62 protein-coding genes (2 of these 62 only partly in view) are annotated in these 57671 nt (G+C 36.7%); 42 read left to right on the forward strand and 20 right to left on the reverse strand.

The genetic code is table 11. From position 1 onward, the window contains the following. Positions 1–391, forward strand: the 3' end of a protein-coding gene (locus tag CZ490_RS01550; RefSeq protein ID WP_077617227.1) for a DUF418 domain-containing protein. Its footprint begins 806 nt before the window's first position; only the last 391 of its 1197 coding nucleotides appear in the window; the start codon falls outside the window, past its left edge; the stop codon is at positions 389–391. A gap of 14 nt (positions 392–405) precedes the next feature. Here CZ490_RS01550 and CZ490_RS01555 read toward each other — a convergent pair whose 3' ends face one another. Continuing rightward, positions 406–573: an aspartyl-phosphate phosphatase Spo0E family protein gene (locus CZ490_RS01555; protein ID WP_077617228.1), complete on the reverse strand. Its 168-nt coding sequence runs from the start codon at positions 571–573 to the stop codon at positions 406–408. A 217-nt stretch (positions 574–790) separates the two neighbouring features. On the opposite strand from CZ490_RS01555, the gene CZ490_RS01560 reads away from it, so the two are divergent. From CZ490_RS01560 to CZ490_RS01570, 3 genes are all read left to right on the forward strand, one after another. Beyond that, positions 791–1696: a fumarylacetoacetate hydrolase family protein gene (locus tag CZ490_RS01560; protein ID WP_077617229.1), complete on the forward strand. Its 906-nt coding sequence runs from the start codon at positions 791–793 to the stop codon at positions 1694–1696. Positions 1697–1833: 137 nt separating this feature from the next. Then, positions 1834–2199: a YisL family protein gene (locus tag CZ490_RS01565; protein ID WP_077617230.1), complete on the forward strand. Its 366-nt coding sequence runs from the start codon at positions 1834–1836 to the stop codon at positions 2197–2199. A gap of 134 nt (positions 2200–2333) precedes the next feature. Continuing rightward, positions 2334–4031, forward strand: coding sequence for a putative bifunctional diguanylate cyclase/phosphodiesterase (locus CZ490_RS01570; RefSeq protein ID WP_234987150.1), 1698 nt, complete (start codon positions 2334–2336; stop codon positions 4029–4031). An 84-nt stretch (positions 4032–4115) separates the two neighbouring features. Here CZ490_RS01570 and CZ490_RS01575 read toward each other — a convergent pair whose 3' ends face one another. After that, entirely contained in the window at positions 4116–4679 is a 564-nt protein-coding gene (locus CZ490_RS01575) for a DUF2777 family protein (protein ID WP_159439887.1), read from the reverse strand. Between the two features lie 121 nt (positions 4680–4800). Continuing rightward, complete coding sequence (locus CZ490_RS01580) at positions 4801–6171, reverse strand: MATE family efflux transporter (protein ID WP_077617232.1); 1371 nt, start codon at positions 6169–6171, stop codon at positions 4801–4803. Between the two features lie 276 nt (positions 6172–6447). On the opposite strand from CZ490_RS01580, the gene CZ490_RS01585 reads away from it, so the two are divergent. Further along, positions 6448–7842 (forward strand): alpha-amylase family glycosyl hydrolase, encoded by a 1395-nt coding sequence (locus tag CZ490_RS01585; protein WP_159439888.1) that lies wholly within the window; start codon positions 6448–6450, stop codon positions 7840–7842. Between the two features lie 725 nt (positions 7843–8567). Here the strand turns inward: CZ490_RS01585 and CZ490_RS01595 are convergent. Continuing rightward, complete coding sequence (locus CZ490_RS01595; RefSeq protein ID WP_077617235.1) at positions 8568–9431, reverse strand: SDR family oxidoreductase; 864 nt, start codon at positions 9429–9431, stop codon at positions 8568–8570. A gap of 155 nt (positions 9432–9586) precedes the next feature. Here CZ490_RS01595 and CZ490_RS01600 point away from each other — a divergent pair, with 155 nt between their 5' ends. The 14 genes from CZ490_RS01600 (at position 9587) to CZ490_RS01660 (ending at position 28687) form a co-directional block, all read left to right on the forward strand. Beyond that, complete coding sequence (locus CZ490_RS01600; RefSeq protein ID WP_077617236.1) at positions 9587–10297, forward strand: response regulator transcription factor; 711 nt, start codon at positions 9587–9589, stop codon at positions 10295–10297. Beyond that, a complete protein-coding gene (locus tag CZ490_RS01605) occupies positions 10294–11787 on the forward strand; it encodes a HAMP domain-containing sensor histidine kinase (protein ID WP_077617237.1) in 1494 nt (497 codons plus the stop codon). The genes CZ490_RS01600 and CZ490_RS01605 overlap by 4 nt, the downstream gene beginning before the upstream one ends. Next, positions 11759–12838 (forward strand): LolA family protein, encoded by a 1080-nt coding sequence (locus CZ490_RS01610; protein ID WP_077617238.1) that lies wholly within the window; start codon positions 11759–11761, stop codon positions 12836–12838. Before CZ490_RS01605 ends, CZ490_RS01610 begins: the two co-directional genes overlap by 29 nt. A 30-nt stretch (positions 12839–12868) precedes the next feature. Further along, positions 12869–14563: a M56 family metallopeptidase gene (locus CZ490_RS01615; RefSeq protein WP_234987151.1), complete on the forward strand. Its 1695-nt coding sequence runs from the start codon at positions 12869–12871 to the stop codon at positions 14561–14563. A gap of 13 nt (positions 14564–14576) precedes the next feature. Then, positions 14577–14723 carry a hypothetical protein gene (locus CZ490_RS22225; protein ID WP_159439890.1) on the forward strand — a complete coding sequence of 49 codons (147 nt, stop codon included), beginning with the start codon at positions 14577–14579 and terminating at the stop codon, positions 14721–14723. 59 nt (positions 14724–14782) lie between these two features. Then, positions 14783–15223, forward strand: coding sequence for a YtoQ family protein (locus tag CZ490_RS01620; protein WP_077617240.1), 441 nt, complete (start codon positions 14783–14785; stop codon positions 15221–15223). 183 nt (positions 15224–15406) lie between these two features. Then, positions 15407–16054: a hypothetical protein gene (locus tag CZ490_RS01625; RefSeq protein ID WP_142255320.1), complete on the forward strand. Its 648-nt coding sequence runs from the start codon at positions 15407–15409 to the stop codon at positions 16052–16054. A 321-nt stretch (positions 16055–16375) separates the two neighbouring features. Next, entirely contained in the window at positions 16376–20533 is a 4158-nt protein-coding gene (locus CZ490_RS01630; RefSeq protein ID WP_234987281.1) for a CBM96 family carbohydrate-binding protein, read from the forward strand. Between the two features lie 268 nt (positions 20534–20801). Then, the gene (locus CZ490_RS01635) at positions 20802–21767 is read left to right on the forward strand and encodes an ABC transporter permease (RefSeq protein WP_077620903.1); all 966 of its coding nucleotides are present in this window, start codon (positions 20802–20804) and stop codon (positions 21765–21767) included. A gap of 15 nt (positions 21768–21782) precedes the next feature. Further along, positions 21783–22652: a carbohydrate ABC transporter permease gene (locus CZ490_RS01640; protein WP_077617243.1), complete on the forward strand. Its 870-nt coding sequence runs from the start codon at positions 21783–21785 to the stop codon at positions 22650–22652. 146 nt (positions 22653–22798) lie between these two features. Then, a complete protein-coding gene (locus CZ490_RS01645; protein ID WP_077617244.1) occupies positions 22799–23974 on the forward strand; it encodes a glycoside hydrolase family 88 protein in 1176 nt (391 codons plus the stop codon). A 151-nt stretch (positions 23975–24125) separates the two neighbouring features. Further along, positions 24126–25730 carry an extracellular solute-binding protein gene (locus CZ490_RS01650; RefSeq protein ID WP_077617245.1) on the forward strand — a complete coding sequence of 535 codons (1605 nt, stop codon included), beginning with the start codon at positions 24126–24128 and terminating at the stop codon, positions 25728–25730. 90 nt (positions 25731–25820) lie between these two features. After that, positions 25821–26855, forward strand: a complete 1035-nt coding sequence (locus tag CZ490_RS01655; RefSeq protein WP_077617246.1) for a response regulator transcription factor — start codon at positions 25821–25823, stop codon at positions 26853–26855. Beyond that, positions 26855–28687, forward strand: a complete 1833-nt coding sequence (locus CZ490_RS01660; RefSeq protein ID WP_077617247.1) for a sensor histidine kinase — start codon at positions 26855–26857, stop codon at positions 28685–28687. The genes CZ490_RS01655 and CZ490_RS01660 overlap by 1 nt, the downstream gene beginning before the upstream one ends. Before the next feature lie 24 nt (positions 28688–28711). Here CZ490_RS01660 and CZ490_RS01665 read toward each other — a convergent pair whose 3' ends face one another. Both CZ490_RS01665 and CZ490_RS01670 read right to left on the reverse strand, forming a co-directional pair. Beyond that, positions 28712–29320 carry a YesL family protein gene (locus CZ490_RS01665; protein ID WP_159439891.1) on the reverse strand — a complete coding sequence of 203 codons (609 nt, stop codon included), beginning with the start codon at positions 29318–29320 and terminating at the stop codon, positions 28712–28714. Positions 29321–29557: 237 nt separating this feature from the next. Continuing rightward, positions 29558–30049, reverse strand: coding sequence for a YajQ family cyclic di-GMP-binding protein (locus tag CZ490_RS01670; RefSeq protein WP_077617249.1), 492 nt, complete (start codon positions 30047–30049; stop codon positions 29558–29560). Between the two features lie 161 nt (positions 30050–30210). On the opposite strand from CZ490_RS01670, the gene CZ490_RS01675 reads away from it, so the two are divergent. After that, the gene (locus tag CZ490_RS01675) at positions 30211–31074 is read left to right on the forward strand and encodes a CvfB family protein (RefSeq protein WP_077617250.1); all 864 of its coding nucleotides are present in this window, start codon (positions 30211–30213) and stop codon (positions 31072–31074) included. Between the two features lie 166 nt (positions 31075–31240). Here the strand turns inward: CZ490_RS01675 and CZ490_RS01680 are convergent, their stop codons facing one another. Beyond that, the gene (locus tag CZ490_RS01680) at positions 31241–31372 is read right to left on the reverse strand and encodes a DUF3941 domain-containing protein (RefSeq protein WP_077617251.1); all 132 of its coding nucleotides are present in this window, start codon (positions 31370–31372) and stop codon (positions 31241–31243) included. A gap of 71 nt (positions 31373–31443) precedes the next feature. Then, positions 31444–32301, reverse strand: a complete 858-nt coding sequence (locus tag CZ490_RS01685; protein ID WP_077617252.1) for a DegV family protein — start codon at positions 32299–32301, stop codon at positions 31444–31446. A 163-nt stretch (positions 32302–32464) separates the two neighbouring features. Here CZ490_RS01685 and CZ490_RS01690 point away from each other — a divergent pair, with 163 nt between their 5' ends. Together CZ490_RS01690 and CZ490_RS01695 are read left to right on the forward strand one after the other, a co-directional pair. Next, complete coding sequence (locus CZ490_RS01690) at positions 32465–33307, forward strand: YitT family protein (RefSeq protein ID WP_077617253.1); 843 nt, start codon at positions 32465–32467, stop codon at positions 33305–33307. 49 nt (positions 33308–33356) lie between these two features. After that, entirely contained in the window at positions 33357–34235 is an 879-nt protein-coding gene (locus CZ490_RS01695) for a BsuPI-related putative proteinase inhibitor (RefSeq protein WP_077617254.1), read from the forward strand. Positions 34236–34287: 52 nt separating this feature from the next. Here the strand turns inward: CZ490_RS01695 and CZ490_RS01700 are convergent, their stop codons facing one another. The 3 genes from CZ490_RS01700 to CZ490_RS01710 all read right to left on the reverse strand — a co-directional run bounded on the left by CZ490_RS01700 (position 34288) and on the right by CZ490_RS01710 (position 36130). After that, entirely contained in the window at positions 34288–34485 is a 198-nt protein-coding gene (locus tag CZ490_RS01700; protein ID WP_077617255.1) for a DUF3813 domain-containing protein, read from the reverse strand. A gap of 1 nt (position 34486) precedes the next feature. Continuing rightward, positions 34487–34636, reverse strand: a complete 150-nt coding sequence (locus CZ490_RS01705) for a competence protein (protein WP_077617256.1) — start codon at positions 34634–34636, stop codon at positions 34487–34489. 672 nt (positions 34637–35308) lie between these two features. Then, complete coding sequence (locus tag CZ490_RS01710; protein ID WP_077617257.1) at positions 35309–36130, reverse strand: Cof-type HAD-IIB family hydrolase; 822 nt, start codon at positions 36128–36130, stop codon at positions 35309–35311. Positions 36131–36271: 141 nt separating this feature from the next. On the opposite strand from CZ490_RS01710, the gene yjfP reads away from it, so the two are divergent. Further along, a complete protein-coding gene (yjfP, locus tag CZ490_RS01715; RefSeq protein ID WP_077617258.1) occupies positions 36272–37042 on the forward strand; it encodes an esterase in 771 nt (256 codons plus the stop codon). A gap of 64 nt (positions 37043–37106) precedes the next feature. Here the strand turns inward: yjfP and CZ490_RS01720 are convergent, their stop codons facing one another. From CZ490_RS01720 to CZ490_RS22230, 7 genes are all read right to left on the reverse strand, one after another. Further along, positions 37107–37415, reverse strand: coding sequence for a metal-sulfur cluster assembly factor (locus CZ490_RS01720; RefSeq protein WP_077617259.1), 309 nt, complete (start codon positions 37413–37415; stop codon positions 37107–37109). Between the two features lie 77 nt (positions 37416–37492). Further along, entirely contained in the window at positions 37493–37792 is a 300-nt protein-coding gene (locus CZ490_RS01725; RefSeq protein WP_077617260.1) for a metal-sulfur cluster assembly factor, read from the reverse strand. Positions 37793–37804: 12 nt separating this feature from the next. Continuing rightward, the gene (locus CZ490_RS01730) at positions 37805–39046 is read right to left on the reverse strand and encodes a hypothetical protein (RefSeq protein ID WP_077617261.1); all 1242 of its coding nucleotides are present in this window, start codon (positions 39044–39046) and stop codon (positions 37805–37807) included. A gap of 14 nt (positions 39047–39060) precedes the next feature. Next, positions 39061–39267, reverse strand: coding sequence for a DUF2249 domain-containing protein (locus CZ490_RS01735; RefSeq protein ID WP_077617262.1), 207 nt, complete (start codon positions 39265–39267; stop codon positions 39061–39063). After that, complete coding sequence (locus CZ490_RS01740; protein WP_077617263.1) at positions 39264–39515, reverse strand: DUF2249 domain-containing protein; 252 nt, start codon at positions 39513–39515, stop codon at positions 39264–39266. The genes CZ490_RS01735 and CZ490_RS01740 overlap by 4 nt, the downstream gene beginning before the upstream one ends. A 110-nt stretch (positions 39516–39625) precedes the next feature. Further along, positions 39626–40315 carry a Crp/Fnr family transcriptional regulator gene (locus CZ490_RS01745; protein WP_077617264.1) on the reverse strand — a complete coding sequence of 230 codons (690 nt, stop codon included), beginning with the start codon at positions 40313–40315 and terminating at the stop codon, positions 39626–39628. A 159-nt stretch (positions 40316–40474) separates the two neighbouring features. Then, complete coding sequence (locus CZ490_RS22230; RefSeq protein ID WP_159439892.1) at positions 40475–40618, reverse strand: hypothetical protein; 144 nt, start codon at positions 40616–40618, stop codon at positions 40475–40477. A 193-nt stretch (positions 40619–40811) separates the two neighbouring features. Between CZ490_RS22230 and CZ490_RS01750 the strand changes: the two genes are divergently transcribed. From CZ490_RS01750 to CZ490_RS01765, 4 genes are all read left to right on the forward strand, one after another. After that, entirely contained in the window at positions 40812–41042 is a 231-nt protein-coding gene (locus tag CZ490_RS01750; RefSeq protein ID WP_077617265.1) for a DUF2249 domain-containing protein, read from the forward strand. A gap of 140 nt (positions 41043–41182) precedes the next feature. Beyond that, positions 41183–41788 carry a molybdenum cofactor guanylyltransferase gene (locus CZ490_RS01755; RefSeq protein WP_159439893.1) on the forward strand — a complete coding sequence of 202 codons (606 nt, stop codon included), beginning with the start codon at positions 41183–41185 and terminating at the stop codon, positions 41786–41788. A 119-nt stretch (positions 41789–41907) separates the two neighbouring features. Further along, entirely contained in the window at positions 41908–42201 is a 294-nt protein-coding gene (locus CZ490_RS01760) for a DUF5316 family protein (protein WP_077617267.1), read from the forward strand. Between the two features lie 290 nt (positions 42202–42491). Further along, positions 42492–43613, forward strand: coding sequence for a TIGR04053 family radical SAM/SPASM domain-containing protein (locus CZ490_RS01765; protein WP_077617268.1), 1122 nt, complete (start codon positions 42492–42494; stop codon positions 43611–43613). A gap of 63 nt (positions 43614–43676) precedes the next feature. Here CZ490_RS01765 and CZ490_RS01770 read toward each other — a convergent pair whose 3' ends face one another. Then, a complete protein-coding gene (locus tag CZ490_RS01770; RefSeq protein ID WP_077617269.1) occupies positions 43677–44381 on the reverse strand; it encodes a Crp/Fnr family transcriptional regulator in 705 nt (234 codons plus the stop codon). A gap of 171 nt (positions 44382–44552) precedes the next feature. On the opposite strand from CZ490_RS01770, the gene modB reads away from it, so the two are divergent. The 5 genes from modB (at position 44553) to CZ490_RS01795 (ending at position 48622) form a co-directional block, all read left to right on the forward strand. After that, positions 44553–45206, forward strand: coding sequence for a molybdate ABC transporter permease subunit (gene modB, locus CZ490_RS01775; protein ID WP_077617270.1), 654 nt, complete (start codon positions 44553–44555; stop codon positions 45204–45206). A 133-nt stretch (positions 45207–45339) separates the two neighbouring features. After that, positions 45340–45864 carry a cupredoxin domain-containing protein gene (locus CZ490_RS01780; protein ID WP_077617271.1) on the forward strand — a complete coding sequence of 175 codons (525 nt, stop codon included), beginning with the start codon at positions 45340–45342 and terminating at the stop codon, positions 45862–45864. Between the two features lie 12 nt (positions 45865–45876). Next, the gene (locus CZ490_RS01785; RefSeq protein ID WP_077617272.1) at positions 45877–47364 is read left to right on the forward strand and encodes a cbb3-type cytochrome c oxidase subunit I; all 1488 of its coding nucleotides are present in this window, start codon (positions 45877–45879) and stop codon (positions 47362–47364) included. Then, complete coding sequence (locus CZ490_RS01790; protein WP_077617273.1) at positions 47354–47962, forward strand: SCO family protein; 609 nt, start codon at positions 47354–47356, stop codon at positions 47960–47962. Before CZ490_RS01785 ends, CZ490_RS01790 begins: the two co-directional genes overlap by 11 nt. A gap of 9 nt (positions 47963–47971) precedes the next feature. After that, entirely contained in the window at positions 47972–48622 is a 651-nt protein-coding gene (locus CZ490_RS01795) for a hypothetical protein (RefSeq protein ID WP_077617274.1), read from the forward strand. A 64-nt stretch (positions 48623–48686) separates the two neighbouring features. Here the strand turns inward: CZ490_RS01795 and ric are convergent, their stop codons facing one another. Next, on the reverse strand, positions 48687–49394 hold the full coding sequence (gene ric / locus CZ490_RS01800) for an iron-sulfur cluster repair di-iron protein (RefSeq protein ID WP_077617275.1): 708 nt from the start codon (positions 49392–49394) through the stop codon (positions 48687–48689). A gap of 189 nt (positions 49395–49583) precedes the next feature. On the opposite strand from ric, the gene CZ490_RS23140 reads away from it, so the two are divergent. From CZ490_RS23140 to CZ490_RS01850, 10 genes are all read left to right on the forward strand, one after another. Then, positions 49584–50546: a methyl-accepting chemotaxis protein gene (locus tag CZ490_RS23140; RefSeq protein WP_077617276.1), complete on the forward strand. Its 963-nt coding sequence runs from the start codon at positions 49584–49586 to the stop codon at positions 50544–50546. A gap of 59 nt (positions 50547–50605) precedes the next feature. Continuing rightward, positions 50606–51874 carry a molybdopterin molybdotransferase MoeA gene (locus tag CZ490_RS01810; RefSeq protein ID WP_077620904.1) on the forward strand — a complete coding sequence of 423 codons (1269 nt, stop codon included), beginning with the start codon at positions 50606–50608 and terminating at the stop codon, positions 51872–51874. Next, positions 51859–52371 carry a molybdopterin-guanine dinucleotide biosynthesis protein B gene (mobB, locus tag CZ490_RS01815; RefSeq protein WP_077617277.1) on the forward strand — a complete coding sequence of 171 codons (513 nt, stop codon included), beginning with the start codon at positions 51859–51861 and terminating at the stop codon, positions 52369–52371. Before CZ490_RS01810 ends, mobB begins: the two co-directional genes overlap by 16 nt. Continuing rightward, complete coding sequence (locus CZ490_RS01820) at positions 52368–52841, forward strand: molybdenum cofactor biosynthesis protein MoaE (RefSeq protein WP_077617278.1); 474 nt, start codon at positions 52368–52370, stop codon at positions 52839–52841. The genes mobB and CZ490_RS01820 overlap by 4 nt, the downstream gene beginning before the upstream one ends. After that, positions 52838–53071 (forward strand): molybdopterin converting factor subunit 1, encoded by a 234-nt coding sequence (gene moaD / locus CZ490_RS01825; RefSeq protein WP_077617279.1) that lies wholly within the window; start codon positions 52838–52840, stop codon positions 53069–53071. Before CZ490_RS01820 ends, moaD begins: the two co-directional genes overlap by 4 nt. A gap of 171 nt (positions 53072–53242) precedes the next feature. Next, entirely contained in the window at positions 53243–54283 is a 1041-nt protein-coding gene (gene argC, locus CZ490_RS01830; RefSeq protein WP_077617280.1) for an N-acetyl-gamma-glutamyl-phosphate reductase, read from the forward strand. A gap of 63 nt (positions 54284–54346) precedes the next feature. Next, positions 54347–55576: a bifunctional ornithine acetyltransferase/N-acetylglutamate synthase gene (gene argJ, locus CZ490_RS01835; protein WP_077617281.1), complete on the forward strand. Its 1230-nt coding sequence runs from the start codon at positions 54347–54349 to the stop codon at positions 55574–55576. Positions 55577–55586: 10 nt separating this feature from the next. Then, on the forward strand, positions 55587–56363 hold the full coding sequence (argB, locus tag CZ490_RS01840; RefSeq protein WP_077617282.1) for an acetylglutamate kinase: 777 nt from the start codon (positions 55587–55589) through the stop codon (positions 56361–56363). Continuing rightward, entirely contained in the window at positions 56363–57514 is a 1152-nt protein-coding gene (locus CZ490_RS01845) for an acetylornithine transaminase (RefSeq protein ID WP_077617283.1), read from the forward strand. The genes argB and CZ490_RS01845 overlap by 1 nt, the downstream gene beginning before the upstream one ends. Before the next feature lie 94 nt (positions 57515–57608). Continuing rightward, a protein-coding gene (locus CZ490_RS01850) for a carbamoyl phosphate synthase small subunit (protein ID WP_077617284.1) crosses the window boundary here: on the forward strand, positions 57609–57671 show its 5' end (the start). It continues 1014 nt past the right edge of the window; 63 of the gene's 1077 nt are visible here — the first part of the coding sequence; its start codon is at positions 57609–57611; the stop codon falls past the right edge of the window.

The raw sequence follows: 57671 nt of genomic DNA on the forward strand, positions 1-57671 counted from the left end.
TACTTCAAAAAATGCAGCTACCGATTACCTACAGGATACGATTGGTGGACCTGGAACTGCCGTTTTTTATGCCACAACAGTAGTCCTGTTAATGAGATTACCTGTATGGAAACGACTATTGTCGCCACTAGCTTTTGTAGGAAGGCTTTCTTTGAGTAATTATCTATTCCAATCCATAGTATGTACATTCTTATTTTACGGATATGGGATTGGATTATATGGTAAAGTCGAACCATTTACTGGTTTTCTTCTCACCATTGGTATATTTATTATTCAAATTATCATAAGCTATTTCTGGTTAAAGAAATTCAGATTTGGCCCAATCGAGTGGGTTTGGAGAACATTCACATATGCTCAAAAAGTAGATATAAGAAAAAAGGCTATTCGTTAATCGAATAGCCTTTTTTAGTTAACCCATTTTAGTCGTCTTTCTTTCGACTTTTGATAGCTATTTAATAGCTGATCAAGCTCCTGACTACACTTTACTGTCTCCCAAGCAGTAAAGCCATGCCGATTTGCTAAAGTAGTCATTTTTCGGCGTTTTAATTCAATTGCGATTTTTAATATAAACATTTTCATTTCTCCATTTTGATAGTACGTATTAACTATAATCCGTGTACTAAAGTAGTATATACAGGGCTTGTACTATTATTATACCTACCCTTCAAGGGATTGAAACAAGTTCGCTAAAACCTCTAAAAATATTACATAATAATACAAAATTCTACAAAAAGATAGGGGAGGAATAGTGATACCCCATCTAGAATAATTACACATGGGAGTGATTTATATGAGGTTTGTAACAGCTGAAAAAAGTGGAATTCAATTTATAGGAATAGTTAACAGTAATCTTGATCAAGTAGTTGATATTAAAACTGTAATAAAACAAATGAATGTGAAATTAACCGTTCCAGATACAATGATAGAAGTCATCGCCTTAGGTGAAGATTTAATTGAAGAGATTAAATTGATAGAGGAATGGGTTTTGATCCATCCAGAGGCGCAAGGAGTATATCCGATTGAAGAGGTTACATTAAAAGCACCTATTCCAAAACCAAACAAAAATATATTTTGTGTTGGCAAAAATTATGCAGAGCATGCAATTGAGATGGGAAGTGAAAAGGATATCCCAGAGCATGTCATGATGTTCACCAAGGCACCTACAACAGTTGTGGGACCTGATGAAAATGTACTAAACCATAAAGAAATAACGGAGCAGCTAGATTACGAAGGGGAATTAGCTGTTGTGATTGGCAAATCTGGTCGTGCTATAAGTGAGAGTGAAGCATTTGATTATGTATACGGATATACGATTATCAACGACATCACAGCTCGTGATATCCAATCTAGGCACAAACAATTTTTCCTTGGCAAAAGCTTGGATACAACTTGTCCGATGGGGCCAATGCTTGTGCATAAATCGTTAATTCCGAATCCGGACAATCTCAATGTTAAAACCAAAGTAAATGGTGAAGTACGACAATCAGGCAACACTAGTCAATTTATATTTCCAATCGAATCAATTGTTTCTGTCATTTCACAAGGAATGACATTAGAACCAGGTGATATCATTGCAACAGGAACACCTGCCGGAGTAGGTAAAGGGTTTAACCCGCCACGTTTCCTAAAAGCGGGAGACGTTATTGAGATTTCAATTGATGGCCTGGGAGTATTGCGAAATAAAATTGCTGAGTAATGGTATAAGGGCCTTTGTCACAAAAGAGACAAATTTCCTATGGTGATAGTGAAAAAGAATCGATACAACCTTTTTAATTTTTAACTAAACATGCTATGATAATCCTTGAAAGAAATTGGAAAAGGAGGAAGTAGTACATGACAGTGAATACTCATGCACATATTACTTCTTGGGTAGTAGCTATTATTCTATTTGTAATAGCAGCAACAATCTTAAATAAGTCAGGAAAAGAAAAAGCACAAAAAATTGTTAAGATGATCTTACGCTTATTTTATCTTTTCATTTTAGCAACAGGTTTACTACTGTTATTTGGTGGAGTTGCAATTGATGGCGAATACATAGGTAAAGCAATCCTAGGCATTTTATCAATTGGATTTATGGAAATGATTTTAGCTCGCTCTAGTAAAGGAAAACCAAATGGTCTTTTCTGGGCATTGTTAATTATTGTGTTAGTTTTAACAATAGCGTTAGGTATGAGATTACCACTCGGTATCTGGGGTTAATAAATTAATAAAAATGTGAAAAAGCTGCCAATTTGGTGGCTTTTCTCACTTTTTCTATGTTTTTCGACAGAAAATTATGCTATCTTATGGATAGATACATACTTCATGAGTGAAAAAGAGTGGTGAATCTCATATTGAGAACCTATAGTTTGGTTTGTAATGAAATAAATGAATTAGATGAATTTGTCGAGCAACACCATCTTTCTGCAGAAAAAAATGTACTTATCCAAATTCTTACAGGTGGAACTGAAGGTCGTCTATCAATAAAAGAAATAACAGATAGAATAAAGGATCAGATTCCACATGCGATTTTTATTGATACAATGAATGAGAAGGAAACTCAGGCTAATAAAGTAGCCAACGGATTTTTTATAAGTCTCACCGTTTTCGAGGATACAAAATTAATGTCTGCTATTCTTTCACTATCAGATACCAAAGGGAGACATGCTTTATTAGCTTTATCCCAATCGATGCACAGATCTTTAATAGATATTGAAGTAGTTTATGAACAAAAGGCTGAACAAAAAGCAGAGTGTTTAGCCTATTATGATGCAGAAACCGGTTTGTCAAATCGTTTGCATTTTACGAAACTAGTTGAAGACTACGTTCAAAAAATGACTATAAGAAAAAAAAATAACAAACTAGCTGTACTTTTTATAGATTTAGACAGATTTAAAATGATAAATGATACTGTAGGACACTATGCAGGAGATATCATTCTTAAGGAAGTAGCAAATCGAATTAAAGAAAACCTCCCTGCTAAAAGTGATCTTGCAAGATTTAGCGGTGATAAATTTACGATACTCATAACTGAGGATGTAGAGATTGACAAAATCGTTGAACTTGGTCAGAATCTCTTGCAAATCATAGCCAAACCAATAATGTATGAAGCTCGTGAATTTTTCCTAACTGGAAGTATAGGGGTTAGTTTTTATCCTAACGATGGTATAACAACTGAATTATTATTTAAGCATGCTGATACAGCTATGAACCTTGCGAAGCAGCAAGGTGGAAACAAACTGAAGTTTTACTCGAAAGAAATGAATCAACAGGTCTTATATCAACTAGAGCTAGAGGGTTATTTACGAAGAGCACTCGAAAAAAAGGAATTTCATTTATGTTTTCAACCTCTTATTGACCTAGCAACGGGAGAAATTTATGGTAGCGAGGCACTTATTAGGTGGGAACATCCAAAACTAGGGCTTGTATCACCAGGGGAATTCATACCTCTTGCTGAAGAAACAGGTCTAATCCATGATATCGGGAAATGGGTTCTAAAAAAAGCTTGTCAAGAAAATAAACGATGGCATGACATGGGGTTCGATTACTTAACGATATCAGTCAACGTATCTGCTAATCAGTTTCAACAAATAAGCTTTATCGATGAAGTAAAAGAAGCTTTACTGGAAACTGGATTACCACCTCAATTCTTAACTCTTGAGCTTACAGAAGGTGTGATGCTACGGAATATATCCCATAGTGTTTACGTCATGAAGGAGCTACAGAAATTGGGTGTCAAGGTTTCAATTGATGATTTTGGAACAGGCTACTCATCACTAAGTTATTTAAAGGATTTGCCAATCAATCACTTAAAAATTGACAGAACATTTATCAATAACTTGAAGTTAAATACGTCAGACATAGCGATTGTGAAGGCAATTATTACGATGGGGCATGGGTTATCTGTTAAAGTGGTAGCTGAGGGGGTTGAAACCGATGAGCAGATTGCATTACTTAAGGAACTTGAATGCCATTATGCGCAAGGTTTCTTCATCGATCGACCAATGAGAAGTGAAGACTTCGAAAAAGGACTAGCTAAACTAAAAATATGATACAAAGAGAAAGGGCTGTTCAACTGAGAACAGCCCTATTTTACCCTTTTTAATCTGGTGGAAAATATTTTAAGATACAACTGACTATCTGCAAATGGTTGAAAGAATTGTTCGTTTACCGTTAGCTAATGTAAATTCGAACCGGTCCTTTCTCAACTTACCACGTGAATAGTGGTGGTGGACAGATAAAATCATTTCTGTATTATCAAACATTAAAAAATTAACACCTTCTTGCTCATCATCACCTTGATGATACATTAATTGATTATGGCATAGAGTACAGTCATATAATGAAAACATAAGCTTATTTAAAGTGGATGTAAACCGTAAAAATTGGTCCTCGGAAAAACTCTCCAATAGTTCCTTGTAAGCAAAGGTCAGGTTTTTGCGAAAACGAAGGCAATCTCCATTATCAAGTTTGTAAAAATAACCATTCATCTGAATCAAACCGTCTTCGACAAAGATCCCTTTTTCCCATCGGTTTAACGTGAATAATTCTACTTCCTTACCAATCATTTCTTCAATCATTGATGCTTCGTCTGTTTCAGCATCAAAGAAAATCCACTGATCGTTAATACACTCTGTTGTACCCGTGATAAAGGAACGTTTTTGTTCATTTATGCTGCCAAGACGTTGTTGTAAGTCCAAAGTTAAATCCTCCATCCATTCCTGTTGTATTATTCTCTTTTTAGACAAAAGAATGGAAATTTATAACCAATGATTTCAGTCCTGATTTGTTTTTTAAATCATAAAAAAAAGCCTGAACGATTCAGGCTGTTACGTTTGTATTTTCAACCGGTGTAGAAAATGTTTTCTTTTCCCATGCGCGTGAACGCCAACGCCAAAGCATAACTACTCCACGTACCCATTCGTCGACAATGAACGATATCCAGACACCTACTAGACCGAGTTCAAAGTGTATGCCAAGTACATAGGCAATAGGTACACATATTCCCCACATCGAAAGGATTCCCATATAAACTGGTAATCTAACATCTCCAGCAGCTCTTAAAGCATTAATAAGGACAAGATTGAAAGCTCGACCAGGTTCAAGAATAATGGTTAATAGTATAAGCACTCCACCAACTTTAATGATGTCTTGATTAGTAGTAAAGATAGTAAGGAGTGGTTCCTTAAAGAATGAAAATACAATTGCCATACCTAACGAAATATAAATCGCAAGCTTTAAGCTTTTTAAAGCTCTTAAATAAGCATCATTTATCTGACGAGCACCAATCATTTGCCCAACTAGGATTTGAGTTCCCTGACTAATTGCAATACTAAATAAGAAAATGAACATCATGAGATTTTGCGCGTATACCTTCGTTGTGAGGGCTTGTGTTCCCATAATCGTTATAAAATAGGTAATCACCATTTGTGAGGAATTATAGGATATCTGTTCTCCTGCGGAGGGTATTCCAATTTTAAGTAAATTTTGAATATGTTCCTTTGGTAGTGTGAAGACCTTTATAAATGGAAGACCATTATTTACCCGTTTAAACAAAAGATAAATGATGACAAGTAATCCTACAAATCTACTTATTGATGTTGATATTGCTACACCCTCGACTCCGAGAACAGGTAACCCAAATGGCCCAAATATAAAAATATAGTTTCCTATTACATTAAGGATATTCATACCTATCGTTACGTACATCGTATCTCGTGTAAAACCATAACTTCGAATCACTGCTCCAATGGTCATAATCAGTGCCTGGAGAAAAGAGAATAACCCTACGATTCTTAGATAGCTATCCGCTTCGTCTAATAACTCAATGGGTAAATCCATTAATAGCAAAAGTTTTTTGCTCCAAATAAACACGATGAGACTAAGAATAAGACCAAATACTAGATTTGCAGCTATTGAGACTACTGCAACCTCAGCAGCGCTCTTTTCATTTTTTGCTCCAAAATGCTGAGCAACTAAAACAGCTGTGCCAGTGGCAACGAAACCGAACATCACAATAATTAATGATAAGATTTGGTTGGAGACCCCAACTGCCGCAACAGAGTTATCCGAATACATGCTTAGCATAAGGGTATCAGCATTCCCCATTAACATATGTAAGAGCAATTCAATAAAAATGGGCCATGTTAATGCAAACAGTGTTAACTTTTTCGTATTTATTGAAGTAGCCAAGCTGTCAACCCCTCTAAGATTCTTATTAAAAACTATATAAGTTTATCACAGAATCCGAGTTGAAAACACAGTAAATAGTAAAGAGAATGTTTGGTTTTTTTATGAGATAATTAATTGATAAATTTGTCGGAAATATGAACAAGTACCTGTTATATTTGACTTTTAAGAGGGGAAAAGGTTACTTTAAAGTATGATATGACTGTATTACGCATTCACCCCAAATTCCATATTCGGTATGAATGCAACAGAGTATACAATTTGTGGGGGTTTAATGTGATGAAGAAGATGATATACATAATAGCTCTATCTATTCCAATGCTACTTTTATCTGCAATCCATTCTGTGGCTGCTGATGAACATACGAAAAGAAATATAGAGGAAGAAAGCATTTATTATATTGTAGTTGATCGCTTTAACAATGGTGTCAGCGCGAATGATTTTGATGTGGATATATCCAACTCAACAGCCTATCATGGTGGAGATATTCAAGGGATTATTGGCAGACTTGATTATGTGAAGGATATGGGCTTTACATCCATTATATTATCACCTGTCTTTGAAAATGAATCGACTTCATATTACCCGTATCAAATTGAAAATTATAAGGAAATCAATAAGCACTATGGTACTCCAGATGACTTGAAGGAACTTGTTAAAGAAGCACATGATAGGGACATGAAAATAGTACTTGATCTTGGAATAGATTCAGATGAGGTTATTACTGATCTGTTTATTGAAACTGCAAAATGGTGGATTCAAGATACAAATATCGATGGATATAAGCTAAATCTTGTTGAAGGTGTTTCACCAAATGAAATTGCTACATTAGCGACAGCACTTAAATCAGAAAAAGAAGATTTCCTATTAATTGGAGAGTCAAGAAGTTTAAATAACTTAGATAGATTTAAAGAAGCAGGCATAGATATGTTTTACAATACTGCTCCCTATGAAGGAATCCAAAGTTTTAGTGTTGTCGACGAGGCGTTTAGAAATATCGAAATGACGTGGGAACAAGCTCAGGAATTGGATAGTCCCAGTTCTTTAGTCAATTTTATTGATACCTTGAATACAGTTCGATTTACTTATAGGGCGGTAGAAGCAAATGAACACCCTGCACCACGACTTAAGTCAGCCTTAACCTATATTTATACAACACCAGGTATTCCAATGGTTTTATATGGTACGGAGATTGCGTTAAATGGCAGCGAACCACCTGAGAATATCGGTTTAATGGACTTTAGAACAGACCAGGAGTTAGTTGAGTATATTACTTTACTTTCAAAAATAAGGTCTGGTGTTCCGGCATTAACAAAAGGGACAATTGAATTAGTTGTGAATGATGAAGGACTACTTGTATTCAAAAGAGAGTACGAAGGTGAAATTGCATTTGTTGCAATCAATAATACAACTAAAACACAAAATTTCACGTTAACGACAGACCAAATAGGAGAAGAAAAAGAATTAACAGGACTTATCACTGAAGACCTAGTCCGTCCTACTGACGATGTATTCCATATGGTTGTCAATCGGGATGTCTCAGAAGTGTTTGTAGTTCGAGACACTACAAAGATTAATTATACATTATTATTTAGCGTATTTATTGTACCGGTATTAATGGTTGGATTTATCTATTTAAACAAAAGAAGACATGGCAACAAGAAACCTGAATAAAAGTGAAGGGGCTGTCCGAAAAGTCATTGAAAAGTGACTTTTGAGGACAGCCTCTTCTTTTATATTATTTTCTGGTTAAAACATAGTGTTGATTTCCGCTGCAGGTGCTCGCTTTCCGCGGGCGGTCCGGAAGCCTCCTCGTCGCTAGCGCTCCTGCGGGGTCTCCCCTGGCCTCGCTTTTCCCGCAGGAGTCTCGCACCTTCCACTCCAATCAACAAAGTGTGATTATAAAAATCCCGGATTTACAATATAATTGAATATACTTTAAAATAACGCACAAAAAAATCGTCTTTTCTAGTAAAATTGTAAGTGACCAAACCAACAATTTTCGTAAGGACGATTTTTTATGAGTAATCAAATGATCACTGAGCTAAATTATAACACGGAACAAACTAGCCTTCCACTAAATATCCAGACCCAAGAAGAAACTTGCGTTTCAACAAAGAGAGAACTACGCCCCACATTCATTCCATACACGCAGATTTTCCCTGCGTGGACTCGATAAGGTCCATGTCGAGTTTGGGATTGTGGCATTAGCACACAATCTATTGAAAGTAGCAGGCATCCGCCTTGCTACTTCTAATAATCAAAATCCAACAAAAAAGCAGCGAAAGGAAAATATAAAATTTTTTTCTTTCGCTGCTTTACTATTTTAGGGACTTCTTAGACAGCCCCTATTTTTTTTGTTGTTCACCATCAACGTGCTTGCGTCTTCCGTCTTAAAACTACCCATTCACGATTTCTCCACCGTTCACGTGAAGAATTTGTCCCGACATATAGGAAGCATCATCGCTAGCAAGGAAAATATAGCTAGGTGCGACTTCCTCTGGTTGTCCCGGACGTTTCATAGGAGTAGTTGATCCGAATTTTGAAACCTGATCGCTTGTAAAGGTAGAAGGTATCAATGGGGTCCAAATGGGCCCCGGAGCAACTCCGTTTACTCTAATGCCTTTTCCAGCTAACTGCATAGAAAGTGAGCGGGTAAAGGAAACAATTGCTCCTTTTGTTGCTGAGTAATCCACCAGTTGTTCGTTACCCTTATAAGCTGTAACTGAAGCTGTATTAATAATTGAATCTCCTTGTTTTAAATGGGGGAGCGCAGCCTTCGTTAAATAGAAAAACGAAAAAATATTGGTACGAAATGTTCGTTCGAGCTGCTCAGCCGTAATATTACTAATGCTTTTTTGTGGATGCTGTTCAGCCGCATTATTGACTAAGATATCAAGCTGGCCAAATGTATCAATTGTTTTCTTTACAATTTCTTTGCAGAATTCTTCATCCCCAATATCACCGGATAGAAGTAAGCACTTTTGACCTTCCTCTTCAACTTGCCGCTTTGTTTCCTCTGCATCTTCATGCTCATCCAAATATACGATAACAACGTTTGCTCCTTCTTTCGCATAATGAATAGCTACTGCCTTACCAATGCCGCTATCGCCCCCAGTAATAATTGCTACTTTGTCTTTTAATTTGTTGCTACCTTGATAGGAGTAGTCCTCTGAGACTGGCTTTGGCACCATATCAGTCTCGGTTCCTGGTTGATGATTTTGATGCTGTGGTGGTAAAACTTGCTTCTCTTGATTAGACAAAACAAACACCTTCCTTTTAGTAAATGTACTTTACTTACTTTTTAATAAAATAGGTTTGAATATACATTTCTATGAATTATTAAGTATTTATAAAAAATCAAAGAGGAGGTTAAATCTTGCTTTATAATGAAAATAGATAGAAAGAGGGGTTATCCATGGAAAAGCCTGAAAAGATTCTACTTGTTGAAGATGATAAAGAAATAGCACGTATTGTTTGTGATCACTTACGAAAAGAAGGATATAGCGTAACATGGGCTTCAACTGGAAAAGAAGGTTGGGAGGATTTTAACGAGGATCAATTTGACCTTGCTTTAATTGATTTAATGCTTCCAGAAATGGATGGCTATACACTGTGTAAAACCATTCGATTAGAAAGTGAAATACCTTTATTAATTGTGAGTGCACGAAATGAGGATGAAAGTAAAATAAGAGGGCTCAATTTAGGGGCAGACGACTATGTAACGAAGCCGTTTAGTCTTGAGGAATTAAGTGCGAGAATCAGCTCTCATTTGAGAAGGTACAGAAGGTATAACAATAAAAATATAAATGAGAACCGGATTAACTATATGAACGGGCTGACAATTGATTTTACAAATGACCTTGTTTATCTAAATGATAACCTTGTTCAGATAAGTTCCAAAGAGAGAGAACTCTTATTTCTCTTAGCCAAGAATCCCCTACAAACCTTTTCGAAAACAGATATCTACGAGCATATATGGCGCCAAGAAGACGTGGATGGAAACAACACGGTCACTGTTCATATTAAAAGTTTGAGGACAAAATTGGGAGATAACACAAGATCTGCTCGATTCATTCAAACAGTCTGGGGTATTGGCTATCGGTTCATTGGAGAACAACTTATATGAAGATAAAACTGTGGTTAATGGTTAGTTTTTTTATCGTCATGCTACTACCGGTTGTCGCACTGTATTTTCTATATGTAAGTATTAGTGAACTTGATGATAAGCAAGCACTGCTTGAATATATTGAGATGACCAAAAAGATGGAAGAAATCGAGCCTAAGCTTTTGGATCCGAATTTATACAGGCTTGGTCCGAAAGAACAGTATAACAGTGTTCAATCTTTAGCGAATGAATCCATCAAGATTACATTGTACCGGTCAGACGGAGTAGTCGTATATTCAAGCATACCTGATCCCAGTTCTTATGGATTTTTCTCGGAGAATATTGAACAGGTTTACCGAGACTTAAATGACCTTCAAAAGAATTCTCGAACCTTCTCATTGAAAAAACAAGTCATGAATGATGGTGAAGTCATAGGGGTTTTTGAGATTTCGATTGCTAGGGAAGAGTGGATAGAGGGGCTAACTGATCGTTATATCTATTTAGCTGTAGTTTTCGGTATCTTCTTTATCCTGCTTTATATTGTTGTTGTCATTCAATTGAATCGTAAATTAAATCGGCCATTGAGTCATCTACAAGCACAGATGACAGCTTTTGCTAATGGTGAGAAACTTGAGAAGCAAATACGTGAGTCGAATGATGAAATCGGGGAGTTAATTAAACATTTCCAAAAAATGAAATCACAAATAGAACAAACACAGGAAGAATTGGCTGTTCAACAAAAGGAAAAAGAGTTTATTGTGGCAGCTTTGTCTCACGACTTAAAGACTCCTTTAACAGTCATTCGTGCATATACTGAAGCCTTACAAAAAGATGAATATTTATCCGTACAAGAGAAAAATGAATACAAAGAAATCCTATTTGAAAAGCTCGAATACATGAAACAAATGCTTGATGATTTAACCATGTATACAGCATTACAATCTTCCGAACAACAGACAGTACTAGTTGAGGTTGATGGAGAAGAATATTTCGATATGCTCTTATCAGGTTATGAGGAACCATGTAACCGAAAAGAGATTTCGCTTACCGTTACTCAATCTGTTAAAGAGTCCTATATGGTTGATCCAAAACAAATGGTGAGAATTGTTGATAACATCATGAGTAATGCCATTCGTCATACAGAGAGAGGTGACCGAATCTGGCTAGCAGCTTTATCAAGTGATACAAAACTACCAGAATGGATGTTTCGAGAATTCCATGAGGTTGTTGATATCTGGAGAAGAAAAGGAACGATTATCCTGATTCAAAATGAAGGGAATGGAATAGCAAACGAACAACTGGACAGAGTATTTCAACCCTTTTACCAAGCAGAAGGTGCTAGAAATAATGGAGGCAGTTCAGGACTAGGCCTTAGTATTTCAAAAATGTTAATGGAACAACAGAGAGGAAAAATTGATATCTGGTCAGCAGAAAATAAAGGGACATTGTTGGCCTGCTGGTTGGAAGAAGGTAGGGAATTAAATGAAGAAAATACAAATGTTATTGATTAGTGCAATTCTACTAACTGTCCTGTTATCAGGCTGTAAGGGAGAGATGGCAGTGTCATCAGAAGAGATTGTATCAAATGTATTGTCTGCAAAGGAAAATAATCTCTCTTATTATGGAGAAGGTGTCATGAAACTTACTGCAAATGATGATGTAACAGAGAATTTCGGTTTTAAAGAGTATGTTGCAGAAGATGGAAAACGAAAAATGATTACGACAGACCTTACAAATAATCACGAATCATATGCTTTAAATGACGGAAATCAGATAATCTCCTATGAAACGGGAAGTGAAAAAGCATTTAGCATAGACTTATCTGGAGAGGAATTACCAGCTTTTTCGGCTTCACCCAAGGAACAACTTATGACAATGTTTGGAGCAATTAAAGAAACCCACGATTATGAAATTATTGGTGAAGAAAAGCTGTTAGATTTGGATGTCTATCATTTGAAAGCTACACCATATAAGGATGGCAGTTTTTTAGGAGAAATTGACATCTGGGTTGACCAAAAGACATGGTTTATGGTGAAATTCATTTCAGTTGTTGGGGATGCGAAATCAGAGGTTGAATATAGTCTACTCGATTTTTCACCTAATTTTGAGGAGAGCACATTTAGCCTAGACATACCTGAAGATGTTACCATTACTCCGATTGACTCGGATCTTGGATCTACCTATGGGACAGTCGAGGATGCACAAACGGCTTTAGAAGAACCTTTCCTCGTCTTTGCTGGTGATGAGAATACAATTGAGAATGTTGAGATTACAAACTCACAAGGAGAAATTAATCGTACTGAGATAACTGTCTTTTATATGAGTCAGGATATCCCGTCTGTGTTAGTTTCTGTTTTCAAGACACCAAAGGAATCTGGGTTGGAAATTCAGCCTGGAACATGGAAAGTTCGTGGAAAGGATGCAGAATTTGATGAGTTTATTAATGCGTTGACATGGGATGAGGGCGGCTTACGCTATACAGCTATTATTCAGAATCCAGATTTAGCTGTAGAAGAAGTAATAAAAATGACGGAAAACATGGTTCTAAGCAATGAAATGTAGGTGTAATTAATGCTTCCAAGTTTGAATATAATGGTACTTTTTATCATAGCAGGAGTTGGAATTCAACTAGTAGGGCTATTATTTGAGAAGGTGAATAAGAAAGTAGGGACGACGATAGAAATCATACTTGCCCTGCTTTCACTAGGGAGTATTTTTTATCATTACTCATTTATGGATGGGTTCATCTATATTGCCTTGGTTTCAAGTGGTTACTTTTTAGCAATTTCCTTAACCACTGGTCATGAGAAACGAAAAGAAATTGAAAAAGAATTACATCATATTATAGTAGAAGAAATTGCTTTAGAACGCGGTATTTCTAGGATAATTTTAGATTTATTCATAACAGGGTTAGTGGTAATGGGCGCGATCTTGTTCTACATCTTTGGTCCTGATTATAGTGCTCTAAAATATATGATTATCTTTGGACTTGTTAGTACGGTTACAGAAGTAATCAAGCGGATAGGTGGATACGCAACTGTTAAACTATTCTATGACAAGGAAGAAAAGCAATTATACATTTTATCACGATTTGAGTCTCGAAAGATTCCTATTGAGGATGTTGAGGAAGTAGAGGTAGAAACAAATGTAGACCTGTTAAAACTTCATCCTTTATTAACGATGTTTTCTTCAAATACAGATTTTACAACAAACTTTCAGAAAGTGTTGAGAATAACTGTTCCAGGCGAGACGATATATGTAACGATCCAGGAACCCGAAAAGTGGAAATCAACAATAGTGAATATGATTAAAGTCGAAGGAGAAGAGAGTTCTCCGCAACTTGTACTGCCATTTTGGCATTGGAAGAATGGGAAGCGATTAATTGGAAAACTCTATTTTGCATCAACAGTAAAAGGTATTTCAGCTTATACGGGGCTGCTCCTTCTTTTATATTATTTTGAGGTTCCCTCATCGATCATGATAGGGGTTGCTTTAGCGTATTGGGTTTTTAATCTATATATTTCTGATCAGGTATTAAGAGTTGCCATGGATGCAAAGGAAACACAAAATCCTAGAATTATTCAACTATCACAGCGGATTTTCGAAAAAGCTGGTATACCAAATGTCCGCGTGTATGAAACAGAAAGTACAGAGTATAACGGTTTGGCAACAGGCATGCATATTGGGAAAGCAATGGTTACCCTAACGACTGCGACTTTAAAACTACCAAACGAAGCAATCGAAGGAATCCTAGCTCACGAGGCCATCCATATACAGAAACGTGATGTGCTATGGGGACAGATTTGGAGATTTGTTTATATGGCACTAGTTCTAGCTCTTGTTTTATACATTCAAACATATGTAACTAATTTAGAAGAGTATAAGGTTCCTATTTTCTTAGGGGTGTGGACTTTAATGATGCTATTTCCTATCATGCAATCCTTTTGTTCTCAGTGGATGGAGGTTCGTGCTGACCATCTCGGAGCATCTCTTCTTGAAGGTAAAAGCGAACAAATGGTAAACAGTTTAATTATCTTATCACAGAAACAAGATGAAGCAATCAATAAGTCAATATCGTATAGTACAGTCCAAAAAAATGAGGATGAAAAGGAAGTATCATCCATAGAACGAGATTCATTACTCTGGAGATTTATCGAGTTTCAGTTTATGTTACATCCACCAATGTATTGGAGAGTTCAGACTTTAAGAGAGAATAAAGAAGGTTGGGGAAAGAAAATTCGAAAGCGTTGGATGGTTGATCGGATAAAGGAGTCAGTCTTGAGATAGAAGAGGTGAGTTGATGAAAATTGCAAAGCTTTTATTTGTACTTGGTGCACTTGTTTTTCCGTTAGGTATCTATTTATCTTCGATTAGCCCTATAGGGGTTGTCTTAGCCATTGCTGGGGGACTTACAGTTTTTTTTAGTACTCCGGCTATGCAATCATAATCTTGGATGGCGCATTAAGGCTATGGTACGATGATAGCAAAGTTGAGAGGAGTGGTAATATGGAGTTAACAGTTTATTTAGCTGGACAAATTCATGACAATTGGCGTGAGGAAATTAAGGAGAAGGTAAAAGCTGAAGGACTTCCTTTAACCTTTGTAGGTCCACAAACAAACCATGACAGATCTGACAGTATAGGCGAGCAAATTTTAGGTAAACAACCTGATAGCTTATATAAGGATGATGCGGCATCAGATATTAATAACTTCAGAACACAGGTATTGATGCAAAAATCAGATGTGGTTATTGCGTTGTTCGGTGAAAAGTATAAGCAATGGAATACAGCTATGGATGCGAGTGCAGCGATTACGATGAATAAGCCAACAATTATTGTAAGACCCACTTCACTCATACACCCATTAAAAGAGTTATCTAACAAAGCAAATGTAACAGTTGAAACAATTGATCAAGCACTTGAAGTGCTACGATATATTTATGAATAGACAAATTGCAGTGGAGACATATCCACTGCAGTTTTTTTATATTCGTCATCCTAACTTAGTAAAATTAACCTTTTACAGATGTTTGTATTGCAATTTTAGTAGTAAAGTATGAAAATGATTAAAATAGGGTGAAAGTTTAAAATGTTTAATTCTACTAGACAACATCTGAAGGGACGTAAGGGTATGAGTGAAAAAAGAAGAGTAAAAGAGTTATTTTCAACAATGAGTAAAAAAGAAAAGGTCAAGTATCTCTGGGAGTATTATAGATACTACCTATTTGGGCTTATATTCGTAATCGCCGTAACTGTTTTTCTAGTAAACGAACAATCTGGGCAAAAAGAGTATGCGCTTACTATTCATGTTTTAGCAGATTCAGTATATTCAACGGAAATCGAGAAAATTGAGCAAAGACTTAATGAAGAAATTCTTTCAGAAGAAGAAAGAGAAACACATGAAGTTTCCATTCAGGTCCTTCCTTATTCATCTAATCCAGCGGATGTAACGACTGTACAGGCTACCTTACAACGATTAGTTGCTGAAATTTCAGTTGGTGACCTTGACGTTGTTTTTATTGATAAGAATCAGTATGAGATTATGAATAGGGAAGAGTATTTTTATAATCTAAACGAGTTGATAGATGGAAGTTTACCTGTTGAGGAACAGTTTATCTTCTACGATGCCAATGGACAAGCAGTAGGGATTGATTCATCAGGAGTACCACTATTTAATCAAGTAATTGGTGGGACAGAACCGGTGGTAATGGGGGTACTAAGAAATACAAAAAGGGAAGATAAAATAAAAGAGCTATTTAACGTTTTATTCGAAAAATAATATTCAAAATATAATTCAAAGGATAAGGACCCACATTCTGGAATCCCTTATCCTTTTTATTTTTCTAAAAGTGTTGGAGTATTTTAGGTATCTATAAATATCATAAAAAAACACAACCAATTGTAAGGGTTTCCATAGAAATTAACTATATGCAATGTGTAAGATGAGTTGTATATGAGAAAGGCCTTGTGCAGAAGGGGGAAGGTATAGAGAAAAAGTAGGCTTTAGGTACTACATCCTTTTAGCGTTATTTTATTCATCTTAGAGAATCTACTAAACGATTCATAATAAGAGAGTAGAGGAGATTTGGTATTGAAAAAGATGAGAAAAACCATTTTCGGACTATTATGTATTCTGTTAGTTTTAGGACAATTCCAAGGAGTAAGTGCACATGCGGAAGGTGGAGATGAAATGCCTTCCAATAAGATTATGATTAAGCCAACAGATGATACGCATATTGAGGCTGCTAATCAAACAAAGGTAAATGGGACTAGTTCAAACTTATTTACTGCTAACGATGAGCATGATAATCCTCGGCGGATTTTCTTAAAGTTTGATGTCAGTGAGTCAGATTTAGCGAATATGTCGAATGCCACTTTACGCTTATATAATTCAGATACGAGATACTCTCGAACGGTGACAGCGTACAAAGTGGAGAACAACGAGAATAATTGGGAAGAGGCAACACTTAACTGGGAAAATGCACCTGCACGAGGTGGTGAAATCCTGACAAAAGAAGGATTACCAGCTTCATTTGATGTTGAGAAAGTAGCAGATAATGATGCAAGTGGAGATGACCGTCTAGAAGGTGCAAAGTATTATGAAATGGATATTACCTCCTATCTAGAAGAAGTAGGTGCTGATGGACAAGTGGCAATAATCGTACAAGGTAGTGGGTATACAGCATTTGCTAGTAAAGAATTTAAAGAAGGACAGTTTTCACCTGAGCTAGTAATCAGTAAAGAGAAAGAAGTTATTCTAGATGTAATAGATGATACGCATATTGAGGGAGAAGTAGGGAAAACAACCAATAGTAATGGAACTAGCTCAAATTTATTTATTGCAAACGATGGACACACAAATCCTCGTCGAATCTACTTAAAGTTTGATGTAAGTGAAATTGATTTAGCTGAATTTCCTAGTGCGACGTTACGAGTCTATAATTCAGATACAAGATATTCACGTACCGTAACAGCTCATAAAGTGGATGCAAATTGGGAAGAGGCAACACTTAACTGGGAAAATGCACCCCAACCTGGGGAAGCGATCCTTTCAAAAGCAGGATCACCAGCGCAAATAAATGTTGAAAAATTCTCAGATTCCTCAGATACACGTTTAGAAGGTGCAAAGTATTATGAAATGGATATCTCTCCTTATCTAGAAGAAGCAGATGCGGATGGACAAATCGCGATTGTTTTACTATCCAACGGGTATACAGCATTTGCTAGTAAAGAATTTCAAAATGGGGAATTTCCTCCACAATTAGTATTAAGCACAGAAAAGTCAGAAGGTCCGGTAGAAGAACCAGCTGATTTGTATAAAGATTTAACTGATGGTAGAAGTAGTCTTTACCCAGAAAATTGGTATCCAGGTTTCGGTGATGATGAAGGGCGTTTCCTGCATGATTTCTCATACGCGGGTTATAAAATGGGAGAAGTTCCAATCCCAACCACTATTTCTGGAATGAAAATTGATGTTACTGAAGCGCCGTATAGTGCGGATAACACCGGTGACACAGATGTAACAGCAATTATTCAAGCAGCAATCGACGAAGTAGCAACTGCTGGAGGTGGAGTTGTCTACCTTCCAGAAGGTACGTACAGGATTAAACCACAAGAAGGTACAACTGAATCGTTAAAAATAAACAGTAGTGGTGTTGTTCTTCGTGGAGCTGGGCCAGATAAAACGTTCCTCTTTAATGATGAACCAGTTATGAGGTCGAAAAATATTATAACGGTTAGATCTGAAAGTAGTAGTTTCAAGCCAGTACAAGGAACTTCAACTCTAGTGAAAAGAGACCTACTTAAACCGACCGTGATTATCCCAGTACAAGATACTTCAAATTTTGAGGTAGGGGATTGGGTACAAATTACAAACCAATATACATCAGCACTTGTTAAAGAGCATAATATGGAAAATTGGTGGGACACATATGTAGGACAAACAGGTGTTATTTTCAATCGAAAAGTACTTGCTATAGATACTGATAATCAAACAATAACGATTGATATCCCAACACGTTACGCTTTGAAATTAAGAGATCATGCGTCCGTTTCTAAATTAAATGATCCTATAAGTGAGATTGGGATTGAAAATCTCTCAATCGGAAATATTGAGAACTTAAAACAAGGAATTTCAGAGGATGATCATGGCAAAGAAGGAACGGCGGGTTATGATGCTGACGCGACAAATGTAATTCAGTTTGATCATGTTGTCGATTCATGGGCGAAAAATGTCCACACATACCGACCAAGTCAAAATTCTGCTGATTACAATTATCACATTTTATCAAATGGTATTGAAATTGCTCATTCTAGAAATGTAACCGTAATCGATTCAAGTATGAGTAACCCGTTATATAGAGGTGCTGGAGGTAATGGTTATCTCTATGAACTTAGAGGAAGTGAAAATTTAATTATTGATTCCTATGCAGAAGGTGGAAGACATAATTATACATTCTCAAATATGTATGCAAACGGAAACGTCATTCGTAATTCAGTATCCAAAGATCCAACACATGTAATTGATTTTCATCAGCGCTTAAGTATGGCAAATCTGTTCGATGGAATGATATTAGAGGGTGATACGATTCAAGGTGCAGTTAGACCTTATCCATCAAGTAGTCAAACACACAGACATGGACAAACAACATCTGAGAGTGTTTTCTGGAACACGATTGGTAAGAAAGCACATGTTAAATACAATGATATTATCATTGATTCACGTCAATTTGGTCATGGATATATCATTGGAACGTCAGGTGAACACCCAAACGTTCAAATTACACCAGTAATCCATTCAGCTAGAGATACAGCACCGATTGATTTTGCAGAAGGAATTGGACAAGGGGAACAATTAAGTCCACAATCCCTATACCAAGATCAACTGGCGAGACGAATTGCAAGAAAAGATTTGGATTTAAAATCAGTTTTGATAAACGGGGAACCACTAGTAAACTATCAATTTGGAACACGTACGTACGATGTTGTCTTACCGCATGGAACAAGTAAAGTACCAAATGTTACAGCAACTGCATTCTCAGGAGCAAATGTTACAATTTCTGATGCAGAGCAGTTACCAGGTACAACAGCTATTACAGTAACTGCAGGTTCTACTTCTACAGAATATAAACTGAATTTTACAGTGGCAGAAACAGCAGCGGTTTTAAGTCAATTGATTGTTTCACCTGACAACACGAAGCCAGGATGGCAATCAGGTTTTAAAATTACAAATGGTGATGAGGCATATTTAAATGTATTCGGTATAATGTCTGATGGCTCAATTGCAGATAATGAGGCCGCAACAATTTCATATGCAACTGAAAATGAAGCAGTATTAACTGTTGATGCAAATGGAAAAATAAGTACAACGGGTGTTGGTACTGCAAATGTTACGGTATCAATGTCCATTAATGGCGTAGAGGTAACGAGTAAGATTGAAATAATCTCAGTTAAACCAGTTAAGCCAGCTTTAGAAGAAATAATTCCGATTGTGTCAGTAGTAGCAAGTACTGACGATGGGAATGTAGCAGAAAATGTTCTAGATGAGGATTATGATACAAGATGGTCTGCTCAAGGTGATGAACAGTGGTTAATCGCAGATCTTGGTGATATCCATAACGTTGGTTCAGTAAGTCTTTCATTCTATAATGGACATACTCGTGCATCAATTTTCGATATCGAAGTTTCTGAAGATGGTGAGAACTGGATAAGAGTGTACGACAGGAACGAAAATGGAAATTCAAGTGGAACAGGCAATGATCTTGAGTTATTCGAATTTGACCAACCTCAACCAGCTAGGTATGTGAAATATGTTGGGTTTGGCAATACGTCGAATGCTTGGAATAGTATTACAGAAATGAGAGTTCATCCGCACTTAGGTGACGAAGATGACGATGACAATGACAATGAAGATCCAGGTACTGGAAATGAAGACGAAAATGACAACAATGAACCTGGCAACGGCAACGGCAACGGCAACGGCAATGGCAACGGTAACGGCAATGGCAACGGCAACGGCAATGGCAATGGCAACGGTAATGGCAACGGCAATGGCAATGTCAATGGCAATGGCAATGGCAATAGCAATAGTAATGACAATGGCAACAGTAATGGAAATAACGAAGATAAAAAGGGTAGCAATAATGAACTACCCAAAACTGCTGGAACAATGTATAACTGGTTATTAGTTGGGATTACTTCTCTAGTAGTCGGGGCTGCATTATTTGTAGGAGTTAGAAAAAAGCTGGCATCAAGGTAAATAAATAGTCTTTTTCCTCGCCTAACACACTATTTCCCTCATATTCTGAGGCAAGATAGTGTGTTTTTGATACTTTGTGAAAAAATATATTTTCTTGCCTAACGCTCAATCTCCTCTTTGAGACAAAAGGACTATCATTCATTAGATTTTATTCTATGGATAGATACAATCGTAAAAAAACACAAGTAATTGAAAGTGATTCCATGGTGTATGTAAACGCTTAGATGTAAATTAAGTATATAAATAATAAATTAGAAAGAAGGTGGGTCTGGTGTCGAGTTTAGCTCCACAAAAAGCTGCAGGTACACAACCGAGTATTCGCAGCAAGCGGCGGGCCATATGGGGAAACATTTGGAAGTTTAAGACATTATACTTATTATCTTTACCTGGTATTCTATTTTTCCTAGTTTTTAAATATGTACCACTCCTAGGAATTGTTATAGCATTTAAAGATTATAATCTTTTCAAAGGTGTCACAGATAGCCCTTGGGCAGGATTAAAGCACTTCCAACGAATGTTTGAACACTATGAGTTCGTCGATATCCTAACGAATACATTATTAATCGCATTCTACGATATGATATTTGCCTTTCCGGCTCCAATTATCTTAGCTTTACTGTTAAATGAATTAAGGAAAGTTATATTTAAGCGTACACTACAAACCGTAATTTATATGCCTCACTTCTTGTCATGGGCCGTTATAGCTGGGATCATGATTGAGATATTATCACCATCTGGTGGTTTAATTAACCGTATCATTGAGATGTTAGGATTTGAATCGCGATATTGGTTAGGAGAAGAAAGCTATATCCGTTCAATCCTTGTAGGATCTGGTATCTGGAGGGATGCTGGTTATGGGACGATTATATATTTAGCAGCATTAGCTGGCATAAATCCTTCATTATACGAGGCGGCAGAGATGGATGGAGCGAATCGTTGGAAACAAACATTGTACATCACTTTACCAGCACTACTACCAACAATTACAATCTTATTCTTACTTCAAATTGGTAACTTCTTAGATTTCGGATTTGAACGTGTTTACGTATTCTTGAATCCGCTTAACTCTGCCAATGCGGATATTTTAGATACGTATATTTATAGAGTTGGTTTAGTTGAGATGCAATATAGTTACACGACTGCTGTAGGTGTCTTTAAATCAGTTGTCGGGTTAATCCTAATTGTGGTAGCTAACCAATTAAGTAAAAAAGCAACAGGAAATAGTCTGTACTAGGAAGGGGATGAAATAATGCGAAGAAAATCAACATCTGAAAAAGTATTTGGAACTCTGATTGTCATATTTTTAGTTATCTACGGTGCCCTTGCTTTATTCCCTCTTCTGCATGTATTTGCACAGTCATTAAGTAGTGCATCGGCGATTGGTTCGGGGAAAGTATTTTTGTGGCCAGTAGAGACTACATTCGAGAACTATCAAGAAATATTAAAGAATCCCTCGATTTGGCAAGCACTTAGAGTAAGTATTTTTATTACAGTTGTCGGAACCATAATTAACTTAGTCATGACAGCCAGTCTCGCTTATCCGTTGTCCAGAGATGAGTATAAAGGGAAAAGATTTATATTATTATTGATTCTGTTTGTATGGATTTTTAATGCACCGCTGATCCCAAACTATCTACTACTTAAAGAACTAGGAATGGTTAACACCTTATGGGCACTTATGATTCCGAATGCTATTACAACCTTTAATCTCCTTGTTATGAGGTCATTTTTCTTGGCAATACCAAAAGAATTGATTGAATCTGCCAGAATGGATGGTGCTGGGGAATTACGTACATTATGGAGTATTATCCTTCCGTTATCAAAGCCTGTAATGGCTACAATGTGTTTGTTATATGCTGTCATGCACTGGAATACGTATACAGCAGCGATCTACTATATACAGGATGCTTCTTTAATGCCAATTCAGGTAAAGTTGGCGCAATATGTAAAGGAATCGGCTGATGCATTACTTCCCAATGATGAAATCGTTTCAATGACTTCAGAAGAGGGGATTAAGATGGCCGTAGTTGTAATCGCAGCAATTCCAATCATAATCCTGTATCCTTTCCTCCAGAAACATTTCGTTAAAGGTATGACACTTGGTGCTGTTAAGGATTGAGCATAATTAAGAATTATCAATAGTAATTTGCATGTTATGAGAGCACTATCAGGGTGAAATATGTCTTGTTTCCTTTTCTAATTAAAACGATTAGAAAAGTCCAAATGTATATGAATTAAAATAATGAAAAGTTGGTGGTTTGAATGATGCAAAAGAACTTCACATTTACTGATTATCATAAGCTGGATGACGCGTTACCAGAGTTATGGGAGGCATTGCAGCAGAAAGTTTCTCGAATGACTGAACAGATTGGAGATAAATCCCCGCATGTTGCACCAAGGGACACTGGTATATATGATAACATGAGTATAGACTGGTGGACTTCTGGTTTTTGGCCGGGTATGTTATGGATCATGTATGATATGACTGGTGAAACACGGTATAAAGATGCGGCATGGGCATGGGATGAACGTATGGAACGAAAGATGATAGAGAAAAATCGTTTCCACCATGATGTAGGGTTTCAATTCTTACCAACATCTGTTATTAAATATAAGTTGACACAAGACCCTGATGCACGTCGTCGAGGGCTTGCGGCAGCAAACTTTTTAGCTGGTCGATTTAATATCGCTGGACAATACTTAAGAGCGTGGAATACAACCGAGAATAAAAATTCATGGAATCATGAAAATACAGGTTGGTCAATCGTTGACTCAGCATTGAACATTTCTATTTTGTTTTGGGCTGCAGAAGAAATTAAAGATCCTCGTTTTTCTCATATAGCCAAAGCACATGCAGATACGGTTGTTAAGCATTTTATTCGTGATGATGGGTCCGTGAACCATGTTGTAAATTTTGATCCATTAACAGGGGAGTATATTGAATCCATTGGAGGACAAGGTGCATCATCAGATTCAGCTTGGAGCCGTGGAGCGGCTTGGGCCTTGCATGGAATGGCGAACACTTATAGATACACTGGGGATGTGAAGTATTTACAAGCGGCCCAGAGAGTGGCTCATTTCTTTTTGGCAATGCTACCTGAGGATTATGTATCACATTGGGACTTTAGAGCAAATGAAACACTAGAAGGTGAGCCTCGTGACACCTCGGCAGCAAGTTGTACCGCTTCCGGTCTAATTGAAATAGCTAACTCTCTTCCAGAGAATCAGGGAAGACCATATAGGGAAGCGGCTAAGCGAATACTCCTTTCATTGACACAAAATTATGGGACATGGGATCGTCCAGAGCACGAGGGGATTTTATTGGAAGGGACAGGTAATAAACCGACAGGAACAAATATTGACGTGTCACTTATTTATGGAGACTATTTTTATTTGGAAGCAATAGTTAAGTTACTAGGTTGGAAGAACCGTATTTTTTAAAACCTAAGACTAAAGTCACTAGTATAAATATGATTCCATAAAAAAACACAACAGAAACATAATTAAGCCAATAGGCTTAAAAAAATACAGGTGCTATATTAGTAGTGTACTGAAAGCGCTTTATTTAAAAGATAAGAAAAGAGGGGACAAAATGAAAAGAAAGTTAAGCTTTATGGGAATCCTACTTCTCGTACTAGTAATGTTCTTGGCTGCATGTAGCGGGAATGAGAGCTCCAGTAACGAGGAATCAAATGACAAAAAAAGTAGCGATGAATCAGCAGAGAAGCAAACGATTTCAATCGTTGCAGGAAGTAACAAGAACCAAGTTGCAACCGACACTGCAGATATTAATAAGGAAGAATGGGTGTTAAAGCTTGCAGAGGAAACTGGGGTAGATTTAAATTTCCGATTATTACAACAAGATAACATCCGTGAAGCGATTGGTATCATGTTTGCGAGTGGAGATATCCCGGATGTATTGCATACTCAACAAGGAATGTTACCACTTGATCCAACTATGGCGGGCTCAGTAGAGGCTGGCGTGTTTATGCCACTTAATGACCTTTTAAAAGAACATGGACAAAATCTATTAAAAGAAATCCCTCAAGAAGCGTGGGATGAAGTAACTGTAGATGGTAACATCTATGCAATACCTCAATATCTATCAAACAATTCAAGACGTGGTGTTGTTGTTAGAACGGATCTAATGGAAAAGTACGGAATTGAAACACCGAAAACGGTTGATGAATTTATAGATATGCTTAGAGTATTTAAGGAAAATGGTCACGAGGCCCCATTTGGTGCTAGATCAGGTTTTTCATATTCACAGGCAATTTTCGGTGCGTATGACGTAATGTTTGGTAACAACATGTTTGAAAAAGTGGGAGATGAAATTGTTCCAAAATTTGCTGATGTAGAAAATATGACTAAAGCACTTGAGACTTGGAAAACGATGCTTGACGAAGGATTAGTAGCTCCTGACTTTCCTTCACATGGTAGTTCTGAAAGAGGTAAAAATATTGATGCTGGGGATACAGTTGTTTTCGAATACAATGTAAACAGTCTTCTTTCATTCGAAGAGAAACAACAGACTAATATTGATCCTGAAAGAAAATGGGATGTTATTCCTTCACCAGTAGGTCCAGACGGTAAAGGTGGTAACATGCTTTACGGTGCTACACTTCGCTTAAACTATGTGAATGCTGATATTTCTGAAGCAAAAGCAGAAGCAATCATTAAATTCTTCGATTGGATGGTAACGGAAGAAGGTAAGACATGGTTCTCATTCGGTATTGAAGGCGAAGACTATGAAAGAGACGCAAATGGAAATATTATTTTTAAAGAAGCTGAAACTGAAGAAGAAGCTAGACAAGCTGGTTTCCGTAATTCATGGTTGCAGTTAGTGGGAGACCTAGCAATTGATGAAGTTAAGACAGCGCAATTGCCAAATGGTCAGAAGGTATTTGATGCAATGGATTTAGTGTCTAAAGAAGGTCGTGAAGGAATTTCCTTTGTAAGACCTCTTGAAGCATATTCTATTAATCCAGATATTACACCTGGATTCGATACAGCACCTAAATTAATTGAAGATGCTATGATTCAAATGATTTACGGTAAAATGCCAATTAGCGATTATTCGAAAGTAATTGAAGATTGGAAAGCTAAGGGCGGAGCAGAAGTAATCAAAGAAGCAACTGAATACTGGAATAAACAGGAAAACATCTTCCGAGTTGGTCCAGATGCTAACGTGAACTAAAAGAAATTTCTTAATAATCAGTTTCCCTTGTGGTATAATATATTAATATACTACAAGGGTTTTTTTGTTTTATAGAATGGGGGGATTTCTATGAATAAAGTATTAGTAGTGGATGATGAGTTTATCATTCGGAAGGGTATTACAAAAATGGTAGAACAATTCTCAAGAAGACAAATGGATGTCTATACTGCTGGGAATGGATTGGAAGCGCTTGCTTTACTTAGAAAACATGATATTCAATTGGTGTTGACTGATATACGTATGCCAAAGATGAATGGACTTGAGCTTTGTGAGAGCATTCATGCTGAATACCCTAGTACTCAGGTAGTGATTATTTCAGGCCATGATGATTTTAACTATGCTAAGCAAGCTATGAGATACGGTGTTAGAGATTATTTGTTGAAGCCAGTATTACCTGATGATATTTTTAGTGTGCTAGACAGGTACACTGATGAGCAAAGTGAACAGAAACCAGTTCATTTTTCCCTGTCCGATTATGAATCATGGATGGAGTTATTAGAGGAAGTGCTGTGGAAGCTAGAAAAAGACCGAATACCAGAAGTATTGGCTATGTGGGGGGAGCTTTGTGAAAAGTCGGGTTTACGTAACGAACAAATTGCGCAGCTTCAAATAGAAAGCCTAGTCAATATCAAAAAAAGACTATCGAAACGCTCATTTCAAGCACAAGTTAATCTTCCAGATGATTTGAAAACGCTTGAGGTTCGGGACATGTTGAGGCAATTCACTGGGCAAATTATGTCTATAGTTGAACAATTAGAAAACATGCGAGGAGCAAAATTTAAGAATCCATTTGAAGAAGCTAAAGCGTTCATTGATGCCAATCTTGCAGAAGAAATCACCCTTGACGAAGTTGCCCAACGTGTCGGAATGTCATCAACCTATTTTAGTTATTTGTTTAAGAAGGAAAGTAAGGAAACGTTTGTGCAGTACAGGATTCGTAAACGAATGGAAAAGGCGAAGGAGCTTATGGAAATTCCTCATTATCGAATCATCGATATTTGTCAAGACGTAGGTTATGCAGATTATCCACATTTTACAAAGACCTTTAAAAAGTTTTATGGGTACTCCCCTTCTGAATATAGAGCTAAAATGGGAATTGCATAATGCCTAAGTTCAGTTTATTCTATCGAATATTTTTCTATTTTTTAATTGTGATCTTAATCTCCTTAGTTGCAACTGCTACGATTACATATTGGCAATCTGCGAAGGAATTTGATAAATATATGTACGATCGTATGTCACAGACGCTAAATAATGCTGTACATCATACAAACCTCTATCTTAAAGACTATGAAACTACTCTTTTGTCTTTACTTGCAACTGAGCAGGTTCATAAATTTGTATCCCTATCGGGAAACGACTATTTCGGCCACTTAAACTATGGATCAACGATTAAAGAAATATATTTTCAAAATGCTATCATTCGTAATCCTGAAATTGCTTCATTGTACTTAATTAGTAGAAATGGTCAGTATGTAACGATATATAATAATCTTAAAGGCTTAGGCTTGGAGGTATATGATCGTTCTTTTGAGGGGAGGAAAGTTTATGAACTTTTAGACAAAGCCTCAGATAGAGGAGGGAATATTCAAGTTTTCGAAAATAGTATTATTTCTCCTGAGAATAACAAGCTAATGACATTGTCTAAAAAAATCTCATCACAAAACAATGTACATGACTACGTCGGAGTCATCGGTATTGAGATTCACAAAGATAACTTAGAATGGCTGTGGGAAGGAATTGATCTTGGAGAACAGGGGTACTTTTTCGTTATGGATGATAGTGGACAAGTTATCTACCACCCCAATCAAGACAAAATTAATACACATTTAGAGGTAGAGTTGGCTAGTAAGATTAGTAACAGAACAAATGAAATAATTTACGACAACTCAGGAGAAATAAAGACAGTGTATCTTTCTCGTCCTTCAAACTATGCAGATTGGAACCTAGTTGTTTCTATGCCACTTAATGATCTGAGAAAGCCTATAAATAATATAAGAACTAATACTTTTATTATGAGCGGAATTACTTTAATTATTGCCTTGTTTTTAGCTATCCGATTTGGACATATAATTATTGGGCCGATTCGAACATTGAAAAGAGGGATGATTGAGACAGAGAAAGGGAACTGGGTTCACCTCCCGCTAACAGGACGACAAGACGAGATGGACGATTTGACTCAAAGGTATAATATGATGGTTTCACGTCTGTCGCAACTGGTAGATAAAGTGTATAAAGCAGAACTTAAGGAACGCGAGATTCAAGTGGAGAGAAATAAAGCCGAGCTACAAGCCTTGCAATTACAAGTTAATCCTCACTTTTTATATAACACGTTGGAGACCATTGCTTGTTATGCGGTAATCAACGATTCTGACGAGATAACAGATATTGTAAAATATTTATCGCAGATGCTTAGATATGCAGTTAGGACTGATTTAGAAGAGGTTACGGTAGCTGATGAGCTAACTCACGTCCAAAGTTATATGAATATTCTTAACCATAGGACGGGAATGGAATTTGAAATTGATGTCGACATTCCATCAGAGTACTTTTCAAAAAAGATGGTTAGACTTACTCTGCAACCGATTGTTGAGAATGTATTCAAGCACGCTTTTCCAGATGGTATTGAGGAGCATCATTTTATCCGAATTTATACCATCATAGAAAATAGTGAATATGTAATTTGCGTAGAAGATAATGGTATAGGGATATCAGAAGAAGTCTTGCAGGTTTTAAAACAAGTTCTAAGTGGAAATAAGCAGGGATTCAGTACCTCTCAAGATGGAGGGGGAATTGGTTTGGTGAATGTACATCGCAGAATTCAAATGGTGTTTGGTGATGAGTATGGATTGTCAATTGATAGCGAACCTAACATGGGAACTAAAATGTACTTACGTATGCCATTAAACCAACCCAACACTAAAAAAATCCAGTGACATAAATAAGAGCGTTGTTACAACTTAGGAAGTCGTAACAACGCTTGATTTTGTATGCCCAGTTTTTTCTTGCGGAATTAATTTTGCGAATTTACGGTCAGCAATCCAGTAAATAAAATCAGCAGCAACACTGAAAAAGAAAAAGAAAATCAAGAATGGAAAATTCAACGAAAGAACTGACCATGCTATGAGAATGATCATTCCAAAAATGGTTAGATGAATTTTATATAGTCCAAATTGTATGCTTGAAATACAGAGATTTTTGAAAGAAGTAACCGTATTAACCATTAATGGATATACACTAATAAAGGAAAGAAATATAAGAAAGGAAATTCCTGTGAGAGCCAAGTATATATACGTTTTGTTAGGTATGTCTATCTGATTTAAGAATAATAAATTAGATACTAAAAGATAACCGATAATCGTAAAAACAATACCAACCAAATAACTTTGCTTCCAATTTTCAACAAACTTATTCTTATATTGCGAAAAAACAGCTACTTCATTCTTAGTTCTCCACTCTCTTACAACTCCAAATAGCGCAGCAATTGCAGGGTATATTGTAACAATTGGTATACAACTAATAATAAATAATATATTTAAAAACATAAATTGATAGATCCAATTACACATTTTATATAGATAACCATCCATACTAAAAATATGAAAAACCTCCCATCAGTGAGACAATATATGAAAATAGTATATTTATACTAATTATAGCAAATTGTAAAAATTCATACAATGAAAGAATGTAAGCATTTCCATGACAGTGATATGGGAGACTTTGGTCTTAATATAAAAGCATATATGTTCTTTAATTCATTATGGAATCGAAAAAAACAGCGGTACTTGTCCGCTGCCTTTTATCTATCTGTAGTTTATAAACTGAACATCAATCGGTAAATCAGCTTCGCGTACAGCGTTGATGATTTGTTGTAAGTCATCTCTGCTTTTACCTGTGACACGCACCTGATCATCCTGAACCTGACTTTTTACTTTTAGTCCACTGTTTTTGATAATTGTGTTAATTTTTTTCGCGTTATCTTTGTCAATACCTTGAATAAGCTTTGCCCGTTGACGGACAGTACCACCAGATGCATTTTCAATTTTTCCATAATCAATGTTACGTGTTGCAACTCCACGCTTGATCATTTTACTAATAAGTACATCCTTTAATTGCTCAAGTTTGTATTCATCGTCTGAGACAAGGACAAGTTCTTCCTTATCTAAAGTGATGTCACTTTTACTCCCTTTGAAATCATACCGATTTTGTATCTCTTTCTTCGCAATACTAATTGCATTTGTCACTTCAGGCAAATCAACCTTTGACACTATATCGAATGAGCTTTCCTTTGCCATTGCCAACCTCCAAAAATAAGTTTATTTTCCTTGATTATAGTCAATGTTAGCAATTAGGACAACTTTTTCCAAAAGTATACTAGTAAATGATGGGCAAAAACGTCTATACTATGTAAGACAATAGCAATTAGCTAAGCACAAAAGAAAGAGGGCTTTAATAAATGAATGCATTAGAACCAGGAACGGTTGTAACTTTACGTGTTGATAGAGACGCTCCATTTGGCTACTTTTTAACAAACGGTGAAGATGAAGTTTTGTTACATACAAACGAAATTGAAGATGGATTTGATCCTGAAGGGGACGTAACGGTTTTTCTGTTTCAAGATCACCAAGGAAGACTAGCAGCCTCAATGAAAATACCAAAAGTTCAAATTGATTCCTATGATTGGGCTACCGTAGTTGAAACCAAACATGACTTAGGAGCTTTTGTAGATATCGGTATAAGTAAAGATATACTGGTCTCAAAGGATGACTTACACGAAGTATGGGATCTGTGGCCAGAACCAGGTGATCAACTATATGTTTCGTTACGAATAGATAAAAATGGGAGACTATTTGGAAAACTTGCGACGGAAGATGTCATTCGCTCCATATCAAAACCAGCGACCCGAAAGGACTTTAATAAAAACATTACTGGAACGGTATATCGGTTGTTAATGGTTGGGTCATTTATGATTTCGGAGGAAGGTTACCTCGGCTTTATTCATGAAAGCGAGCGGACAAGAGAGCCTAGAGTAGGGGAGAAGGTACAAGGCCGAATTATTGATGTAAAAGATGATGGTACCGTAAATGTTTCCCTATTGGGCAGAAGCCATGAAATAATGGGAGATGACGCAAGTAAAATCTATCAGTATCTTGAGAGTCGTGGTGGTGCAATGCCATACTGGGATAAGAGTACACCCGATGATATCTCAGCTAGATTTGAAATGAGTAAAGCCGCATTTAAACGTGCCCTTGGTAAGCTAATGAAAGAGGGGAAAATCTACCAAGAGGACGGTTGGACGTATTTCAAAAAAGAAGAGTAAATGAAAACGCATCGGTTGTAAATGGCCGATGCGTTTTATTATGATGTCTAGCCCCAGTGCCAAGCCAATCGAGGTCATAAGCCAATCCGTCAAGAAGGTCAAAGAACAACCTTCTCGCCGTATCGTCCTATGCTTGTTAGGACTGAACAAGGGACTTGCGCTTTTCCTATAAATGATCTGTTTTCTTTGAATACTGATGTTTGCCAGCCTTACGATTCTTTTCTCTCATCATGTTTTTTTCATGGCGTAGAGCATTATTATCTTGGGCTTTTTTATCATTATCACTTGTTCTTGGCATAATTAAACACTCCCTTCAATCCTTTCAATTTTAGGATATCCAGTCGTTTTTCAAACTATGTAAGATCAGCTTTAAGGCAATTTGTTTAAAAAGAAAACCGAAATAGTTCCAGGTCCTACATGTGAACCAATTGCAGCACCAATCATGTTAACATAGAATGATTTACATCCGAATTTTTCTTCAAATACTTTCTGTAATTCAAGAACTTCAGGCTCAGCATCGGCATGGCTAATCCCAATTGTCTGTTTTGATAAATCTGTGCCGCGTTCAGTCATAAGCTCAATAATTCGTTTGTACACTTTCTTTTTACCACGAATTTTTTCAAGAGGAATAAGTTTTCCGTCTTCCATATTTAATAGTGGCTTAATATTTAGAAGTCCACCTACAAATGCAGAAGTTTTACTAATTCTTCCCCCGCGCGCTAAATATTCTAAATCATCAACAGTAAAAAGATGCTCCATGTGAGTGCTATAAAATGTTGCTAGGTTTACAACTTCATCTTTTGTAGCACCGCTAGCGGCGAGTTCCGCAGCCGCTTTTACAACCAACCCTTGTCCAAGTGATGCACATTTTGTATCAATAATTGTTAAATCTAGGTCAGGGTACTCTTCTTTCACTTCTTCACTCATCATTACTGCCGTTTGATAGGTTCCTGACAATTGCGATGAAAAAGCAATGTAGACTGCAGATTGTTTCTCTTTTGCAATTTCAGTGAAAACCTCTTTAAAACGATGAGGAGAAACCTGAGATGTTTTTGGAGCACTTCCTTTTCGCATTGCGTCAAATACAGTTACAGGTTCAATTGTCGCAATATCTTCATAGTCATTGCCATCTAGATGAACTCCTAAGGAGAGTAAGGTTACATTGTTTTCTTCAAAAAAATGACGTGGTAGGTCACTCCCACTGTCTGTAAGAATTTTAACGGTCAAATGTCTCACCTTCTTTTCATTGGTCAAGTGTGTTTGAAAATAAACATACTTAAAGTAAGTGTAGCGAGTATTGGATAAAATTACAACAAGTGTGGGAAAATTTTGTATGACTACTTTTTTATAAAAAGGAAGAAAAGAATGCAGTTCCAGGAGGACTAGTTGAATGGTATCACGAGAAATAAAAAAAATACTTATCGTCATGTTTGGAGCATTATTAAATGCAGTGGCCTTAAATCTGTTCTTAATACCGGCAGATGTTTATTCTTCAGGCTTTACAGGTATTTCACAATTGTTGTTTAGAATTCTTGGTGACTATACGCCATTACATATTTCAACCGGTGTAATCTTATTGTTATTAAATATACCTGTTGCGATACTAGGTTGGAGAAAAGTTGGGAAGTCATTTACGCTTTATAGTTTTATTTCTGTTGCGTTAACAACACTGTTCTTATCCATTATTCCCCTTGAACGTATTTCGAATGACATCTTACTCAATGCGGTTTTTGGTGCTGTCATACAAGCAATTGGGATTGGTCTCACTTTAAAGTGGGGGGCGTCAACAGGGGGCTTAGATATCATTGCCCTTGTATTATCAAGGTCGAAGGATAAACCGATTGGCACCTATATATTTACATTAAATGGTTTAATCATACTTACAGCTGGTTTTTTATTTGGCTGGGAAAAAGCCCTTTATACACTTGTGGCCTTGTATATTTTAACAAGGGTTATCGATACGGTCCATACGAGTCATGTAAAAGTAACTGCGATGATTGTTACAAAGAAATCAGATGAAATGAAACAAGCCATTCATTCAAAGCTTGTGAGAGGAATTACACTGATACCTGCAAAAGGAGCATTTTCAAGTGAAACAAAGGACATGCTAATGATTGTTTTAACACGATACGAATTATATGATTTAGAGCGGATCATTCAGGAAGTGGATCCCCAAGCATTTACGAATATCGTACAAACAATTGGGGTTTATGGATTATTTCGTAAAGAATAGTAACTTTTTTAATGGAGCTAACGACAAATAAGTTAAAGGGGTGACAAACATGAGAAAATGGCTTCTAGTAGCCTTAGTATTTGTAATGAGTTTATTTATCATTTCAGGATGTGGAACAACATCGACAGAAGATGCTCATCCAGTGAATTCAGGTGGCGGTGAAAAGGTAGAGGCAGAAACACCACCAGAAGAACAGGAAAGCGAAGAACCTGGAGGTGCTGAGAATATGGTAGAAAAGCTTCAAACAAATCTTTCTATTAAAACAGATGATAACGAAGCAATTTTTACTATCTCATTAAAAAACACGGGTGACAAACCTGTGAAAGTGACCATTCCGGGAGGTCAAAAATATGAAATTGTTGTAAAGAATGCAAATGGAGATGAAGTATATCGCTATTCAATCGATAAAATGTTTATTCAATCTATCGAGGAAATGGAACTCCAACCAGGTGAAGAAAAAGTCTGGGAAGAACCGTGGGATTATACAACAAATGATGGCACAAGACTTGCTGCAGGTGAATATAAAGCAAACGTATTTCTTACTGCATCCGAGGTAAATGGCCAAAAGATTGAAAGTAATACACTGCAAACCGAGCAAAGTTTTACTATCCCTGAAGAAGGGAATACTGCATTCCGCAAAGTTCAAGTCCTTGGTGAAAATGGAGAATATACGGTATCAGGGGAAGTACGCGTGTTTGAGGCATCATTCTTCTATGCAGTCGAGGATGGACATGACTATGTGATCCCCGAGACTGTACAAATGGCTTCAGAAGGAGCACCGTCATGGGCACCGTTTGAAATTAAAATCTCAATACCAAAAGAAAAGTTACCGAAAAATGGAGCTTTAATTCTTCATCTTTATGAAAGAAGTGCAAAAGACGGCTCTATCACTAATCTGTATCACGCGAAACTTCAACAATTTCAATAAAAAGGGGAAGGGTCAGACTTAGCGTCTGACCCTTTTTGCAATTGCCAGCTGGCTACTGCAGTTGATCTAGTTCATTTTGTAGTTCGCGGAGTTGCTCTTTTTCGGCTGTTGTAGAGTTAGCATATGCAGATGAAAGAGCATTTTTTGCAACCGAAATAGCATCCTGTAAGGAAGTATCACTTTGACCCGCACTTGATAATTTTGCTATTTCAACGGTTTCACGGGCTTTTTGGAACAAACGGTTTCCCATGTTAAATTCCTCCAAGTGATGAATTTTCGACATTTCGCTCTTTCTTTTCTTCTGCTTCAGCTAGAGTTGAACGGTAAGGAAAGCGCTGAGAATGTTGTTGAACAGCATCTGCACCTTGATGAACAAATCGTTTTGATTTATTACTACCCATCCGTAAATTCCCCCTTTAACAGCTTAAAAAGAAGTGCTTTCTAGAAGCACTAGTACTATTGTTTGAAATTTAAGAGTGGGTTATATCAGGTAATTATTTCTGAATGAAATGGAACTGCATTAGTAAATGAGTTATTGATTTAGTAAATGAAGACATCGTCCCCGTGAATGAGGAGAATCAGGGTTACCAGCGGTAATCATCCTTGATTATGGATAAAAATAGGAGAAAGCAAACCAGGAAAGGCTGTAATCATCCTCAAAAATGGATAAAAATAGGAGAAAGCGAACCAGTAAAGGCGTTAATCATCCACGCAAATGGATAAAAGTAGGAGAAAGCGAACCAGCAAAGGCGTTAATCATCCACGCAAATGGATAAAAGTAGGAGAAAGCGAACCAGTAAAGGCGGTAATCATCCACGCAAATGGATAAAAGTAGGAGAAAGCAAACCAATAAAGGCGGTAATCATCCTCGCAAATGGATAAAAATAGTAGAAAGCGAACCAGCAAAGGCGTTAATCATCCTCGCAAATGGATAAAAATAGTAGAAAGCGAACCAGCAAAGGCGTTAATCATCCACACAAATGGATAAAAATAGGAGAAAGAGAACCAGTAAAGGCAGTAATCATTCTCATAAATGGATAACATATAAAAAAGAACCAGTAATCACTGGTCCCCTAGTCATTGCCTCCTAATTTGAGTACTTCTTCTAAATATAGGGCAATGCCGTCTTCTTCGTTTGTTAATGTTACATGGTTTGCGATATTTTTAAGCTCATCTATCCCATTGCCCATCGCAATTCCATGGCCAGCATATTCAATCATTTCCAAATCATTGTCTTCATCTCCGAAAGCAATAATCCTGTCTTGTGGAATTTGAAAATAGTCTGCGACTTTTTGAATGCCAACAGCTTTATTTAATCCAGACTTTACAATTTCGATCACATGCCAAGGTGCAGCCCATTTGCGATGATCGACTACTTCAGCATGTATTTCAGTAAGGTATTTACGGATTTTTTCAGCTTTTTCTTCGTCAGGGTGAATCAGCAGAGAAGTCGGGTTATGTTTTAAAATCTTTCGTAAGTCCCCAGTTTCAATATTCGGTTTTCCCATACCGAAAATGTCTAGCATTGATTCATCGTGAAAATGAAAATATACATCATCTATCACTTCTGCCAAAATATTTTTCACACGAAGTTCATCAGCAACTTCAACAATTTCTTTAACTGTTTTTAAATCAAGCGTGTCGTGATAGACACCCCAATTCTGATCAAGCGGGTGGTGGACAAAGGCCCCATTAAAATTCACGATTGGTGTTGTAAGACCGAGCTCTTGATAATACATGGAACTTGAGCGAAAAGGTCTTCCGGTCGCAATCATAATTGCATGGCCTGCTTGTTTTGCTTTTTCCAAAGTAGTTTTGGTTTTATTCGAAATGGTTTTATCGTCTTTAAGCAATGTACCGTCTAAGTCAAGTGCAATTAAGTGTTGTTTTGTCATAACAATCCCCTTTGTCCCTTTTATCCTTACTTAACCAGATATTAGAAAAATCGTCAATGCAAAGTCAAAGTTTTTAGAAAAACTTAAAATAAATGTTACACTATAGAATAGTTAAGTTCTTACTAAAGGAGTACATACAAGATGATTACTGTTGAGAAAAAGAAGTATGCCGAAATACCAGTTTTACATATTGTGAAAAATCAACTAAAAGATGACAAACTGCCGCTAATCCTATTTGTTCATGGATTTGGTAGTGCGAAGGAGCATAATCTTCATTATGCCTACTTATATGCTGAAGAGGGATTTCGTGTTGTGTTACCAGAGGCTGACTTTCATGGTGAGCGGGACCAAGGTCTTAACGAACTTGAAATGAACTTTAAGTTTTGGGATATTGTCATAAATGAAGTTAAGGAACTACAAATTATAAAGGATGAATTAAGCGACCAAGGGTTAATCGATGAAGCTAGAATCGGGGTTGCTGGAACTTCAATGGGGGGAATTGTTACATTAGGTGCATTAACGCAATACCCATGGATAAAAACAGCTGTAAGCTTGATGGGAAGCCCTTATTATGAAGAATTTTGCCGAGGGCAAATAGAAGCGATGAAGGACAACGATATTGATATCCCACTTTCAAATGAAGAACTAGATGAGTTGTATAGAGAACTGAGAAACTTCGATCTTACTCTTCAACCAGAAAAGCTAGATGGAAGACCATTATTATTTTGGCATGGTGAAAGAGACAAGGTAGTACCATTCCGCTATACGTATGACTTTTATCAAGATATAAAACCTCTTTACAAGGATAATCCAGAAAATATTGCCTTCATTGTTGATACAACAATGGATCATAAAGTGAGTAGAGAGGGTTTACTTGCATCAGTTGATTGGTTTAAAAAGCATTTATTATAAACATAAAGAACGTGTCGCAATTGACACGTTCTTACCAATTTTAGAAGCTTGCGCAATTATTTTTTTATCGAATTCCTAATGCGATTTTTGCGTAACGGCTCATCATGTCCTTGTTCCAAGGTGGATTCCAAACGATGTTCACATCTACATCTTTTACCTCAGGTAACTCGGTTAGAACACGTTTAACGTCCATTGCAATAGTACCGGCGAGTGGGCACCCCATAGATGTTAGTGTCATTGAAATTTGAGCGACGCCCTCATCATTCATATCAACATCATATACAAGTCCTAGGTTAACGATATCAATTCCTAATTCAGGGTCGATTACTTGCTCAAGTGCACCTAACATATTTTCTTTTAAAGCTTCATCCATTTGTAAACTCTCCTTTCGAGAAATAGCTTATCTAAAGTATAACGAAACATAGTAAGAAAGTGAAATGCGATGACTTATTAACTGCGTAGTTGCTTCATTGCTTCTGCTGACATGCGATCTGGAGACCAGGCAGGATGCCAAACCATTAATACCTCAACATCATTTACTTCATCAAGATATGCTACAGAGTGCTTCACACCGCTTGTAATACTATCGTGTAATGGGCAACCAGGTGTTGTTAATGTCATTTCAATATATACATTATTATTTTCTTTAATTTCAATTTCATATATTAGTCCTAAATCGACAACATTTATATTTAATTCAGGGTCAATTACTTGTTTTAACTGATCAATGATCTTTTCTTTTAATTCCATTCTCATTCTCCCTTATTTAAAAAGTACCTTGATAATGCTATAGCTAAAAAATATGATCGAAGCGACAACAAAACTTTGACCGATAGAGAAAATTAGCAAATGACCGGTTGCTATCGATAAAACGACAATTAAGCATCCAGCTACGAATCCTGAGAATATAGGAATTGCCACTTTCTCGTCAATCATTTGCTTTAAGGTAGGTACATCCTTTTTTCCAATAAGCTTGCTGTATCGGTGTGTCCACCAGAGAAACGGGATAATTTTATATAGATAACCGAGAATACTACAAGCAATCCACAAAAAGATGTAAAGAAAAATAAGGACACCGTACATTTCATATAATCCAGGTAAAAATGAGAGAATTACAGCCGAAAAGTGAATAATTAAACCGAAACCTATTGCAATTAACGAGAATAAAAATGGTTTATCAAGCTTTTTCTTTAATCTAACCTTGATGATGGTGGTAATGTGGTAAGAAAATATAGCAAAACCGGTGAACAGGAGGGTCATACCAACCTGTAACAATAGATAATTCTCCGTCATGAAGCTAGAAATAGTAACAATCAGCCCACTAGCATACATTATATAGACCCATTTAGCTGGCTTCATTGAAAAACCATGTGCTAGTGAAAACATCGGGACCATCTTATAAGAAAATCCAAATATTAAGAACGTAAACCAGCCAGCAACACCAAGTAGAATATGACTTTTTAAAACTGCAATATGATTCAAGTTCGCAATTCCCATACCTAAATTCATGATTAACAATATACCAAGTGTAATCGTTACTAATAAACAGATTAGCGCACTACCTACCAACACGGTTAGAATATTTTTTTTTGCTTGCTTTTTCATTGTCATAAACATTTGGACGATAAATAGCAGAATCCCAACTAAAGCTAGTAGGCCGGTAAAAATAGATATTGTTGGTGAAAAGGAAAGAGTGATACCGAATCCACCAAATCCAAACGCTGTAATCCAAAACTGAATAAACCCAAATTTCTCACTCCAAATCGGAGTTAGAAATGCTACGGGGACAAGCTGGTACATAGCGCCCATCGCAACCATTAATGCCCATCCAAGTATAAGTAAATGGGCCGAAGAGAGAAGGGCGGGTGTTCGAAAATTTCCGTCAATCACCATATGACCATTAAATAATAGGATTACTTGGGATGCGACTAAGGCCACGACACTAAAGATAATAAATGAGAATGGCAGCCTTATATCTGTTTCATTCGATAATTGAGGCATCATTTACAAGCAGCTCCTTATTTCGTAATCTCAATTTTAAAGCCGCCATCAGGATGTGGTTCAGTTGTATGCTTAAGTCCAAGTTCATCAAGCTGTTCGTATAAGAACATTGGTCGACGATCATTGATAATCGTCAAAGTATCACCTTTGTTTAAACACTCGAGAGCTTTCAGTGTTCTCATCATTGGTGTAGGAGGTTCAAGTCCTCGATTATCAAGTTTCATTCTTTTGCACCTCTTTTGGTAAAGGTAACCTTCCAATGTTTTTTATCAATTTGCTCTGCTTCATTTGAGAATCCCTTTGCTTTTAAAATTGGAAATAAAGGTGTAGGCTTAAAAGGTGCATGTAAAATAAAGACATCTCCATCCTGAAGAGGTTTAACTGCTTCCATAATCTTTTGAAATGGTTCGATTTTATTTTTTAGGTCTTCCCTAACATCTACTTCTACAATATTTGATTCAACTTGACTCATTATGAGTGCCCCCTTTGAAAATGTTTAACTTAATGATAATCATTTTCAATCAGGAATGATGTGACATGAATCACAATATCTATAAATTTGTACCCCAGATTAATTATTCCTTAAAAGATTTCATCATGTAACTTCATATGGTCTAATAGGTAATATCCATCCGGAGTCAAATCCACAATTTGTTTCTTTTTCAATACAGAAATTGTACGACTCACAGACTCGCGTGTGGTTCCAATCATGTTAGCAAGTTCACGATTTGTAAAATGGGTTGTAAGCTTGAACCGAGTCCCTATCTTTTCACCATTGCTTCTACATAAACGGAGCAAGAGCATTATTATTTGTTCTTGCGTATTTAATAAGATTTGTTCCTCCAACCGCTTTTGCAGGTCAATTATTTTTTCACCAAGAACTTTAAAAATTTTGATGCAAAGTTCTGGGTTTTTAAGTAAAATTTCTTCGAATTGATCAATAGGGGTAAAGATAATGTTTGTGTCCTCGATTACTTCAGCATGGGCAGGATATCCACCCTTTCTGAAGAAGCCAGCATGTGGGAACATTTCGCCTGCTTCAAGCACTGAAACAATTTGTTCCTTACCGTGCATATCAGACTTGTAAATCTTGACCTTTCCAGATTGTATGAAGAAGACACGATCAAGTGGATCATCTTGCATAAAGATAAACATTTTTTGTTTATATAATCGTGATTGAGATATATCAACAATTGGTTCGAGTTCTTCTGTTGTTAATTCCCGAAATAAGGGAACTCCTTTCAATTGTTCACGAATGGATGGTAGTCCCATCATCCTCACTCCTTGTACTAGTTAACTATGATTGATATCTCCATTTTTAGTGTAGCAATATTACTTTTTTAAACTGTGATTTATATCATACCTAGTGAGTAATACAATTAATGTTCAAAAATTAGACACAAAAAAACCAGGAGTTATTTCTCCTGGTAGTTAATCGTTGGTCTCTTCCGCACAATCAAAACAAAGAATTCCTTGTTTATCTTCTGATACGACTCCGTTAATGAATCCATCCAAACAATAAATTTCTTTTTTACATACGATACAAGTACTTACAAGTTCCTTCATCCAATTCACCCCGTTACACCTTTTAAACTCTACTAATAAGAGCTAGATAAGAGATTTATGTGGTATATATAGAATTTCTTTTATTATCGCATACAATTCTAGACATATGATTAAAAACATAACTACATAGTGATAAGATTCACTTCATCTTGTGTTGGGTGTAGTTACAATGGAGCCATAAAACATAAGGAGGAAGATTAATATGGTATTTGCAGCGAAAGTAAACGCACCAGATTACGCACCGAAGGATAAGCATCCTACTATATTTAGAACATTTGACAGTTTACAACCAGGTGAAATCATGGAGCTATCAAATGACCATGACCCAAGACCACTACAATACCAATTTATGATGGAGCGTGGCAATGCTTTCACTTGGGAATACCTCGAGCAGGGCCCAGAAGTATGGCGAGTTGCAATTGGTAAGAAATAACTAATTTTTATTCCTCAAACTACTGACAGTGTAGACAAAGTTGCTTTAGCTTTGTCTACATTTTTTTTGTAAAAGATTCTGTTTGGAAGACCGTTAATTTCATGCTACGATGTAGAAAAAGGAAAAAGGGATGTTTAATTATGAATCAACCAAAGGTGACTGGAATTGTTTTGGCGGGTGGAGAATCAAGAAGATTTGGAAGTCATAAAGCATTTGCAAAACTTCATGATAGGGAATTTTATGATTATGCAATTGACGCATTGGATAAGAACGTGAGCCAGCTTTACCTTGTAAGTCATCCTGATTTAGAAGAAGAGTTCCAAAACCGAACAACCGCAATAATAGTACAAGATCTACCAGAATTTAGAGGGGACGGACCACTTGCTGGTATATATACAGTCATGCAGAAAACCATGTCGGATTGGTTTGTAGTATTACCTTGTGATACACCTTTTGTTACAAATAATCTAATTAAGCAGCTTATCTCCTTCACTAATGATAAGAACATCGACGCGATTGTTCCCGTTATCAACGAAAGAAAGCAACCTCTTATAGCCGTTTATCATTCTAGAGTATCCGAAAAAATTGAAAAAATGCTTATGGACAAAAATCTAAAGATGAGTAGTTTACTTGCTGAATGCAACGTTAAATACGTGACAAATCAAGAATTACAATTCCAAGATATGGAGTTTGAGAATATCAACAATATAAGTGAATACGAAAAATTACAACAAAAGCCAATTTAAGGTCCGTACAAGTGGGCACAAATTGGCTTTTGTTTTAAATTTCATAGCTCATTCACTCATAATTTTCTGAAAAGTACGATAAAATGATAATATGAAGTCTTTGGAAGGAGGGATATTACTTGAGAGTAGGCTTGATTCTAGGTATATTAACCTCTGGTCTTCTATTGATAATAGGTTTGTCTACTCAACAATTTGAAACGTATTCTGTTATTTCGGGGACACTTGGGATTATCTGTTTTTTGCTTGCAGGAATCGTATCTGATGCTTTAACAGGCGAGGACCGGATTAGGTCGAATTATTTCTCAGAAAATAAAAAAAATCATAAAAAAGGAATCCGGTGTTCGTATTTATTCTTCCTCTTGGGGGCTCCGAACCTACTAGTAGCTGTAGTGTTAACCCTCAATTACATTTAAAATCCTTCAATTTAAATATTCTTCAATTTTCACTCACGAAATTAATGATAAGATTCAGGTGACTTGATTAGGATTATACGCAGTGCTCGTATAATGTTCATCATCTCTGTCAGGTCGGCAAGAGACTCTAAAGTTTGGAACAGGACTGCCTGTCTAAGCTGGAATTATAGCACCTTTCACTTTTCCCATTTGTGAACAATTTTAAACACCTCCGTAACCTGTGATGTACCTCACATTATTCACTTATTTATAGTGTTAAAATGTGGGCATTAACAAGGGAGGTTTGCCTCATGTTTGAAAGAGACTATAATAAGGATCCATTTATTGTCATTTGGGAGCTTACAAGAGCTTGCCAATTAAAGTGCCTACATTGCCGCGCAGAGGCACAGTATACCCGAGACCCACGAGAGCTTTCCTTTGAAGAGGGGAAAAAGCTAATTGACCAAATATATGAAATGAATAATCCGATGCTTGTATTTACTGGTGGAGATCCCTTGATGCGCCCGGATGTCTATGATATTGCGGATTATGCAATTAAAAAAGGTGTACGTGTATCAATGACTCCAAGTGCAACACCAAATGTTACAAAAGAAGCAATTGAAAAAGCCAAGGAAGTTGGCTTAGCACGTTGGGCTTTTAGTCTAGATGGTCCAAACGCTGAAATTCATGACCATTTCCGCGGTACAAAAGGATCTTTTGATTTAACGATGAAAGCCATTAAATATTTACATGAACTTGAAATACCTATCCAAATCAATACGGTAATTTCACGCTATAATGTCCATGCGTTAGATGAAATGGCAAAATTAGTTGAGGATCTTGATTGTGTACTATGGAGTGTCTTTTTCCTTGTACCCACTGGACGTGGAAAGGACACCGATATGATATCTCCAGTTGAACATGAAAAAGTGTTCCGCTGGTTATATGATCTAAGTAAACGTGTAAAGTTTGATATTAAAACAACGGCTGCTCAGCATTATCGTCGTGTAGTTATTCAATCAAAAATGCGTGAAACAAAAGAGATGGAAAAACAAATTCAATATGCAGATGCGCTAATGCAAGGTAAAACAGGGCAAATAGATGGACTTGGCAGAGCGCCACAAGGGGTAAACGATGGTAATGGGTTTGTCTTTATCTCTCATATTGGAGATGTGTTCCCAAGTGGCTTGTTACCAGTAAAAGCAGGGAATGTCCGTGATACACCATTAGCTGAAATTTACCGTGAATCACCAATCTTTAAAGATTTACGTAATCCAGATAAATATAAAGGGAAATGTGGAGTTTGTGAATTTAGGCATGTATGTGGTGGCTCACGTTCCCGTGCTTATGCTATGACTGGGGATTACATGGAGAGTGAACCATTCTGTGTATATATCCCAGAAGCAATGCGTAAGAAGGAAAAGACTTTGTAAATTAAAAAAAGTGGAGAAAAGAGACCCATGGAGAGCCCCATGGGTCTTCGTATTTAGACAGGCTTATTCAATACTACAATATTTAGCAGGGCATTCCTCACACTGAATTTCTTTCTTTATGTAATCTAAGTCGTGTATTGTAATATATCCTTTTGAAACGGTAATGATCCCTTTTTCTCTTAAATCATGGAGCATCCGATTTACGCTTTCTCTTGTTGTAGCACAGAAGTTAGCGAGTTCTTGGTTTGTTAAATGTAGGTCGATTAGAATTCCGTTATCCTTTTGAATACCGTAGCTATTTGTCATTCTAATTAGGGTTGAGTACATGGCTCCTTTTTTACCTAACAAAACAAGATCTCTAAACTTTGTTTGAGTTTTTCGGAAATGATCACTCATCCATTTCATGAATTCAAATGCAAGGGATGTATTTTCAAAGAGTCTTCTCTCCAACTCATCCTTTTGAATCACTGCAATTTTGCTATCCTCTAAAATTCTGCAATCAAAAAGATATTTTGGTTCGTCTGTAAATAGTGTCAATTCGCCTACAATCTCATTTTGACTGCAAATCCGCAATGATAATTCATTTCCATCAGATGTACCTTTGCTTACTCTAACACGTCCTGAAAGAATGAGATAGAGTTCGGAAGACTTCATACCTTCCCGGAATAAATATTTTCCCTTTTCCATATGAATGACATGGTTGGCTGACTTTAAAAGCTCGTTTAATTCGTTTGAAAGTGTTGGCTTTTCTAATGTCGTTGGACCCATAGTTACCACCTTCCTAAGCAGGAATGCTATAATTAGTTCTATATAAATCATATAATGTATACCAGTTAGTAGGTGTAAAATAAATCACACTTATGTCATAATTGGTGCAGGAATAGTAGATTAAATAGCTTTATGCATTTTTGAACATTTTTTAACAATTGAGGTCTAATGATGGATTACACTTTTTGGGCACCTATAAAACTATCAATATCTATTGCAATAACGGCTGGCTTACTTGTTTTACTTCTTGGTTTGATTTTAGGTAAATGGATGGCACATAGGCGTTTTAAAGGGAAGTTATTTATTGAGACTTTTTTAATGTTGCCATTAGTACTGCCACCTTCAGTTGTAGGCTTTTTATTAATTGTGATATTCGGAAGAAATAGCTTTATCGGATCAATAATTGAAAAATTAACTGGTCACTCCATCATGTTTACTTGGTGGGCTGCAGTGATTGCTGCAACGGTTGTTGCTTTCCCACTCATGTACCAATCCGTAAAGACTGGATTCCAATCCGTAAATCCTGATATTGAGGATGCGGCGAGGACGGATGGAGCAAGTGAATTCAATATTACTTTATTTGTTTCGATTCCATTAGCGATAAAAGCGATTGTAACAGGATTTATTTTAAGTTTTACAAGAGCGCTAGGAGAATTTGGAGCAACATTAATGTTTGCTGGTAACATACCAGGAAAAACTCAAACATTGCCTACTGCTATCTATGTAGCGATTGATAGTGGAAATATGGAATTGGCTTGGCTCTGGGTTATAACAACGATATTCATTTCGTTTCTCATGCTAGCATCAACCTACTTAATTAAGTAAACATAAAAAGACACATTCTTGACAAGAATGTGTCTTTTTATGTTTTTTAATCACTTTGTGACAAACTTAACAGATTTAAGCCAAGGCAATATGTGACAATTCTGGTGAAAATAGAAATTAGGAGGGGGATCCTTTGTACCAAACAGCAGCTTGGTATCTATCCATTATTTTAATAACTTTAATTACCGTGATTTTTATTACAGTCGTATTAAAAACAAATAAACGAAGAGAGTATGAATCGATTCAGAAAAAATGGTACCGCTTTAGAACTTTTTATTTCATCGTATTAGTAGTTGTATTTGGTACGGCCACGTATTTTACACTTCAAGATCTTCCGTTTGAAAGACCCGTATATGGTCAAGAGGAAAATCCAGTAATTGTTGATGTAGAAGCAATTCAATTTGGGTGGAATATGAGCAAAACGGAATTTAAAGTCGGTGAACCTATCGAGTTTGATGTTACAAGTTCTGATGTTAACCATGGATTTGGTATCTATGACGTAGACATGAATTTATTAGCCCAAACTCAGGCGATGCCGGATTATACAAACACTGTATACTACACTTTCACAGAGCCTGGTACGTATCAAATTTTATGTATGGAATACTGTGGACTTGCACACCATGTCATGATTGGTGAAATTGTTGTAACAAATTAAAGGAGGGTAACAATGTCTACTAATCTTCAAGTTGGAGGGACACATACCTCCGGAAAAAGAACAATTACAATGTATTTACTAACAGGAAGTCTGATAATTTTAGCAATGATGATATTTGGGGTCTTGATGCTTCTTGCTCAAGGGAAAATGATTAATATAGACCCAGGTTTTTTTTATGAGATTATGACAGTCCATGGAACCGGTATGATTGGTGCAGCTGCGTTATCTGCAGCAGCTGTTATGTGGTACTTCCTTAGTAAATATGTTCAATTAAGTAAAAACATTTTAATTTTGAATTTCTTTACCTTCATCTTTGGAGTAGTAATGGTGTTGGTAGGTATCTTTGGATTTGATTTTGCAGGTGCATGGACCTTCTTGTATCCTCTACCAGCAATTTCGGCTGCTGGCTGGGGAGTAACGGGAGCTGCTCTATATCTAGGGGGTATGCTAATACTAGGTGTGGGGTTTTTACTACTAAATTTAGATGTTGCCAGAGCGATTATTAAAGAATACGGAAGCTTAGGTGGAGGTCTAGGGTGGTCAATTGTTTTTGGTAAAGAAAAAGGCTATGGTCCACCACCTGCTGTAGTAGCAAGTACAATGGTTGCAATTGTAAATACAACGGCATTAATTGCAGGTGCAACAGTGCTGATTATGAACCTTATTAATCTATTTATACCATCAATTTCAATCGATCCAATGCTTGCAAAAAATCTAACATATGCGTTTGGACATATATTTGCAAACTCCATTATTTACATGGGCGTTATTGCAGTTTATGAGATTTTAGCAACTTATACAAATCGTCCTTGGAAAGCAAATCGTCCTTTCTTAATTGCGTGGAATTGTTCAACATTATTTACGATTACAATTTATACTCACCATCTGTTGATGGACTTCTCTTTACCGAAGTGGATGTTAATTGTTGGCCAAGTGTTATCTTATGCAAACGGGTTACCCGTATTAGTCGTTACAGCTTATGGGGCACTAATGATTGTCTATCGATCAGGTATTAAGTGGGACATTGCTTCATCATTTATGTTTCTATCGATGTTTGGTTGGGTCGTTGGGGTAGTACCAGCGATTATTGATGCAACAATCGTTGTCAACCATGTAATGCATAATACAAAATGGGTTCCAGGACATTTCCATATGTACATGGGATTAGGTGCAACCGCTATGCTATTTGGTTTTATGTATTACCTGATAAAAATAAGTGGAAAAGAAAAGGATTCAGCACTTGATCCAATTAGTTTCTGGGTGTACATTATGTTTTTCCTAGGATTATGTGGATCCTTCCTATACTCCGGAAAGGTAGGGGCACCTAGAAGATGGGCAGAGCATTTCCAAGAGTGGGTTTCTTATGACCGCATTGGAGCAATTTTTGGAATCTTTATCGTTCTTACCGTATTAACATTCATTATTCGTTTTTGGAACTATGCAAGATCAATAAATGGTAAGGATCAGGTAAAGACAGGACAAAATCGCCATGTTGCGTAAAAGTGTTGGAATTCTATTTGCACTAGTAGCGGGTCTCTCATTGCTATGGGTAGGTACAGATGGATTTCGTGCTTTTACAGCAGAGAAAGCAAGGATAATAGAATTAGAGAGGGAGCAGCCGAAGCTCCCTACTGCTACATTAATTGATTCAAATTCACAATCCTTCCAGTTACAAGAATTAGCGGGGAAGTACGTACTTTTGACCTTCATGTATACTACTTGTGGGGACGTTTGTCCCGTATTAGAACGAAATTTTGCTGAAATCTATGAACGTATTCCAGAGACGATTCTAGGAAAAGATGTTGTTTTAGTGAGTATCAGTTTCGATCCCGAGCATGATTCTCCAACAGTCTTACAATCATACTCAGACCATTTTGGAGCTGATGGAAATCAGTGGAAGATGGCGACAATTCAAGATGAGAAAGAACTACAGAGTGTATTAGATACGCTTGAAGTCATTGTTATACCAGATGAATATGGTGGGTATGAACATAATTCTGCATTTTATGTGATTAATCCTGAAGGTAAACTAACAAATATCTTTGATTATCAAACTCCGTTAGCGGTTGTGGAATATTTAGATAACTTTCTATTTTAGAGGTGAAATATGCACCGTTATCCTTTTTTATTTTTTGGGCTACTTTTATTTCTAATCGTTTCAATCCCGAATGTAAAGTCTTTGTTAGAAGAAAACATGGTCGGTACGATGCTTATACAATACCCTTTGTTAGTCGGAAGTGGATATCTTCTAGCGAAGGGATTTCCAAGAAGATGGCGAGGCTTTTTCTTGTATTTCAATGAAAATGGAATTGCAGGGATAGTATTCACGATATGTGTTGTAGGGTTTTGGATCTTGCCACGGTCAATTGATTCGGCATTGAATAATCCAATTATGGAAATTGCAAAATATGGTAGTTTATCACTACTCGCAGGGGTGTTTTTATCTTATAGCTGGCAGTTGCTTGGCCCAATTAGTAAGTCTTTTATTTGGGCAAATCTTATCTCAATGATTTTTGTAATGAGCTGGCTTTATTCAGTGTCACCAGCAAGACTTTGTAATAATTATCTTGTGACAGCACAGCAAGAGCTAGGAAAAGCAATGTTTATTTTAGGACTCGTGATATGCATGTTATTTATAGGGAGAGTTTTTGTTGGGAAAACGGTATTTAGCGAGCCTCCAAAGAAGAGCAATAGGAATTGTATGAGCGTGAAAATAGCATCTAAGGATGTTAATGAGGGGTTAATGCGAAAAAATTGAGCTGAAATGATTTCAGCTCAATTTACTTTGTACATAGTAATCTATTGCAACGCGCAGTAAATTTTTATTCTCCAGCTGCTGCTCTCGGGAATAGAATATTATTTTCTAAATGAATATGTTCAAAAAGGTCTGATTCGAGAGCTTCTAATCGTTGGTAAACAAGACGGTATGTTCCGCATGCACCGACTGGAGGCTGGAAATCATTCGTAATAGCGCGAATTTCTTTAATAATTCTACCTGCCTCATCGTGATCGTCCTCTAATTCTGCTACATGCTTCTTCACAAATTCATGATTTTCTTGTGTAGGTTCTTTTTCAAATCTAACAATAAGTGGGAATGATTCGGCTTCCTCTTTGATTGTATGTTGTTCAAGCTCTACCTTTAATTGATTAAATAGGGAATGAACTCTAGCAAGATGTTGATGATTACCGCCATGTACTCGTAGTACCTTTGTTACATATGGACTTAATTGTGGAAGTTCTTCATTTAAATAACGGTGATGTTTATTTATAATATGGTCAATTAGTTCGGAATAACTTGCTGCCTTCCAATCTACTGTTTTTTCAGTTAGATCCTTCATGTCTTGATATAAAGTATTTAATTTTTCTAGAACCTCGTCTTTTGGTAAGTTTCTTTCCTCAATGGCATCTATAAGTGGTCGGTTACCGCCACAGCAAAAATCAATTCGAAGTTTTTTGAATAGGTCTCCAGCCTTTGGAAACTCTGTTACAATGTCTCCGATTATATGTTGTTCTGTAAAACTTTGCACCATGTTTTTTACCTCCTAATAAATAAACTACTTATAGCATATCTTTTTCAAATGAGAAATGAGGTGATACGTATCACACTCTAAAGAAAACCTTTAAAATCGGTTTAGTTTGTGACGAAAATCACAGGTTCAAATAGGTCAAGTTTGGTACGATTAAACAAATATAGATTGCTGCAAGGAGATGTCAGAACAATGTTTGTTCGTAAACAATATATAGATGTGCTTGAAAAGGAAAATGAACAAATAAAAATAGAAATGGAACAGTTAATAGAGCAAAGTGAACAACAGAGGGAAAATACAACTGCATTTTTCAAAAATTTTTACGAGGAACTTGTAGCAACAATTGAACAGCATGAGCATGTTAATGGGCAGCACCATATACTTGGAGAACTGGTGACCAAAATTAAATCCAAATTTGATAGAGTTGAAGAATTAAGTTTATTTTCCTTCGATAACTCGACAACATTATATAAAAATGGGCAATCATTGCTTTCTGCCGCAGAGGATATGGTTGGTAAATCAACCGAAGGTAAGGGTCAAGTATTAGAAGTTGAAACCATTATGAAAGAACTTGGTACACAATTACATGATACATCTAAAAAAATGAACCATCTTAACAGCCGTTCAAAAGAAATTGAGAATATTGTACAGGTGATTAAAGAAATAGCCGATCAAACTAATTTATTGGCTTTGAACGCTTCGATTGAAGCTGCTAGGGCGGGAGAACAAGGTAAAGGATTTTCAGTCGTTGCTGCAGAGGTAAGAAAATTAGCAGAAAGTACGGCGTCTAGCACCGAACATATTAGTTCTTTAACGAAAGCAATCCAAAAAGAAATTGATGAGTCCTTACAATCAACCACGAATAGTACAAACCTTGTTCTTTCAGGAGTGGAGGCAAGTACAAGCACGACAGAAAAATTCAATTATATTATGACTGTGATAAAGTCGGTACAGAAAGAGGTTCATCTTGTTCTGAACACAATTGAAGAGCAAAAAGTTTACTCTCAGGACGTAATGAATGAAATTTCACATACAAAAGGGTTATTTGATAATGCGAATAATTTAATTATCCAACATATTACGGATGCAAAAGTAGTAGATGATAAGCTTGAAGAAGGTATTATCCAGCTAAATGAAATCACTGCAAGAAAGTAGTGATTTCAACTAAAATATACTACAATAGGTAAAAAGAGTTAATGTGGAGTGAAAAAGAAATGGTTGAACGACGAACACCCATACCTGTTCCTGAAGCGGTAACACGGGTCATGAAATATGCTGGTTCAGGTATAAACGAATTAGTGCCAATTGATGCTAGTTATGGACGGTTTTTAGCAGAGGATGTGGTTGCAGTTCACGATGTACCTCATTTTGACCGTTCTCCTTACGATGGTTTTGCGATTCGAGCAGGGGATTCAGACGGAGCTGGACAAGACAATCCGGTTGAATTTGAAGTAATTGAAGAAATTGGAGCGGGGTCTGTTACCACAAAAAAGGTAGAAGCTTTTCAAGCTGTCCGTATTATGACAGGTGCTCAAATGCCTGTAGAATGTGATGCGGTTGTAATGCTAGAATTAACGTCTGAATTTGAACGTAATGGTAAGAAATATATGTCAATTAAAAGACCTTTTAAACCAGGAGATAATGTCTCGTTTCAAGGTGAGGACACTAAAAAAGGAACAGTATTAGTAGGAAAAGGAACATTCATCAACCCTGGTGTAAAGGCATTGTTAGCTACTTTTGGGTATCATCACGTCGAGGTTGCAAAGAAACCAGTAATCGGCATTTATGCTACAGGTACAGAGTTATTGGATGTTCATGAGGAACTTGTACCAGGAAAGATTAGAAACAGCAATGCTTATATGATAAGTGCGCAGATTGAAAGAGCAGGAGCAGAACCAAGGTACTTCGGAAAACTCTCAGATGATTTTGACCTCTGTTATGAGTCAATTAAAAAAGCGATAGATGAAGTTGATATTTTAATAACTACAGGCGGTGTATCTGTAGGAGATTACGACTATCTTCCTGCAATATACGAAAAATTGGGTGCCGAAGTATTATTTAATAAAATTGCGATGAGACCTGGAAGTGTGACGACAGTTGCACATCTAGATGGTAAGCTCTTGTTTGGATTATCTGGAAATCCATCAGCTTGTTATGTTGGATTCGAATTATTAGTTCGACCAGTAGTACGTACTAGGATTTTTTCGAAAAATCCTTATCTTTTAAAAATGAAAGCAATCCTCAATGCAGACTTTCCAAAACCAAATCCATTTACAAGGTTTGTTAGGAGTAAAGTCAGTGCTATTAATGGGAAAATTGTGGTCACACCAAGTGGTCTTGATAAATCAAATGTTGTTACCTCCCTTGCGGGTGCAAACGCATTTATGGTTTTACCTGGTGGAACTCGTGGGTTTGAAAAAGGTAATGAGGTCGACGTATTATACTTAGAAGAACAGGAAGGGAGTATATGGCCTTGGAATTAAGGTTTCCACTCCTGCAAATTGTTGGGTATCAAAATAGCGGAAAAACAACTTTAGTTGAGAAAATTGTAAAAAAAGGTACGGCGCAAGGAATTAAAATCGCTACCATTAAACATCATGGACATCAAAACAGTCTAGAAAGCCAGCGTATAGAAAAAGATTCCGCTCGACACTTTAAAGCGGGAGCGTTGGCAACAATTGTAGAAGGTGGTGGCAGTCTTCAGCTTGAAGCAAAGACATCTGGATGGTCTCTTGAGAAGCTCATTCAACTTTATGCCTTTTTTGAAAATGATATGATTATAATAGAAGGTTTTAAGTCAGCAGATTATCCTAAAATTGTGTTAATTAGGCATGAAAGGGATTTGGAACTGCTCAACTTATTGACTAATATTAGGGCTGTTATATCCTGGATTCCGATTCAGACAAATTTTCCCCTATTTCAAATTGATGAAGAAGAAAAATATGTAGACTGGGTCTTCAATAGTGAGGTAAATCAATGAATAACAATGCTTTTTTTAGGATTACAAAGGAACCTATTAATGTTGAAGAGGTCACGAACAAAGTAATTAGACGTGAGGCAGGTGCAGTTACAACCTTTATTGGTACTGTAAGAGAATTTACAAGAGGAAAGAAGACTCTATATTTAGAATACGAAGCCTATATCCCCATGGCCGAAAAAAAACTTGCGCAGATAGGAGCAGAGATTTCTGAGAAGTGGCCAGAAGCCAAAACAGCAATTACACATCGAATTGGCAGGTTGGATATTTCGGAAGCTGCTGTTGTTATTGCAGTTTCCACTCCACATCGTAAGGATGCCTATGCGGCAAATGAATATGCAATCGAACGGATAAAACAAATCGTTCCTATTTGGAAAAAAGAACATTGGGAAGACGGGGAAATGTGGATAGGCGATCAATTAGAAACAAAGCAATATGCAAATGGTCGACCTGAAAAGGAGGATCTCATATGATTACAATCTTATTTTTTGCCCATTTACAGGATTTAGCAGGAACAGACAGAATTACTTTAAAGGTAAATGATATTAAAGTTACAGCCTTGAAAAAATTACTAGCTAACGAACATGGAATAAACAATCTAGACGAGATTATGTTTGCTATTAATGAAGAATATGCAGTCGATGATGACGTTGTAAAAGCAGGAGATACAGTTGCTCTAATTCCACCAGTAAGTGGTGGTTGATTTTAAAATCAGCCACTTACTGGTGGTTTTTTTGTATCCTCCTTTAGCTCAAACGTATTTATTTTTTGTATAAAAAATTTAAACTATTTATAAAAATACAATTGATTTTATTTTTATACGGATTTATAATGATACATATTTCAAAAATTACGAAAACAAGAGGTGGATATATTGAAAGCGGCAATTATCGGGGTTACTGGCTATGGCGGAATTGAATTATTGAGGTTGTTATCAAATCACCCAGCGATAGACATACACTCTATTCATACTTCGTCACAGACAGGGATGAGGCTTTCAGAGGTCTACCCGCATGTTACTAATCTTGTGGAACTTTCATTAGAAGAAATTGATATTGCAAAGCTTGCAAATGAAGTGGATGTTGTTTTTCTTTCAACTCCATCAGGAATTTCAACAACTATTGTACCTGAACTGTTGAAAGAAAATGTAAGGATAATTGATCTTTCAGGTGATTATCGATTAAAAAATACAAGTGAATATGAACAATGGTATAAAAAGACAGCGGCTATACAGGAACATTTAAATAAAGCTACATATGGGCTACCTGAATGGCATATGAAAGACATACAGAATAGTAGATTCATATCAAATCCTGGGTGTTATCCAACTGCAACGGTACTTGGTTTAGCACCATTAGTAAAGAATAAACTAATTGATGAAAAGTCAATTGTTATTGATGCAAAATCTGGTGTTTCAGGAGCAGGGAAAAGTCCAACAAGAACGACACATTTTGCTGAAAGCAATGATAATTTTTCAATTTATAAAGTTAATCAGCATCAACATATACCTGAAATAGAACAGGTACTCCGAAGTTGGGATGAATCAATTCCCTACGTTACGTTTAGTACCCATTTAGTGCCAATGACTAGAGGAATCATGTCGACGATATATAGTAATAGTGCAGTAGATTCTTTAACACTTGATCAACTTTACGAACTATATAAAGAAAGTTACCAAGATGCTCCGTTTGTGAGAATTAGAGAGAAAGGGACTTTTCCTTCTACAAAAGAGGTTTATGGGACGAATTATTGTGATATTGGCCTTGCAATTGACAAAAGAACAAATCGGATTACGGTAGTATCTGTTATTGACAATCTAGTCAAGGGAGCTGCAGGGCAGGCTATCCAAAATGCAAATATCATGTTTGGTATTGAAGAAAATACGGGATTAAACTACGTACCATTATTTCCATAAAGAGTAGTGGTGGGTCATAAAGTCCCTTTTAAACACGCACATATAGAATTGGAGTGACTTTGCATGATTGATATAAAGGAAAATCAAATTTTAAAAGTCAAAGACGGATCTGTTATAACACCAAAAGGTTTTAAATCAGCGGGAGTTCATGCTGGATTACGTTATTCAAAGAAGGATTTAGGTGCAATCGTTTGTGATGTTCCGGCTAATGTTGCCGCCGTTTATACGCAAAGTCATTTTCAAGCGCCTCCTTTAAAGGTGACAAGAGAAAGTATTGCAGTTGAAAATAAATTGCAAGCAGTTGTAATTAATAGTGCATGTGCAAATGCATGTACTGGAGAACAAGGGTTATTAGATGCATACGAAATGAGAACTGAATCGGCAGCTCATTTTGGGCTTGAAGACCATCTAGTGGCAGTAGCTTCAACAGGTGTAATTGGTGAGTTATTACAAATGGATAAAATTAAAGCAGGGATTAAACAGCTAGAGCCAACGGATACCGCCGAGGCTGCAGAAGATTTTCAAACAGCTATTTTAACGACAGATTTGGTTATGAAAAAAGCATGTTACCAAACGACTATAGATGGCAAGACAATCACTATTGGTGGAGCAGCAAAAGGTTCTGGAATGATACATCCAAATATGGCCACGATGCTTGGCTTTGTAACAACCGACGCAAATATTGACTCAGCATCCCTTCAGACTGCAATGAAAGCTGTAACGGATGTAACCTTTAATCAGATTACAGTTGATGGTGAAACTTCAACAAATGATATGGTATTGGTTATGGCAAGTGGCATGGCAGAGAATAACCAACTTACTAGCGAACACCCTGAATGGGAGACGTTTACTGCGGCACTTCAATCAACCTTCGAGGATCTTGCTAAACAAATTGCCAAAGATGGTGAAGGAGCTACAAAGCTTGTTGAAGTAAATGTAACGGGTGCTTTATCGGATACTGATGCCCGTATTATTGCAAAAAAAATTGTTGGTTCAAATCTTGTGAAAACCGCCATTTATGGATCTGATGCGAACTGGGGAAGAATTATCGGCGCGATTGGACACAGTGCGGCAACGGTAAACCCTGATAAAGTTGATATTTCAATAGGAACAATACAAATGCTAAATGGAAGCCAGCCAGTGGCTTTCTCAGAAGAGCTTGCAAAAGAGTATCTTGAAGGAACTGACATTGTCATTCATGTAGATCTTCATCTAGGAGCTGGTTCTGGGACAGCATGGGGCTGTGACTTAACCTATGATTATGTCAAAATCAATGCAAGCTACCGAACGTAGGAGGCTCGAAATGGAGACAATTGTTATAAAATGTGGAGGCAGTATTCTATCAGAGCTGTCAGACTCATTTTTTTCAAGTATAAAGGAATTAAAATACAAAGGGTACCGTGTAGTTATTGTTCATGGCGGTGGGCCAGAGATTGCTCAGACTCTCTCCTCTTTAAATATAAAAAGTGATTTCGTCAATGGTTTAAGAAGGACAACTAAAGAAGTCCTAGATGTTGTCGAAATGGTTCTATCCGGAACGGTTAATAAAAGCGTGGTTATTGAGCTTGAGAAAGCGGGGATCCCAGCTGTTGGTTTATCTGGTTGTGATGCAGGGTTACTAAAAGCAAAGCCTGTAGACCTAGAAAATTTAGGGTATGTTGGTGAGGTAGAACAAGTAAATGTTTCCTTCCTTGATACTATTTTATCTCAAGATTATGTTCCTGTTCTTTCACCAATCGGAATGGATGGGGAGTTTACAAGGTACAACATAAATGCAGATACAGCAGCCGCTAGTGTTGCGATAGCGCTAAAAGCAAAGCATTTATTGTTCGTAACAGACGTAGATGGAATTAAGAAGGATGATAAGGTTTTACCTTCACTATCAACGGAATCAGTGGTAACTCTCATTGAAGAAGGAACCATATACGGTGGAATGATTCCAAAGGTAAAAGCAGCGCTCTCGGCGCTTAATGATGGTGGACTAAATGAAATAACGATTATAAACGGAAAGGGTTCATTACTTTCTGTTGACGGAACATTAAAAGGAACAAAAATTGTGAAAGAACTAGAGGTGGTATAATGGATGCACTATTTCCAACATATGCGAGATGGGATATAACAGTTGAATCGGCTGAAGGTGCAATTATTATTGATAATACAGGCAAAAAATATTTGGATTTCGTTTCTGGAATTGCAGTTTGTAATCTAGGTCATCGCCACCCAGCAGTTGTAAGTGCAGTGCAAGAGCAACTGGAAAAGTACTGGCATGTATCAAATTTATTTAAATCGGACATCCAACAGGAAGTAGCTCAACAGCTTGTATTAAATTCTGATTTAGACGCAGTTTTCTTTTGCAACAGTGGTGCAGAGGCAAATGAAGCGGCATTAAAGCTTGCTCGTAAATATACACAAAAATCAAAGGTTATTACATTTAAACAATCTTTTCATGGTCGGACATTTGGAACTATGGCCGCTACTGGCCAAGAAAAGATTCACTCAGGATTTGGTCCTCTTTTGCACGAATTCGTCTATCTCCCATATAATGACTGTGACGCGTTAGAGCGCGAAATGGATGATACAGTTGCAGCTGTGATGGTTGAAGTGGTCCAAGGTGAAGGTGGGGTTATTCCGGGCACGAAAGAGTTCCTTGGAAAAATTGAAGAGCTTTGTTTACAATATGGCTCGCTCTTTATTATAGACGAAGTACAAACTGGTATTGGTCGAACAGGAAAGGCATTTGCTTATCAACAATACAATCTTTCACCCGACATTATAACATTAGCAAAAGGTTTAGGAAGCGGTCTACCAGTCGGTGCTATGTTAGGGAAGGAAAAACTAAAAGAAGCTTTTGGACCTGGTACACATGGTTCTACTTTTGGGGGGAATCCAATCTCGATGGCAGCAGCAAAAGCGACCCTCTCAATCATTTTTAACAAAGAGTTTTTAGCTGATGTAGTGAAAAAAGGAGATTACCTACAAAGTGAGCTAACAAAGGCATTTATAGACCAGGATTTCGTAACAGAGGTTCGTGGTAGTGGATTAATAATGGGTATTGCTTGTCAAAATGAAGTGGCTGGGTCAATTACAGTACTTCGAGAGAACGGATTACTTACACTTCCTGCTGGTGCAAATGTGATTCGATTATTACCACCATTAACTATTACTTACGAAGAAATCAATGAAGCAGTTCAAATCATTAAAAATACTCTAGTTGCTGAATATAGTAACTGACTATGATTTTAATAACTACCGTAATAATTTTAAATTTTTTTGAATACTAATGTATAAAAATACGTGTCTGTAAATAAAAATACGAGGTGGAACAATGAAGGGATATTTACACTTAGAAAATGGTGAGAGCTTTGAAGGAGCATTACCTCTAAATGGT

It is taken from the genome of Litchfieldia sinesaloumensis (assembly GCF_900156865.1).
GTDB lineage: Bacteria > Bacillota > Bacilli > Bacillales > Bacillaceae_L > Ferdinandcohnia > Ferdinandcohnia sinesaloumensis.

Bases quoted from the DNA above. Each gene is read 5' to 3' on its own strand.
- CZ490_RS01555 (WP_077617228.1), bottom strand. From the start codon at position 573: ATGTTTATATTAAAAATCGCAATTGAATTAAAACGCCGAAAAATGACT.
- CZ490_RS01560 (WP_077617229.1), top strand. From the start codon at position 791: ATGAGGTTTGTAACAGCTGAAAAAAGTGGAATTCAATTTATAGGAATA.
- CZ490_RS01565 (WP_077617230.1), top strand. From the start codon at position 1,834: ATGACAGTGAATACTCATGCACATATTACTTCTTGGGTAGTAGCTATT.
- CZ490_RS01585 (WP_159439888.1), top strand. From the start codon at position 6,448: ATGAAGAAGATGATATACATAATAGCTCTATCTATTCCAATGCTACTT.
- CZ490_RS01600 (WP_077617236.1), top strand. From the start codon at position 9,587: ATGGAAAAGCCTGAAAAGATTCTACTTGTTGAAGATGATAAAGAAATA.
- CZ490_RS01605 (WP_077617237.1), top strand. From the start codon at position 10,294: ATGAAGATAAAACTGTGGTTAATGGTTAGTTTTTTTATCGTCATGCTA.
- CZ490_RS01610 (WP_077617238.1), top strand. From the start codon at position 11,759: ATGAAGAAAATACAAATGTTATTGATTAGTGCAATTCTACTAACTGTC.
- CZ490_RS01615 (WP_234987151.1), top strand. From the start codon at position 12,869: ATGGTACTTTTTATCATAGCAGGAGTTGGAATTCAACTAGTAGGGCTA.
- CZ490_RS22225 (WP_159439890.1), top strand. From the start codon at position 14,577: ATGAAAATTGCAAAGCTTTTATTTGTACTTGGTGCACTTGTTTTTCCG.
- CZ490_RS01620 (WP_077617240.1), top strand. From the start codon at position 14,783: ATGGAGTTAACAGTTTATTTAGCTGGACAAATTCATGACAATTGGCGT.
- CZ490_RS01625 (WP_142255320.1), top strand. From the start codon at position 15,407: ATGAGTGAAAAAAGAAGAGTAAAAGAGTTATTTTCAACAATGAGTAAA.
- CZ490_RS01630 (WP_234987281.1), top strand. From the start codon at position 16,376: ATGAGAAAAACCATTTTCGGACTATTATGTATTCTGTTAGTTTTAGGA.
- CZ490_RS01640 (WP_077617243.1), top strand. From the start codon at position 21,783: ATGCGAAGAAAATCAACATCTGAAAAAGTATTTGGAACTCTGATTGTC.
- CZ490_RS01645 (WP_077617244.1), top strand. From the start codon at position 22,799: ATGCAAAAGAACTTCACATTTACTGATTATCATAAGCTGGATGACGCG.
- CZ490_RS01650 (WP_077617245.1), top strand. From the start codon at position 24,126: ATGAAAAGAAAGTTAAGCTTTATGGGAATCCTACTTCTCGTACTAGTA.
- CZ490_RS01655 (WP_077617246.1), top strand. From the start codon at position 25,821: ATGAATAAAGTATTAGTAGTGGATGATGAGTTTATCATTCGGAAGGGT.
- CZ490_RS01660 (WP_077617247.1), top strand. From the start codon at position 26,855: ATGCCTAAGTTCAGTTTATTCTATCGAATATTTTTCTATTTTTTAATT.
- CZ490_RS01665 (WP_159439891.1), bottom strand. From the start codon at position 29,320: ATGTGTAATTGGATCTATCAATTTATGTTTTTAAATATATTATTTATT.
- CZ490_RS01670 (WP_077617249.1), bottom strand. From the start codon at position 30,049: ATGGCAAAGGAAAGCTCATTCGATATAGTGTCAAAGGTTGATTTGCCT.
- CZ490_RS01675 (WP_077617250.1), top strand. From the start codon at position 30,211: ATGAATGCATTAGAACCAGGAACGGTTGTAACTTTACGTGTTGATAGA.
- CZ490_RS01680 (WP_077617251.1), bottom strand. From the start codon at position 31,372: ATGCCAAGAACAAGTGATAATGATAAAAAAGCCCAAGATAATAATGCT.
- CZ490_RS01690 (WP_077617253.1), top strand. From the start codon at position 32,465: ATGGTATCACGAGAAATAAAAAAAATACTTATCGTCATGTTTGGAGCA.
- CZ490_RS01695 (WP_077617254.1), top strand. From the start codon at position 33,357: ATGAGAAAATGGCTTCTAGTAGCCTTAGTATTTGTAATGAGTTTATTT.
- CZ490_RS01700 (WP_077617255.1), bottom strand. From the start codon at position 34,485: ATGGGAAACCGTTTGTTCCAAAAAGCCCGTGAAACCGTTGAAATAGCA.
- CZ490_RS01705 (WP_077617256.1), bottom strand. From the start codon at position 34,636: ATGGGTAGTAATAAATCAAAACGATTTGTTCATCAAGGTGCAGATGCT.
- CZ490_RS01710 (WP_077617257.1), bottom strand. From the start codon at position 36,130: ATGACAAAACAACACTTAATTGCACTTGACTTAGACGGTACATTGCTT.
- yjfP (WP_077617258.1), top strand. From the start codon at position 36,272: ATGATTACTGTTGAGAAAAAGAAGTATGCCGAAATACCAGTTTTACAT.
- CZ490_RS01720 (WP_077617259.1), bottom strand. From the start codon at position 37,415: ATGGATGAAGCTTTAAAAGAAAATATGTTAGGTGCACTTGAGCAAGTA.
- CZ490_RS01725 (WP_077617260.1), bottom strand. From the start codon at position 37,792: ATGGAATTAAAAGAAAAGATCATTGATCAGTTAAAACAAGTAATTGAC.
- CZ490_RS01730 (WP_077617261.1), bottom strand. From the start codon at position 39,046: ATGATGCCTCAATTATCGAATGAAACAGATATAAGGCTGCCATTCTCA.
- CZ490_RS01735 (WP_077617262.1), bottom strand. From the start codon at position 39,267: ATGAAACTTGATAATCGAGGACTTGAACCTCCTACACCAATGATGAGA.
- CZ490_RS01740 (WP_077617263.1), bottom strand. From the start codon at position 39,515: ATGAGTCAAGTTGAATCAAATATTGTAGAAGTAGATGTTAGGGAAGAC.
- CZ490_RS01745 (WP_077617264.1), bottom strand. From the start codon at position 40,315: ATGGGACTACCATCCATTCGTGAACAATTGAAAGGAGTTCCCTTATTT.
- CZ490_RS01750 (WP_077617265.1), top strand. From the start codon at position 40,812: ATGGTATTTGCAGCGAAAGTAAACGCACCAGATTACGCACCGAAGGAT.
- CZ490_RS01755 (WP_159439893.1), top strand. From the start codon at position 41,183: ATGAATCAACCAAAGGTGACTGGAATTGTTTTGGCGGGTGGAGAATCA.
- CZ490_RS01765 (WP_077617268.1), top strand. From the start codon at position 42,492: ATGTTTGAAAGAGACTATAATAAGGATCCATTTATTGTCATTTGGGAG.
- CZ490_RS01770 (WP_077617269.1), bottom strand. From the start codon at position 44,381: ATGGGTCCAACGACATTAGAAAAGCCAACACTTTCAAACGAATTAAAC.
- modB (WP_077617270.1), top strand. From the start codon at position 44,553: ATGGATTACACTTTTTGGGCACCTATAAAACTATCAATATCTATTGCA.
- CZ490_RS01785 (WP_077617272.1), top strand. From the start codon at position 45,877: ATGTCTACTAATCTTCAAGTTGGAGGGACACATACCTCCGGAAAAAGA.
- CZ490_RS01790 (WP_077617273.1), top strand. From the start codon at position 47,354: ATGTTGCGTAAAAGTGTTGGAATTCTATTTGCACTAGTAGCGGGTCTC.
- CZ490_RS01795 (WP_077617274.1), top strand. From the start codon at position 47,972: ATGCACCGTTATCCTTTTTTATTTTTTGGGCTACTTTTATTTCTAATC.
- ric (WP_077617275.1), bottom strand. From the start codon at position 49,394: ATGGTGCAAAGTTTTACAGAACAACATATAATCGGAGACATTGTAACA.
- CZ490_RS23140 (WP_077617276.1), top strand. From the start codon at position 49,584: ATGTTTGTTCGTAAACAATATATAGATGTGCTTGAAAAGGAAAATGAA.
- CZ490_RS01810 (WP_077620904.1), top strand. From the start codon at position 50,606: ATGGTTGAACGACGAACACCCATACCTGTTCCTGAAGCGGTAACACGG.
- mobB (WP_077617277.1), top strand. From the start codon at position 51,859: ATGGCCTTGGAATTAAGGTTTCCACTCCTGCAAATTGTTGGGTATCAA.
- CZ490_RS01820 (WP_077617278.1), top strand. From the start codon at position 52,368: ATGAATAACAATGCTTTTTTTAGGATTACAAAGGAACCTATTAATGTT.
- moaD (WP_077617279.1), top strand. From the start codon at position 52,838: ATGATTACAATCTTATTTTTTGCCCATTTACAGGATTTAGCAGGAACA.
- argJ (WP_077617281.1), top strand. From the start codon at position 54,347: ATGATTGATATAAAGGAAAATCAAATTTTAAAAGTCAAAGACGGATCT.
- argB (WP_077617282.1), top strand. From the start codon at position 55,587: ATGGAGACAATTGTTATAAAATGTGGAGGCAGTATTCTATCAGAGCTG.
- CZ490_RS01845 (WP_077617283.1), top strand. From the start codon at position 56,363: ATGGATGCACTATTTCCAACATATGCGAGATGGGATATAACAGTTGAA.